Annotated in this window: 52 protein-coding genes, 1 tRNA gene and 1 pseudogene (1 of these 54 running past the window's edge); 39 read left to right on the top strand and 15 right to left on the bottom strand. The window is 34.5% G+C overall.

The features are described 5' to 3' along the window. Window positions 1-455, top strand: partial view of a tRNA uridine-5-carboxymethylaminomethyl(34) synthesis GTPase MnmE gene (gene mnmE, locus BW926_RS08990; RefSeq protein ID WP_076446363.1) — the 3' end only. The gene continues 931 nt to the left of window position 1, outside the view; only the last 455 of its 1,386 coding nucleotides appear in the window; the start codon falls outside the window, past its left edge; it ends in the stop codon at window positions 453-455. Window positions 456-721: 266 nt separating this feature from the next. Continuing rightward, complete coding sequence (locus BW926_RS08985) at window positions 722-1,273, top strand: helix-turn-helix transcriptional regulator (RefSeq protein WP_076446361.1); 552 nt, start codon at window positions 722-724, stop codon at window positions 1,271-1,273. Between the two features lie 74 nt (window positions 1,274-1,347). Here BW926_RS08985 and BW926_RS08980 read toward each other — a convergent pair whose 3' ends face one another. Continuing rightward, complete coding sequence (locus BW926_RS08980; protein WP_076446359.1) at window positions 1,348-1,668, bottom strand: hypothetical protein; 321 nt, start codon at window positions 1,666-1,668, stop codon at window positions 1,348-1,350. A gap of 507 nt (window positions 1,669-2,175) precedes the next feature. Here BW926_RS08980 and BW926_RS08975 point away from each other — a divergent pair. The 4 genes from BW926_RS08975 to BW926_RS08960 all read left to right on the top strand — a co-directional run bounded on the left by BW926_RS08975 (window position 2,176) and on the right by BW926_RS08960 (window position 4,283). After that, complete coding sequence (locus tag BW926_RS08975; protein WP_076446357.1) at window positions 2,176-2,748, top strand: hypothetical protein; 573 nt, start codon at window positions 2,176-2,178, stop codon at window positions 2,746-2,748. Then, window positions 2,703-2,915 carry a hypothetical protein gene (locus BW926_RS08970; protein ID WP_076446355.1) on the top strand — a complete coding sequence of 71 codons (213 nt, stop codon included), beginning with the start codon at window positions 2,703-2,705 and terminating at the stop codon, window positions 2,913-2,915. The genes BW926_RS08975 and BW926_RS08970 overlap by 46 nt, the downstream gene beginning before the upstream one ends. Further along, window positions 2,912-3,223: a helix-turn-helix domain-containing protein gene (locus BW926_RS08965; protein ID WP_076446353.1), complete on the top strand. Its 312-nt coding sequence runs from the start codon at window positions 2,912-2,914 to the stop codon at window positions 3,221-3,223. The genes BW926_RS08970 and BW926_RS08965 overlap by 4 nt, the downstream gene beginning before the upstream one ends. A gap of 535 nt (window positions 3,224-3,758) precedes the next feature. Continuing rightward, window positions 3,759-4,283 (top strand): antirestriction protein ArdA, encoded by a 525-nt coding sequence (locus BW926_RS08960; protein ID WP_076446351.1) that lies wholly within the window; start codon window positions 3,759-3,761, stop codon window positions 4,281-4,283. Between the two features lie 491 nt (window positions 4,284-4,774). Here BW926_RS08960 and BW926_RS08955 read toward each other — a convergent pair. After that, window positions 4,775-4,848, bottom strand: a tRNA-Arg gene (locus BW926_RS08955). Between the two features lie 48 nt (window positions 4,849-4,896). Here BW926_RS08955 and BW926_RS08950 point away from each other — a divergent pair. The 3 genes from BW926_RS08950 to BW926_RS08940 are packed head-to-tail and all read left to right on the top strand — an operon-like array spanning window position 4,897 to window position 8,675. After that, the gene (locus BW926_RS08950; RefSeq protein ID WP_076446349.1) at window positions 4,897-5,943 is read left to right on the top strand and encodes an ABC transporter substrate-binding protein; all 1,047 of its coding nucleotides are present in this window, start codon (window positions 4,897-4,899) and stop codon (window positions 5,941-5,943) included. A 43-nt stretch (window positions 5,944-5,986) separates the two neighbouring features. Then, entirely contained in the window at window positions 5,987-6,631 is a 645-nt protein-coding gene (mtgA, locus tag BW926_RS08945; RefSeq protein WP_076446347.1) for a monofunctional biosynthetic peptidoglycan transglycosylase, read from the top strand. 13 nt (window positions 6,632-6,644) lie between these two features. Further along, window positions 6,645-8,675 (top strand): recombinase, encoded by a 2,031-nt coding sequence (locus BW926_RS08940; protein WP_076446345.1) that lies wholly within the window; start codon window positions 6,645-6,647, stop codon window positions 8,673-8,675. Here the strand turns inward: BW926_RS08940 and BW926_RS08935 are convergent. The 3 genes from BW926_RS08935 to BW926_RS08920 form a co-directional block, all read right to left on the bottom strand. Then, complete coding sequence (locus BW926_RS08935; RefSeq protein WP_076446343.1) at window positions 8,653-8,949, bottom strand: hypothetical protein; 297 nt, start codon at window positions 8,947-8,949, stop codon at window positions 8,653-8,655. The genes BW926_RS08940 and BW926_RS08935 overlap by 23 nt on opposite strands. 295 nt (window positions 8,950-9,244) lie before the next feature. Further along, a complete protein-coding gene (recF, locus tag BW926_RS08925; RefSeq protein ID WP_076446339.1) occupies window positions 9,245-10,348 on the bottom strand; it encodes a DNA replication/repair protein RecF in 1,104 nt (367 codons plus the stop codon). A 3-nt stretch (window positions 10,349-10,351) separates the two neighbouring features. Beyond that, a complete protein-coding gene (locus tag BW926_RS08920) occupies window positions 10,352-11,107 on the bottom strand; it encodes a UbiA prenyltransferase family protein (RefSeq protein WP_076446337.1) in 756 nt (251 codons plus the stop codon). A gap of 18 nt (window positions 11,108-11,125) precedes the next feature. On the opposite strand from BW926_RS08920, the gene BW926_RS08915 reads away from it, so the two are divergent. The 14 genes and pseudogenes from BW926_RS08915 to BW926_RS08850 all read left to right on the top strand — a co-directional run bounded on the left by BW926_RS08915 (window position 11,126) and on the right by BW926_RS08850 (window position 24,976). Next, a complete protein-coding gene (locus BW926_RS08915) occupies window positions 11,126-17,029 on the top strand; it encodes an alpha-2-macroglobulin family protein (protein WP_076446335.1) in 5,904 nt (1,967 codons plus the stop codon). A gap of 36 nt (window positions 17,030-17,065) precedes the next feature. Beyond that, window positions 17,066-17,554 (top strand): serine protease inhibitor ecotin, encoded by a 489-nt coding sequence (gene eco / locus BW926_RS08910; RefSeq protein ID WP_076446333.1) that lies wholly within the window; start codon window positions 17,066-17,068, stop codon window positions 17,552-17,554. Between the two features lie 269 nt (window positions 17,555-17,823). Further along, entirely contained in the window at window positions 17,824-18,279 is a 456-nt protein-coding gene (locus BW926_RS08905; RefSeq protein ID WP_076446331.1) for a DUF1569 domain-containing protein, read from the top strand. Between the two features lie 21 nt (window positions 18,280-18,300). After that, complete coding sequence (locus tag BW926_RS08900) at window positions 18,301-18,771, top strand: hypothetical protein (protein WP_076446329.1); 471 nt, start codon at window positions 18,301-18,303, stop codon at window positions 18,769-18,771. 2 nt (window positions 18,772-18,773) lie between these two features. Next, window positions 18,774-19,178, top strand: a complete 405-nt coding sequence (locus tag BW926_RS08895) for a hypothetical protein (protein WP_076446327.1) — start codon at window positions 18,774-18,776, stop codon at window positions 19,176-19,178. Continuing rightward, on the top strand, window positions 19,175-19,546 hold the full coding sequence (locus tag BW926_RS08890) for a VOC family protein (RefSeq protein WP_076446325.1): 372 nt from the start codon (window positions 19,175-19,177) through the stop codon (window positions 19,544-19,546). The genes BW926_RS08895 and BW926_RS08890 overlap by 4 nt, the downstream gene beginning before the upstream one ends. 18 nt (window positions 19,547-19,564) lie before the next feature. Then, a complete protein-coding gene (locus BW926_RS08885; RefSeq protein ID WP_076446323.1) occupies window positions 19,565-20,107 on the top strand; it encodes an SRPBCC family protein in 543 nt (180 codons plus the stop codon). A 68-nt stretch (window positions 20,108-20,175) separates the two neighbouring features. Then, a complete protein-coding gene (locus tag BW926_RS08880) occupies window positions 20,176-20,625 on the top strand; it encodes a VOC family protein (protein WP_076446321.1) in 450 nt (149 codons plus the stop codon). Between the two features lie 168 nt (window positions 20,626-20,793). Further along, window positions 20,794-21,220, top strand: a pseudogene (locus tag BW926_RS14745) (SRPBCC family protein). 20 nt (window positions 21,221-21,240) lie between these two features. Next, window positions 21,241-21,627, top strand: a complete 387-nt coding sequence (locus BW926_RS08870; RefSeq protein WP_076446319.1) for a VOC family protein — start codon at window positions 21,241-21,243, stop codon at window positions 21,625-21,627. 33 nt (window positions 21,628-21,660) lie between these two features. Beyond that, complete coding sequence (locus tag BW926_RS08865; RefSeq protein ID WP_076446317.1) at window positions 21,661-22,683, top strand: glutaminyl-peptide cyclotransferase; 1,023 nt, start codon at window positions 21,661-21,663, stop codon at window positions 22,681-22,683. Window positions 22,684-22,771: 88 nt separating this feature from the next. Further along, window positions 22,772-23,749 carry a hypothetical protein gene (locus BW926_RS08860; RefSeq protein ID WP_076446315.1) on the top strand — a complete coding sequence of 326 codons (978 nt, stop codon included), beginning with the start codon at window positions 22,772-22,774 and terminating at the stop codon, window positions 23,747-23,749. Window positions 23,750-23,782: 33 nt separating this feature from the next. Further along, on the top strand, window positions 23,783-24,397 hold the full coding sequence (locus tag BW926_RS08855; RefSeq protein ID WP_076446313.1) for a deoxynucleoside kinase: 615 nt from the start codon (window positions 23,783-23,785) through the stop codon (window positions 24,395-24,397). A gap of 228 nt (window positions 24,398-24,625) precedes the next feature. Continuing rightward, window positions 24,626-24,976, top strand: a complete 351-nt coding sequence (locus BW926_RS08850) for an ArsC/Spx/MgsR family protein (RefSeq protein WP_076446311.1) — start codon at window positions 24,626-24,628, stop codon at window positions 24,974-24,976. 56 nt (window positions 24,977-25,032) lie between these two features. Here BW926_RS08850 and BW926_RS08845 read toward each other — a convergent pair whose 3' ends face one another. Together BW926_RS08845 and BW926_RS08840 are read right to left on the bottom strand one after the other, a co-directional pair. Then, window positions 25,033-25,338 carry a DUF493 family protein gene (locus BW926_RS08845; protein ID WP_076446309.1) on the bottom strand — a complete coding sequence of 102 codons (306 nt, stop codon included), beginning with the start codon at window positions 25,336-25,338 and terminating at the stop codon, window positions 25,033-25,035. Between the two features lie 42 nt (window positions 25,339-25,380). Continuing rightward, window positions 25,381-26,058: a DUF4197 family protein gene (locus BW926_RS08840; protein ID WP_076446307.1), complete on the bottom strand. Its 678-nt coding sequence runs from the start codon at window positions 26,056-26,058 to the stop codon at window positions 25,381-25,383. A 374-nt stretch (window positions 26,059-26,432) separates the two neighbouring features. Between BW926_RS08840 and BW926_RS08835 the strand changes: the two genes are divergently transcribed. The 11 genes from BW926_RS08835 to BW926_RS08790 all read left to right on the top strand — a co-directional run bounded on the left by BW926_RS08835 (window position 26,433) and on the right by BW926_RS08790 (window position 42,507). After that, window positions 26,433-29,243, top strand: coding sequence for a SusC/RagA family TonB-linked outer membrane protein (locus tag BW926_RS08835; protein ID WP_083672290.1), 2,811 nt, complete (start codon window positions 26,433-26,435; stop codon window positions 29,241-29,243). Window positions 29,244-29,252: 9 nt separating this feature from the next. Then, window positions 29,253-30,671 (top strand): RagB/SusD family nutrient uptake outer membrane protein, encoded by a 1,419-nt coding sequence (locus tag BW926_RS08830; RefSeq protein WP_076446303.1) that lies wholly within the window; start codon window positions 29,253-29,255, stop codon window positions 30,669-30,671. A 77-nt stretch (window positions 30,672-30,748) separates the two neighbouring features. After that, window positions 30,749-32,137 (top strand): glucoamylase family protein, encoded by a 1,389-nt coding sequence (locus BW926_RS08825; protein WP_076446301.1) that lies wholly within the window; start codon window positions 30,749-30,751, stop codon window positions 32,135-32,137. A gap of 84 nt (window positions 32,138-32,221) precedes the next feature. Then, window positions 32,222-32,371 (top strand): hypothetical protein, encoded by a 150-nt coding sequence (locus BW926_RS14380; RefSeq protein ID WP_179077995.1) that lies wholly within the window; start codon window positions 32,222-32,224, stop codon window positions 32,369-32,371. A gap of 23 nt (window positions 32,372-32,394) precedes the next feature. Beyond that, window positions 32,395-33,099: a carboxylesterase family protein gene (locus tag BW926_RS08820; protein WP_083672291.1), complete on the top strand. Its 705-nt coding sequence runs from the start codon at window positions 32,395-32,397 to the stop codon at window positions 33,097-33,099. A gap of 162 nt (window positions 33,100-33,261) precedes the next feature. Next, window positions 33,262-35,589 (top strand): beta-glucosidase BglX, encoded by a 2,328-nt coding sequence (gene bglX, locus BW926_RS08815; protein WP_076446297.1) that lies wholly within the window; start codon window positions 33,262-33,264, stop codon window positions 35,587-35,589. 125 nt (window positions 35,590-35,714) lie between these two features. After that, the gene (locus BW926_RS08810) at window positions 35,715-36,122 is read left to right on the top strand and encodes a hypothetical protein (RefSeq protein ID WP_076446292.1); all 408 of its coding nucleotides are present in this window, start codon (window positions 35,715-35,717) and stop codon (window positions 36,120-36,122) included. A gap of 4 nt (window positions 36,123-36,126) precedes the next feature. Beyond that, window positions 36,127-36,363, top strand: coding sequence for a hypothetical protein (locus BW926_RS08805; protein WP_076446290.1), 237 nt, complete (start codon window positions 36,127-36,129; stop codon window positions 36,361-36,363). Window positions 36,364-36,449: 86 nt separating this feature from the next. Then, window positions 36,450-37,877 (top strand): adenylosuccinate lyase, encoded by a 1,428-nt coding sequence (purB, locus tag BW926_RS08800; protein WP_076446288.1) that lies wholly within the window; start codon window positions 36,450-36,452, stop codon window positions 37,875-37,877. A gap of 150 nt (window positions 37,878-38,027) precedes the next feature. Then, the gene (locus tag BW926_RS08795; protein ID WP_076446396.1) at window positions 38,028-38,498 is read left to right on the top strand and encodes a transposase; all 471 of its coding nucleotides are present in this window, start codon (window positions 38,028-38,030) and stop codon (window positions 38,496-38,498) included. Between the two features lie 313 nt (window positions 38,499-38,811). Continuing rightward, complete coding sequence (locus BW926_RS08790; protein WP_076446286.1) at window positions 38,812-42,507, top strand: phosphoribosylformylglycinamidine synthase; 3,696 nt, start codon at window positions 38,812-38,814, stop codon at window positions 42,505-42,507. 200 nt (window positions 42,508-42,707) lie between these two features. On the opposite strand, the gene BW926_RS08785 is transcribed toward BW926_RS08790, so the two are convergent. Continuing rightward, window positions 42,708-43,064, bottom strand: a complete 357-nt coding sequence (locus tag BW926_RS08785; protein ID WP_076446284.1) for a diacylglycerol kinase family protein — start codon at window positions 43,062-43,064, stop codon at window positions 42,708-42,710. Window positions 43,065-43,266: 202 nt separating this feature from the next. On the opposite strand from BW926_RS08785, the gene dnaN reads away from it, so the two are divergent. The 3 genes from dnaN (at window position 43,267) to BW926_RS08770 (ending at window position 47,766) form a co-directional block, all read left to right on the top strand. Next, window positions 43,267-44,397, top strand: a complete 1,131-nt coding sequence (gene dnaN, locus BW926_RS08780) for a DNA polymerase III subunit beta (RefSeq protein ID WP_076446282.1) — start codon at window positions 43,267-43,269, stop codon at window positions 44,395-44,397. Between the two features lie 352 nt (window positions 44,398-44,749). Further along, entirely contained in the window at window positions 44,750-47,152 is a 2,403-nt protein-coding gene (pheT, locus tag BW926_RS08775) for a phenylalanine--tRNA ligase subunit beta (protein WP_076446280.1), read from the top strand. A 203-nt stretch (window positions 47,153-47,355) separates the two neighbouring features. Further along, window positions 47,356-47,766: an META domain-containing protein gene (locus BW926_RS08770; RefSeq protein WP_076446278.1), complete on the top strand. Its 411-nt coding sequence runs from the start codon at window positions 47,356-47,358 to the stop codon at window positions 47,764-47,766. A 48-nt stretch (window positions 47,767-47,814) separates the two neighbouring features. Here BW926_RS08770 and BW926_RS08765 read toward each other — a convergent pair whose 3' ends face one another. The 7 genes from BW926_RS08765 to BW926_RS08735 form a co-directional block, all read right to left on the bottom strand. After that, window positions 47,815-48,054: a hypothetical protein gene (locus BW926_RS08765; protein ID WP_027380779.1), complete on the bottom strand. Its 240-nt coding sequence runs from the start codon at window positions 48,052-48,054 to the stop codon at window positions 47,815-47,817. A gap of 38 nt (window positions 48,055-48,092) precedes the next feature. Then, on the bottom strand, window positions 48,093-49,412 hold the full coding sequence (locus BW926_RS08760; RefSeq protein ID WP_076446276.1) for a hypothetical protein: 1,320 nt from the start codon (window positions 49,410-49,412) through the stop codon (window positions 48,093-48,095). 81 nt (window positions 49,413-49,493) lie between these two features. Continuing rightward, entirely contained in the window at window positions 49,494-50,384 is an 891-nt protein-coding gene (locus tag BW926_RS08755; protein ID WP_179077996.1) for a 3-hydroxybutyryl-CoA dehydrogenase, read from the bottom strand. A gap of 9 nt (window positions 50,385-50,393) precedes the next feature. After that, the gene (locus tag BW926_RS08750; protein ID WP_076446272.1) at window positions 50,394-50,819 is read right to left on the bottom strand and encodes a hypothetical protein; all 426 of its coding nucleotides are present in this window, start codon (window positions 50,817-50,819) and stop codon (window positions 50,394-50,396) included. A gap of 33 nt (window positions 50,820-50,852) precedes the next feature. Next, window positions 50,853-51,731: a CGA/CIA family class A beta-lactamase gene (gene bla-A / locus BW926_RS08745; protein WP_076446270.1), complete on the bottom strand. Its 879-nt coding sequence runs from the start codon at window positions 51,729-51,731 to the stop codon at window positions 50,853-50,855. 61 nt (window positions 51,732-51,792) lie between these two features. Continuing rightward, window positions 51,793-52,251, bottom strand: coding sequence for a DUF5362 family protein (locus BW926_RS08740; RefSeq protein ID WP_076446268.1), 459 nt, complete (start codon window positions 52,249-52,251; stop codon window positions 51,793-51,795). Window positions 52,252-52,850: 599 nt separating this feature from the next. Next, window positions 52,851-53,813 (bottom strand): Gfo/Idh/MocA family protein, encoded by a 963-nt coding sequence (locus BW926_RS08735; protein WP_076446266.1) that lies wholly within the window; start codon window positions 53,811-53,813, stop codon window positions 52,851-52,853. 135 nt (window positions 53,814-53,948) lie between these two features. Here BW926_RS08735 and BW926_RS08730 point away from each other — a divergent pair, with 135 nt between their 5' ends. Both BW926_RS08730 and BW926_RS08720 read left to right on the top strand, forming a co-directional pair. Next, the gene (locus BW926_RS08730) at window positions 53,949-54,602 is read left to right on the top strand and encodes a protein-L-isoaspartate(D-aspartate) O-methyltransferase (RefSeq protein ID WP_076446264.1); all 654 of its coding nucleotides are present in this window, start codon (window positions 53,949-53,951) and stop codon (window positions 54,600-54,602) included. An 850-nt stretch (window positions 54,603-55,452) separates the two neighbouring features. After that, window positions 55,453-57,438 (top strand): urocanate hydratase, encoded by a 1,986-nt coding sequence (locus BW926_RS08720; RefSeq protein ID WP_076446260.1) that lies wholly within the window; start codon window positions 55,453-55,455, stop codon window positions 57,436-57,438. Window positions 57,439-57,671: the final 233 nt, after the last annotated feature.

Raw genomic sequence — 57,671 nt, 5'->3', positions numbered from 1 at the left:
TTTCTGAGGATATTGAAATGATTAAATCTTTGTTGAGAGATGATTTAAAATTAATTATCTGTGCTACAAAAATTGACGAGGTTTCTCCAGCAGTTTATGAAAAGGTGGAAGATGTTTTCAGAAATGAGATTAGCCATGAATTTGATTTTATTACAATTTCTGCCGTAGAAAACCAGAATATTCAGGATCTAAAAAATGAGCTTTCTTCCTATGTAGAGCGCCTTAAGTCGGAAGAAAATAATGTGGTGATCACAAATCAGCGTCATTTTGAAGCGCTTCGAAAGTCTTTGGATGCTGTACAAAAAGTGAAAGAGTCAATTTCTTTCCAGATTTCTACAGAGCTATTGGCCTACGAATTGAGAAATGCTCTGGAACATCTTGGGGAAATTTCAGGGGAAGTGACAAATGATGAAGTGCTGGGGAATATTTTTTCTAAGTTTTGTATCGGAAAATAGATGACGTTTTAGATTGTATATAGATTGCAATTACAATAATACAAAAACCCTTTAAATGTAATGCTTAAAGGGTTTTTTATTTGCATTCTGTTTTGTTTCAAAATTTAATATTGCAGAACATATACATTTTATTTGTTTCTATTTCGTTTCTATGAATTTGATTTGGAATAAAATTTGTAATTTTATCGTTAAAAAAAGTTACATTTTGAAACAGTGTGAAACATGGAGAAACAATGTGAAACATTTTTAGGGAGAATTTAGTTGTTATGGAAGTCAATAAAATTTGTCAATTCTGCGGAAATAGATTTATAGCCAAAAGAACAACTACTCAATGTTGCTCTGATGACTGCGCTAAGAAATTCTATAAAAAGAGAAAGCGTGATGAAAAGATTCAAGCGAGTGATAAGGATTTGGAAGTGCAAATTAAAGGTTACAATATTGAAGAAATTCAAAAGAAAGATTACTTATCAATCAAAGAAGTTATGCTTTTACTTAATATTAGTAGAACATCAATTTATCGAATGTTAAAAGATGGTAGATTAATCAAATTAGAAGGCTTTAAGTTGGTTAGAATTAGGAAGGTTGACTTAGACATACTCTTTAGGCAAAAAGCCGAAAATAACGAAAGAAAACAATACAATTTGCCATACTTCTGTGATGATAATTATTATACGATTAATGAAGTCTTAGACTCATTTAAAGTGAGTTCAGGTTCATTTTATCATTTATGCAAAAAACATAATATTCCAAAAATTCCCAAAGGTAAAAATGTTTATGTTCCCAAAAACTTAGTAAATACAATCTTCAATAATGAGTAAAAAAGTAACTGTACTGAAAAAACTTGTAAAAGGTAATAAGAGTAATCTATCATTAAATTTTTATCCTCCTGTTTTCAATAGGAAAACTGGCAAATATACCCGATATCGTATCTGTTTTGCTTTGTTGTCATTGCATTTCCTAAGTTTGAAATGCTTAATTGTTGTGGGTCACGGTATTTTGTGGGTTGCCTAGTATTGCTTGAAACGTTTGAACCGTCAACATTGTACATTTCCCATTGCTTAGCTAAGCTGTTATACTTTTCATAGCTAATCATATTTCCATTTGGGTCAAAATACTCATATCTGTCATAAAATGAATTGTACTTTTTAGTAACTGATTGAGAAAAGCAAAAAGTTCCGATTAATAAAGATGCGGAAAGGATAAACTTTTTCATAGTGAATGTTTTTATTCACTCGCCCTCCTAAAGTGAGTATTAATAATACAGAAAGCGTGAAGGACTAAACTTAATTTGCAAATAGGAGGTTCTCGCGAAACCGTGTTACACAAACAAGAATAGCCTCCACGCCATAGGTGGAGGCATCAACTGTCTATCCTGTGTAACTTTAGTTAATTTGCGAGATTTCCTATTAACAGAATAAAAGCTAACGCTTTATATTTTTTCGATAAAAATTCAGTTACAAAAATATGAAATTTTACGAATCTTTAAAGTTGATTTATGAGTGTATGAAAATATTTTTTTGTTTATCATGATTCGGAGTGGTAAGGAATCTTTTGGTTTTTTGAGGTGTTGAAAAATTATATTTGAAGTAAATGATATTTGTGAAGGTATATCTAGAATTTATTGTGATAAAAAAGAAATGTTTAACTTTTTGTTTTTTTTTATTGCTAAAAGTTTGTCTAATGTTTAAGTTTTACTTAAATTTGATTAAATTATTTGACTATGGAATATCTAAGAAGTAGTGATTTGCTACGTCAGGCTATAGAGATTTTAGCAAATGCTGTTAGTGTTCGTATAATAAAAAGTGAATCTAATCTTAATAAATTTTTAGAAATAAAAGGTTGGGCGGTAAATAGTGATAAAATAAATTCAGATTTAAAGAAAAATTTAATTAAAGATTTATCATCTTTTGATGATTCGTATCATAAATTATTTTCTATTGGAGAACGTACTGTTATTCTAAAAAGGTCTAAATACTTTAAACAGAGTAGTTCTGCAAAAGAAATGGCTGAAAAAATATTAGCAGAGATTAATGAGTTTTTCATATTAAGCCAATTACAGGAAAAAATTGAATTTCTTAAATCTTTTATTCTTCACTTAATCAAAAATAATAGATTTGATAAAATACAGGATAAAAGGAATAAAATTAAAAACATCAAATCTAATTTGAGGTATATTGATGATGAAGAAGAATCTATGTTAAAAGTAAGATGTAACAATTTTATAACTAACATTAATTCTTATTCATTATGGAAATCCAACAAATTAAAAATACAATTGATGACATATTATTAGCTAATCCTGAATTATCAATTGAGGATAAAGCTAAGCTATTACAAATAAAAGATAGTATTCAAGAAAATACAACTGAAAAAACAGCCGTAGAAATAGCGGTATTGTGGCTCTCTTTATTAAAGGATGCAGCAGCTATTGCGGTAGTAATTGAAAATTTATATAAATGAAAATAGGAGAAGTAATAAAAGGCTTATTAAAAAGTAGAAATATTACACAGTTAGAATTGGCTGATAAAATAGGCAAAAGCAAAACTGCAATATCTCAAATGATTAATGGTGCATATAGCCCAAGTCCTGATACTTTAGAAAAAATTTCTGAGGTATTAAATGTTCCAATTGCTATTATGTATTTATTAACAATATCTCCTGATGATGTTCCCGATGATAAGAAGGAGATATATAGAGTTCTTTCTCCGTTATTAGAAAAATATCTGCTAGAAATTTTTGGTATAAATAAATTAGATGGTCATTTTTAAATGACCATCTTTGTTTTTGTACTTCTTTTGACTAATAAAGACTGAAAGAGTACTTTTTATATGTATAAAATAACGAGGATTAAGGGGTACAGAAAATGTATAATACTTGGGTTACTATTTACACCAACCCTCTTAAATTTTCAATGTAAAAATGTCCCCTATACGTAGTTCCAAAATTTTATATAGTTATCGACTGTCTCGGTACTAATCTCTTTGATGGGGAGGGTTCAGTGTTTTTTTCGGAACGTCCCCTGTACTCGATTTTTGTTTTTTTCAGACTGTTTTTTATTTTGTTTCGCTTGGAGTGGTTAAAAAGTTTTTAACTAACATGAAAAAGCATTGATTTTTTGAGTGAAAAGTACCTGATACACTTGTGTTTACGGGGTTTTTGTTGTATATTTATACATCTTTACAAGCTACTTTAGCCTTGTGTATTTGTGTACAAGGTTCAATATAAAAATAAAAATGCCTAGAAGTATTGGCGTACTTGCTAGGCGTATCAATAAATTTTAAATGCAACTTAAAACTTATCAACATGATAAATTTACGAAATTGTCTTGATACTGCTAGTATCTATGTAGGGACTTACGCAAAGTACAACAATGGAAGCCTTTACGGTAAATGGTTAAATCTTTCTGATTATTCAGACTATGACGAATTACTTACGGCAATGTATGAACTGCATTCTGATGAATCCGACCCCGAATTTATGTTTCAGGACTATGAATGTCCAATTTTGGAAAAACTAGGATTATTGAGCGAGTGCAACATATCAAAAGATATATACGATGTACTGGAACAAATCAATGATTCAGAGCATGATTTAGAGGTTTACGAAGCCTGTTTAGATTGTTTAGAAAACAGAGATTTCCAAAGTCTATATGAATATGTAAACAATTTCTATTACGGGGAGTTCGAAAGTGATGAAGATTTTGTACAATGGCTGTATGAAGATGACACGTTTAATATCCCTAATTGGGTTGCCATTGATTGGAGCGCAACTGCACGGAGTATAATGTTTGATTATTTTGAATCAAATGGACATTATTTCAGGTCTTAGTTATCTTGTTATCAGCGGGCTACAATTTGGGTGAAAATAATGTTATTCTATTTATTTGCTACTATAATGTTTCTATTTTTTGTAACTTATTGGTAATTAATATTAACTATTTTTGTATCGGAAAGTAACCATTTGCTATTTTTTTGAGACAAGAGTTTAATCTTACTTTACTCTGTATCAGATTGTTTCAAGGCAAAAAAAATCTGACTTTTCTTGAATTTGCTCTTTTTCATAAGATTTTCTTTTTTTAAAGTAATAATTTTTGTTGAAAATCTCTAGTTTTATTAAGTGATATAGATTTTTGGGAGAAGGTCAAGTATCGAAAAAGGGAGATCGACGTTTAATATTTTTTTCAAAATCGAATTTTAAAGAAAAAATTTTCAAACACCGCTAATGTGAACATCGCCTATCAGTGTATCTATTAGTATTACAATGGATTAGGAAATAAAAAACCGGCATCGAAGAATGAGAACTTCGAATGTCGGTTTTTGTGAGCTCGACAGGATTCAAACCTGTAACCTTCTGAGCCGTAATCAGATGCGCTATTCAGTTGCGCCACGAGCCCATTGCTTAATGGTTTGCAAATATAATACTTTTTTACTTTCTTTGAAAGATGGAACCAAAATTTTTACTATTAATCGCATTTTTAATGCTAATCTCCTGTAAAAGAGAACAAAAAAAATCAACTCCGGAATCTGTTTCCATATCAAATCTTGTTCAGTATAATGAGAAAGATGGTACCATCCATATAAAATCAGGAAGTTTTACTTATGATTTTAAACAAAATCGGCTTCCGTTTAAGAAAATTATTTTGCTTAATGCAAGTATGGTGGGATATATTTCAGAGCTGCAGGCTGAAAATCTGATGATAGGTGTTTCAAGCCCGGAATATATTTATTCTGAGAAAATTCAAGATCTTCTAAAGCAGGGAAAAATTCAAAATGTGGGAAATGAACAACAGTATGACATAGAGAAGATTATTTCCTTAAAGCCGGACGCTATTTTTACAAACCATATTGTAAGCTTTGAAAATACATACCAGCTATTGAAAAATAATAGAATTCAGGTGATTTTCCTGGATGAATACATGGAGCAGAAGCCTTTAGAAAAAACTGCATATATTAAACTTTTCGGGAAGCTTTTCGGGAAGGATGCAGAGGCAGAAAGAAAATATCAGGAAATTGAGAAAAATTATAATGATTTAAAACAATTAGCTTTAAAAGCAAAGCAAAAACCTACCGTTTTAACGAATGAAATGTATGGAGATGTCTGGTATCTTCCTGGCGGTAAAACTTCTACGGCCAATTATATTAATGATGCAAACGCGAATTATATTTTGAAAAATAATGCTGATGAAAAAGCTGCGACAATGAGCTTTGAAGAGATTTTTGTAAAATCGGGGAATGTTCAATACTGGATCAATGCAGGAAATCATATGTCAAAAAAAGAAATGCTGAGCATGAATCCTTTTTATGCTGATTTAAACGTTTTCAATAAAGGAAAAATCTACGTCATAACAGGAAAAGAAAAAGCAAAAGCCAATGATTTTTTTGAAAGCGGGGCAGTACGATCAGATTTGGTTTTAAAGGATTATATTAAAATTTTTCACCCTGAGCTTTTGCCAGATTACCAGTTAACTTATATGAAAGAACTGCAATAACTCAGACTATTTACTTATTTTTGTTATTCCTTTTAACAGACTTATGTGGAAAAAATTTAAACAAATTATATTCATTGTTCTGATTCTGAACGTTATATTCATTATATGGGGAAGATTTTTCAATCCGCCGATCACAATTACACAAATAGGTGGCCTTTTCGAGTACGGAAGGCTTCAGAGAGACTATATTTCTTATGACCAAATGGGAAATAATGTGAAAAAGGCTATTATTGCATCTGAAGATCAAAAGTTTTTCATTCATAATGGTTTTGATTATATCGCTATTGAAAAAGCAATGAAAAATAATGAAAAAGGAAAAAAACTAAGGGGGGGAAGTACAATTTCTCAGCAGACAGCAAAAAATATTTTCCTTTGGCAGGGCAGAAGCTGGATTAGAAAAGGGTTGGAAGTGATCTATACTTTTATCATTGAAAAAGTCTGGAACAAAGATATTATCCTTGAAAGATATCTTAATTCTATTGAAATGGGGCAGGGAGTTTTTGGTGTAGAAGCTGCTTCACAGTACTATTTTGGGAAGTCTTCTAAAAATCTTACCATTTCCGAAGCTGCATGGATCGCCGCGGTTTTACCCAATCCTAAAAAATATGATCCTAAAAATCCTTCATCATATCTTAGGAAGAAACATAGCTGGATTATGAGGCAAATGGGGAATGTAAGTTTGAAATAGTATATTTGTACTGATGAAACTCTTTAATTCCAGTATAAACTTTGAATTGATTCTTAAAAAATATTTTTCTTTTAAGAATGAAACTCTTGCTTTAGAGCCGTTTGCAGAATTTCTGGATAGTGTAAAAAAAACAGATTTTGTTACTGTATTGGATTTTTTTAAAAATAATCCTTCGCTTGCTGAAAATTTTAAATATTACATACATAACATTTTCAAAGAAAGATCATTCAACCTGTCTTTGACAGAGGCCAATATTTTGTCTGAAAATGCTTTTATTCCTGAGCTTAAAAAAAGAATTCTTAATAAAGTTCTCCCCCCAGTTGTCAATGAAAAAACCATTTGGTATATGATTGACAATGTAAGCCTGCGGCCAAAGGCTGACCTGAAGTATTTTCATAATCTCCCTGAAAATGAGATTAATGAGCTGTTTATTATTCTTGGGATTTCTGATTTTAGTATACTTCCAAAAGTAAAAAAGGAATTGCTTTTTGCAATGAATATTCTTTCGTGGCGGGTAACGGGCGCCGCAATGGAGGTGGAAGTGGTAAGAATGGCTCCTGAATATCGTAATTTTGACAATCCTTTTCTTGCCCTGCAGAATGAGCTGGAAGATCTTGCCGATGAGCTGGAAAATGATCCTGAGCTTCAATTAAATTCAAAAGACAGCAGGTATAAGCAGATTAAGATTTATGTAGAACAATGTTTAGAGTTTGTAAATATTGCTTTTAAAAATTCTTATAAATATGGCATTTCGGGAAAAATTAATCAATCGCTTTTAAGGATTCGCCAACAGGTTCAGAGAATTTATGAAATAGTTCAGCTGTTGGTTATTGATAATGAGCAGGATGTTTCGATTAATTCCAAAGAGTTGGTTTTTAATATTTTAAGATATAAATCTCATAAAAATAATATCTCGGATCTTATTAACGACAGTACAAGAATGATTTCACATCTAATCACTAATCATACTGCCGAAACCGGGGCGCATTATATTACTTCTAACCGTAGAGAATACATGACAATGTTCTACAAGGCCAGTGGTGGAGGCATTATCGTTGGAGCATTATGTGTCCTGAAGCTGTTATACGGATATGTTCCGGGAAGTGATTTTTCTCATGCATTTTTATATTCCATGAACTATGCAATGGGGTTTGTAATGATTTACCTGATGGGCTTTACGCTGGCCACAAAACAGCCCGCAATGACTGCAGCCACGATGACAAAAGTCTTAGCAGAGGATGGAAATAATAAAGGTAATCACACAGAATTTGCCCATTTAGTCTCGAAATTATTCAGGAGTCAGTTTATTGCTTTTGTTGGGAATGTCTTACTATCTTTTCCTATTGCATTATTAATAATTTATGGATTAGATGTTTTTTTCTCACAAAATTTGGCAATTGACAGATCTGATAAGTTGCTTAAAGATTTAGATCCTTTTAGATCAAAAGCGATTCTTCATGCAAGTATTGCTGGGTTTTATCTTTTTATATCAGGGATTATTTCGGGGAATATTGGGAATAATTCTGTTTTTTACCAGATTCCGGAAAGAATAGCGAAAAATATTTCTATCAGGAACTTTTTTGGAAAAAAATTTGCAAAAGGATTATCCAAATATTATGCGAAGAATTGGCCCGGAATTGTATCTAATTTTTGGTTTGGTGTTTTTCTCGGGGCAACCGCTCCGGTAGGATTATTTTTCGGGTTAGACCTTGATATAAGACATATTACATTTGCAGCAGGTAATTTTGCCATAGGGCTATACGGTAAAGATTTCTCTGTAGATTCTTATACTTTTTGGATTTCTTTTTTCACCGTTTTCCTGATAGGATTCTTTAATTTTTTAGTGAGTTTCAGCTTGTCTATGTTTTTGGCTTTTAGATCCCGGAAGCTTAACTTCGGGCAGGTAAGTGAGATTTATAAAGAAATTTTCAGGTATTTTGTAAAACATCCGTTTAAATTTTTCTTACCGTTACGTTCTGGCTTAGACAAAAAAGCGCACGATTTGATGAACAGCACAATTTCTACAAAATCTGAAGATCATTAAATTTTTCAGCCCCGAATTTATCCTGGAATTTTTTAAGATAAAAGCTTTTACGCATTTGGAAATCGTGTTTTAACAGGGGGGAATTGATTGTAATGATCACACGATGATCTTCAATATTCACGCTTTTAATCTCACGGAAAAGGCTCTTGTCCATATATTCTTCAAGGAAATCTTTAATTTCAAATGCTATGAGCTTATCTTCAAATCCATGAATCCTTGCAAAAGATTTTACAAGCTCGGAAGATTGAAATTCTCGTTTTTTTTTCTTTTTCATGAGGTATGCGTTTCTTGGTTTGGGATTCGTGTTTTTGAACTGTATAAAAAATTAAATTTGATCATCATTCCAATTTTCTTTTACTCATTTTTATAGTTTTACTTTCCGCCTAAAAAATTATATTGCTGTCTTAAAGTATCAAATTCCAGCAAAAACTTAGGATATAGAGCTATAATTTTCTCTAAATGGTTTATTGTTTCATCATTACTTGCATGACTAAATACAAGTAATCTAATATAATCATTCTTATAAAAGGATCTTCCATAAATACCGTATTCCGTATCCATATCTTGAGCTATACCTCAAAAATTATGCTTTCCTCATTAATTTTTTTTACAACGTTTTCTGTGCGTTCTCTGTGGGTATCTGTAATAAAAATCTGTCCGAAGTTTTCCTGGTTCACCAGCTCAATCAGCTGTGATACCCGGCTGTCATCCAATTTATCAAAAATATCGTCCAGTAAAAGGATGGGTGTTTTCTTTGTTAATTCTTTGATAAGGCTCATCTGAGCTAGTTTAAGCGATATTAAAAATGATTTTTGTTGGCCTTGTGACCCTGTTTTTTTTATAAGAGCAGAATCCATTTCAAAAAGCAAATCGTCTTTATGGATTCCTTTTGAAGTATAGGTAAGCATTCTGTCTTTGTCGAGATTATTCTTTAAAAGCTCATCAAATTTTTTATAAGGTTCAGATGCGTCGAAACCGTCCGTTAAATGGGAGTCGTATATTACGGAAACCGTTTCTTTTCCTCCCGAAATAATCTGGTAAAAATTCTGTACAATTGGGTTTAGCTTTTTGACAAATTCTTTTCTTTTAATGAAAATTTTAGTCCCGAATTTGATAATTGGTTCATTATAGATTTCCAAAGAATCTTTATCCCAAACTCTGTTTTTAACGAAATATTTTAACAAAGCATTTCTCTGCTGAATAGTTTTCTGGTACTGAATCAGATCAAAAAGATATTCAGAATCTGTTTGGGAAATCATGGAATCAAGGAACTTTCTCCTGCTCTCTCCGGAATCGGAAATCAGATTAGAATCATATGGCGAGATCATTACGCTCGGCAGATAGCCTATATGATCAGCCAGCCGGTCGTAGCTTTTATCATTTTTTTTTATCATTTTTTTTGCTTCTTTCGACTGTAAAATTTTAATGATATCCTGACTGTTATCACTCTGAATTTCAGCATCAATAGTGAAAAATAACTCATCATTTTTGATGTTATTGAGGTCAGTATTTCCTAAAAAGCTTTTCCCGACCGATAAATAGTGCAGCGCATCCAGAATATTGGTTTTTCCCACACCGTTGTTTCCCACAAAGCAATTGATTTGAGGAGAAAATTCGAATTTTTTTTCAGAATGGTTTTTGAAATTATATAGGGAAAGTTTTTTAATAATCATTCGTCAAAAATACTTTATTATTAGTAAACATAAAAAGGGAAGAGCGGAACATGTTTCCACTCCAAATGAAAAATATGCATCTTTTCTTTCGTTTTCAGAAAAATAAATTAAAATATAAGCAATAATGGCTGATAGGAAGAATGAAATGGAATAATTTAAATCTAAATAAAAAATTGAAAGAATATTACTCACAAAAATCAACAGATAAGCAATATATTTTGTATTCTGAATTCCAATTAAATTCGGAAAAGTTTCCACAGTATCGCTCTTCATGTCACGAATATCGAAAGGTAAGACCAAAGCTGTAATAAAGAAAGAACTAATAGAAAATATTGGAAGATTAAACTCGGAAAGGGTAAGCCAGCAATTGACCAGCGCCCACACCATCCCTACATAAAACACCTTTAATAAGGGGATTTTCCGGATATAGACATTGAGGAAAAAGCTGTTGTAAAGTAGACCCAAAATCACAATAATAAACCATTTTACTAACCGGATTTCATTATGGTTATGAATAATTAATAAAGCACAAATTACACCCGCAGCTATATTTAAGATTAAAATTTTAAAAAAATGCGGGGTATGTTGATACTTGGTATACAGATAACCGCTGAAGTATGTAATAAAAATTAATAAAACAGTGGGGAAACGGAACGTATTTTGCTCCTCCATGAAAAATACTGCAAAGAGGGTGCCTGTTAACGATACATAAATTTGGCTGTCGATAACGGTTTTTTTCAGTATTTTTAAAGAATTCATTTATCAAAAATAACACTTATGAAAAGATTTTCCAATGTTTTTGTTCTTTTGCTTCTATTTCTTAATTTTTCAGAAGTCTTTGCCCAGAAATATTATGATGAGCAATGGAAGAAAGTAGCAGAAAATTCTCAAAAAGGAACTTTTAAATCTAATCTCCCCATCATTTTAGACATACAGAAACAGGCGATGAAAGAAAATAATACCTTACAGCTGATCCAGTCTTTAAAAGCAGAATTCAGTATAGTGAATCAGACGAGAGATGATGATCAGAATAATTCCGTCTCTAAGTTTTTCAATAAGTTACAAGATGCTGATAAACAATTAAAAAGTGATGAAAAGGTAGTGTTTCATGTATTAATGAACAGCTTTTTGATCGATTATTATGAGCAAAATTCATGGAAGATCAATGACAGGACCGATCTGAATTCTCAGGATATTTCCCAAATTGAAACTTGGAGTAAGCTTGACTTTAAAAATTATCTATCAAAAAAATTCCAGGAGCTGGACGGGCAGAAAAATACGATGCAAAAAATCTCTTTAGATAAGTATCAGTTACTTTTTTCCAATGTGAAGAATATTAATTATTTTCCTACCCTGGCAGACTGGTATGCCCTTAAAAAAATTGATTTTTTATCGAATAACGGGCTTTTTACCAAAAATGAAGTAAGTGAAAACAGAAAAACAATTAATGGTATTTTTGATGAGTTGATCGCACAAAACAACGGTAATTCCAAATTATATTTCCAGCATCAGAAGCTGCAGCAGAATTGTAATTTCAATCAATGCAAAGATAGGCCTGAACAGCTTAAAAATCTTTTGAAATCTAATACTGAAGGCGATTATAAAGTTTTGATCATGGATGAGATCATGACTGACCTTATCGGCAAAAAGAAAGAAAAAGAAGCACTGGAAATTGCAGGCCAGGCAGAAAGCCAGTATCCGAAATCACCTTTCCTTGAAAATATCAAAAATAGAGTAGAGCAGATTAAAGCGTCCTCTATGAATATCAGTTATGAACAGCAGACTCAAAATAATCGTCCGATTCATTTTGTAGCTCAATATAAAAATATTTCAGGCTTTTCTTTAAATATTTATGAGGTAAAAGAAGATTTTAAATCATTTTTACAATATGTACGAAATTCTCACGGAGATACTTTTGGTAAAATAAAGAAAAATTTGGTAAAAAAAGAAACTTATGAAGTTCCCAATCCAGTTGATTATCAGCTTCATAAAACATCTTTCGAAATAAAGCCACTTCCTGCAGGAATTTATGTAGCGGAATACATTGTAAATGAAGGAAATGATGATAACAAACAGCAAAATTTCTATTTCTTTGTTTCAAATAACAAAATCATTTACAAAAACAGGTTTAACAACAATTCCTTAAACAATGAATTAAAGCTGGTTAATAATGAAAACGGAAAGCCCGCCAATAATGAAAATCTTACATTTTATGAATTTTTAGATAATCAAACGCTTAACCAGGCGCAGGGTAAAACCGATGAAAAAGGAATTTTCAAGCTTCCTTCTACCAAAAATAAAGAATATTACAGAACTTTTCTGATTCATCAGCCTAAGACCAGTGACTTCCAGCTCATGCAGGTCTATGGTGATGATGATTACAATGTAGAGTATGATCCGAATAAAGGTGCCCGAACTGCCGTTCAGATCTTTACGGACAGGGCTATTTACAGGCCTGGTCAGACGGTTTATTTTAAAGTAATTAATACAAAAATCAATAAAAAAATTGAGTCTGTAGATGCCGGATTAAAGCAAAAAATTACTCTCATGGATGCCAATGGGCAGGAAGTATCTTCGCAAAGCTTTACCACTAATGAGTTCGGCTCCTACCACGGAAGCTTTATCCTTCCGAAGGGAAAGCTGAATGGCGTTTTTTCGTTTAAAACCGATGGAAATCCGCAGGGGTATAAAGATTTCAGAGTAGAAGAATACAAAAGGCCAAAATTTGAGGTGACTTTTGATCCCGTAAAGGAAGAATACAAATACGGCCAGGTCATAGAGCTGAAAGGTAAAGCAATGATGTTTTCAGGAGTTGCACTGAGCAATACCAAAGTAAACTATGAGATCAAAAAGCATAATATCAGATGGAAATATTTTTGGTGGTACCCACACGACAATGATAATGAGAATTCAATTGTAGGAGAAGCCCAAACCAATGATAAAGGTGAATTTACCATCAGTTTAGACCTTAAAAAAGATGAAAAGCTGGAAGGTATCCAGATTGATAATTATGAAATCAATGCTTCGGTGACTGACATCAACGGTGAAACGCAGTCTGCGGAAACTCAGCTTAAAGTGGCTTCTGTAAGCCATTATATCAAGGCAGATGAAATTAAAAATATTTTCTCCGACGAAAATGTAAAACTTAAGGTGGAAATCAAAAATTATAATGAGCAGAATCTTAAAAAACCTTATCAGGTAATGCTTTTAAAATTAGAAGCCCCGAACAGGATTTTCAGAAATAATTTCAAATCTACGGTTCAGGATCTTCCGAAGCTTTCAAAAGAGGAATTTATCAATAAGTTCCCACATGATTTCTATGATAAAAATGATGAAATTAAAAACTGGAAATCTAGAGTAATTTCCACAAAAACAGAGCAGTTGGAAAGCCTTGACCTGGGAAAACTGGAAGCCGGAGATTATCAGTTGGAATTATATAATATTGAAGGAAAAGACACCATAAAAACTTCACAGAATTTCAGTGTCTGGAATAAAAATTCTTTAAAACCGGAACAAAAAACTTTCCTTACGGTTTTAGAGCCTAAAAATGAATTTTCCAGAGGCGAAAAAGCAAAAATATATGCCTATTCTGCAATTCCGGATGCATTGGTCAATGTTTTCGTGCAGGATGGATCGGGAAAAACAATTTCAGAAGTTAATCAATTTAAAAATGGAGTTTTGGAATTTACAGCCGTTATCCCAAAAGAAAAAGCAGTGACCAGTTTAAATATTCAGTTCCAGCTGGTTGCATATAATGATATCCAGACACAAACCGTGAATTTAAAGATAAAGAATACGGAACAGCCGCTAAAAATCGAGACGATTACTTTCAGGGATAAGCTAGAGCCTAATTCTAAAGAAAAATGGACTGTGAAAGTTTTAGGTGCTGAAAAAGAAAAGATAAATGCGGAGGTTTTAGCAAATATGTATGATATGTCTCTAGATCAGTTTGCAAAAAATACATTTGACTGGCAGAATTTATACATTCCATATTCAATGTTCACCTCTTATGATATCAGGCAAAATCTTTCTTCTAAATATTATCAGAAAAGAGTAAAATATTTTAATGGAAATTATGTAGAGGTTCCGAATTTTAACTGGTTTGACAGAAGATTTGGATTGACTAATATTGATACTGATAGAGATGGGGTTTTGGATATGGATGATGCATGTCCAACAGTTCCCGGATTACCTGAGTATAATGGCTGCCCAAAACCTAAGAAGATGACTGCTATTGAGGTTGAATCTTCTCCAATTATGGAAGTAAGTGCTATGGCTGCACCAATGGCAAAAAAGAGTGCTTACCGAGTTGCTGACGCTGATGGAATTTCAAACGATGAAACATCACCAGAATCATTAGAAAAAATCCCTGTTCGTCAGAATCTCAACGAAACTGCATTCTTCTATCCTGATCTCAAGACAGATTCAGAAGGAAATGTAAGCTTTGAATTTACCTCACCGGAAGCTTTAACAAAATGGAAGCTAATGTTCCTTGCCCATACAAAAGATGCAAGAGTGGCAACATTGGAAAAAGAAGTTGTGACTCAAAAAGAATTTTCTGTAAGCCCGAATTATCCAAGATTTTTAAGAGAAGGTGATGAGCTGAATCTTCAATCGAAATTATCTAACCTGACAAATAAAAAATTAAACGGTTCAGCTGTTTTACAGGTCTTAGATGCTTTCACCAATGAAGATATTTCATCTCAGTTTGGTTTAACTGCAGCTGCTCAGAATTTTAACTTAAATGAAAACGGAAACTCCGCAGTAACTTGGAAATTAAAAGTTCCAAACAATGTTTCATCGATCATTTTAAAAGTTGTTGCTAAAGCAGGAAACTATTCTGATGGTGAGCAGCAAGCCATCGCAGTACTTCCAAACAGGATGCTGGTGACGGATGCCGTTCCGGTTTTCGTGAAAGAAGGCGAGACAAAAACGTTCGTTCTGGATAACCTTAAAAATGAGAATTCAACAACAATTTCTAATGTTTCCAACACATTGGAAGTGACAACAAACCCGATATGGGAAATTATGTTTGTGCTTCCAAGCCTTAAAAATGATCAGAACAATTCTGCCGATGTAATTTTTAATAAATGGTTTGCAGATGTTTTAGCATCAGAAATTTTCAAAGCCAACCCGAAAATGAAAACCATTTTTGAAGAATATCAGAATAAAGGATTATTAAATTCAAATCTTGAAAAAAATCAGGAGTTGAAACAACTATTATTGGAAGAAACGCCTTGGGTTCTGGAAAGTAAAAACGAGCAGGAACAAATTCAGAAATTAGCATTGTTATTTGATGTTAATACCATGAAAAATTCCATCAATCAGGATTGGGATGATTTCAGTAAACTGCAGAATCCGGATGGTGGATTCTCCTGGTATGCAGGCTATCCGAGCTCTTATTCCACATCATTGTATATTCTTAAAAATTTAGGAAAAATCAATCTGTGGCTGAAAGATAATGTGAAAGATTATCAGTCTACAGCACAAAAAGAATTGGTTAAAAACCTTATTCAGTATGTTGATAATGAGGTTGATAAGTATTATGATGTAAAAAAAGAAAACGTCTGGACCAACTGGGCACTGGATTATCTTGACACCAGAAATTACTGGGAAAAAGAATACCCACTGAAAGGCAAAGGTGCTACCCTGAAAGCTCTTGTGAAGCAAAAGGCGAAAACGGCAAAACTTACAGATTTTACCTTCTTCGGATTGCATCGTGCGGCTTTATTGATGGGCAATTACGGCGTAAAAGATATTTCAGATAAATTAATGAATTATCTTAAAGAAACTTCCACAGATACAAAAACGCAGGGCGTTTACTGGAAGCAGAACCTTGATGACTGGGGTTGGTTCAGTTCAAAAGTGGTCAACCAGGCCGGTGCTTTAGAAGCATTCAATACTCTAAAACCGAATGATCAGAAATTCATTGAAGAGATGAAAATCTGGCTGATTACACAAAAAGAAGTTAATTCGTGGGGAAGCTCTAGAGGGACCTCGGAAGTGATTTTTACAATTCTCAATTCAGGCAAATCCTGGACAACTGCAGAGTCTGACAAGGCAACCATTATCTGGGGCGGAAAAGATTTGCAGCCGCAAACGCAAGCTACAGGATATGTAAAATCTACTGTTAAAACCGATGTAGTGGATAAAAATCTGGCAACAGTAACTATTACAAAACCAGGTGCAGGAATTGTACAGGGCGGATTATTCTGGCAGTATTACGAAGATCTGGATAAAATAAAATCTTCTGAAAACTACATTTCTGTTACCAAAGAATTGTATCGAAAAATAAAGACGGTAAATGGTGAAGAGTTGCAAAAAATCTCTTCAGAAACCCCACTGAAAGTAGGTGATAAGGTAACCGTAAGAATGATCCTGAATACAGACCGTCCTATGGAGTTTATCCACCTTAAAGACATGAGGGCAGCCGGATTTGAGCCGGTAAACATATTATCGGGTTATCAATGGAAAAATAATCTGGGATATTATCAATCAACTAAAGATGCATCTACTAATTTTTATATTGAATATATGCCTAAAGGAAAATATGTATTTGAATATGATTACGTAGCCAATGCATCCGGTACGTTCTCTAATGGGATCACTACAATTCAAAATTATTATGCACCGCAGATGAATTCTCACACGAAAGGGAATAATGTTCGAATTTTGGAATAGTTTTTGAATAAACAGAAAAGTAATAAAAAATTACAAATGAAGATTTCAAGTAAATTAATTGCAGGATTAGCAATTTTCGTAGGAGTAAATACTTTTGCACAACAAAAAACAGAGAAATTTGAAAAGCTGGAGATTGATATGTTTCCAAAGGCTAAAGATGGTTACAGACAGGTGTACATTCAGCTTCCTGTAGAAAAAAATGAAGATAACCTCAAAGTGGAATTCTTCGTAGGAATGGAAAAAATGCTGGACTGTAATAAATATTCTTTATCCGGGACCATGAAGCAGCAGGATTTGCAGGGATGGGGATATACCTATTATGAAGTAGAATCCAATGGACAGACTCCGGGTACTATGATGGGATGCGGAAATCAGAAGCCAACCAAAAAATTTGTTTCTATACTTCCAGAAATTGTAAGATATAACAGCAAATTGCCTTTGGTATTTTATATTCCTAAAGACACAGAGGTTCGATACAGGATTCTGCGTGCTGATAATGGAATGAAAAAAGCAGTTCAGAAATAATTACTTATTTAAATTGATATAGAAAAAACTCTTCGCTTCGGTGAGGAGTTTTATTTTTATTTGAATTTAAAATCTTGTTTAATAGAAGGAATCAATTAAATTGGTATTTTAATTATATTTTAAATGAATTGCGAAAATGATAATTTATATTTACTTAAAAATATATTATGTTAATAACGATTTGGTTTTAAGAGGATTAAATTCTTTTCTAATAAATTATAAGAAATCATAAAAAACTAATATATTTGTTTTTAACAATTAATTGAACTATGGAAAACGTTTTTGATGCAAAAGATGCTCAGAATTACATTGATAGGATAAATAATCTTACACCGGAAACTACAGGATTATGGGGGAAGATGACGGTAGATCAAATGTTGGCACATTGCAACGTCTCTTATGAAATGGTTTACGAGCCGGAAAAACATAAAAAACCGGGCGCCATCGCAAAATTTATCCTGAAAAACTTTGTAAAGTCTAAAGTAGTGGGTGATAAGGCATATACGCAAAACGGCCCTACAGCACCACAGTTTATCGTAGCAGACAGGAAAAACTTCGATGAAGAAAAGAAAAGGCTGATCGGCTTTATTCAGAAGACACAGCAATTGGGAACTTCAGCCTTTGACGGTAAAGAATCTTTCTCCTTCGGAAAATTGAAGGCTCAGGAGTGGAATAATATGTTTGCCAAACATTTGAATCACCATCTTGCACAATTTGGAGTTTAATTTTTATTAAATAAAACATATATGAAAAAAATTTTATTGTTCCTTGTTCTCATTTCCAATTTTGCTTTTGCACAAATGCCAGATATTTCAAATGTATGGCTGAATAACAGCAAACCGTACACCGGAACCATTGGCAGCAAAGGAGAAGAAATTAAATTAAAGATCAATATTTCCGAACAAAACAAAAAAAATGACCAGGAATATTTCGTTTCCGGATACACCCTGGTAGATAAAACGTATAGCAAATTTGAAGGTAAATTGACTATTGCCAAATACAGAGATTCTAAAAAGAAAGGTACTGTTTTCGGCGAATACGAACTAGCCGAAGAAAACAAAGGAAAACATTCAGGAATTCTTAAAGGAAGGTTTATTTATACTTTTAAATGGAATAAAAATACGGAAAAAATTGAAGGTCAGTACATTGAGTTTATCGGCAATTGGAAAAGCTATGACGGGACTTTAGATTTTAAAACACGTATAAAAAACCAATAATCATGATTAGAAAAATTCTGGCTGTAGTCGGAGGTATAGTCTCAGGCTCGCTCTGTATCTGGATTATAGAAAGTCTTGGGCACTATTTGTATCCACTTCCAGCAGGTATTAAAACCACAGATGTTGAAGGTTTTAAAAATTATGTTTCCACACTCCCATTTTCTGCTTTGTTGCTTGTATTAATAGGATATGCTTTAGGAGCGGTAGTTTCAGGATTTATCTCAACGAAAATTGCAGACGATGATAAAAACAGATCCGCTCTTATTTGCGGAATTTTCTTTTTACTTGCAACAGTTTATAATATGATCATGCTGCCAACACCTGTCTGGTTTTGGATCCTCGGCATTGCAGTTTGGGGATTGGTTTTAGTAGGATACAGATTGGCATTAAATAATAAGAGAATATGAAATTAGGAGCATTTTCTATCAGTTTGAGCGTAAAAGACCTCCAAAAATCAAAAGATTTCTACGAAAAATTAGGATTCAGTACAATGGGAGGAAGCATAGAGCATAATTATCTCATTATGAAAAACAATGAGAACATCATCGGCCTTTTTCAGGCAATGTTTGACGGGAATATGCTTACCTTTAATCCGGGATGGGATCAGAATGCACAAAATCTTGAATCTTTTAACGATGTCCGTGATATTCAGAAACATTTGAAACAGCAGGGCGTGATATTAGAAAAGGAAGCTGATGAAAGTACCTCAGGACCTGAACATATTTATCTGAAAGATCCGGATGGAAATATGATCCTGATCGATCAGCATAGATAATTTTTAAAGGAAAATCGTATGAAAATTTTAAAGTGGATCATTATTATTTTAGCTTCAATTTTAATTTTTTGGCTTGTTGCTGCATTTTTTGTTTCGGGAGATTGTAAATATGAAAAGTCAATTTCAATCAATGCTCCAGTAGAAAAAGTATGGCAGAATACCAATACTTTAAAGGCAATAGATCAATGGAGCCCGTGGAATGACCTTGATCCGAATATGAAGAAAAACTGGACAGGAACTACCGGGCAGACCGGAGAAAAAATGTGCTGGGAAAGTAAAAAAGAAGAAGCAGGAAAAGGCTGCCAGGAAGTAAAAAAAATAGATCAGGCCAATAAAAGGATTGATACAAAAATCGTTTTTTTGACACCTTATGAAAGTGAAGCAAATGCCTATGTATCTGTAGTTCCGGAAGGTAACGGAAGTAAGACAACATGGGGCTTTACATCTACCATACCATATCCTTTTACGATAATGAAATTTTTCATGAATATGGAAGAAGCCATAGGAAAAGATTATCAGGAAGGCTTAACAAGGTTAAAAAACTTATCGGAAAAAGAATAAAGCTGCACACAATACGCAACTAAAAGTGATAGCCTCTAAACTCTAAACTTAAAACTAAAAATACAATTATGGCATCAGTAAACGTTTATTTAACATTCAACGGAAATTGCAGAGAAGCATTTGATTTTTATAAATCCGTCTTCGGCGGAGAGTATCCTTACATCGGAACTTTTGGTGAAATGCCTCCAATGGAAGGACAGGAAGCTAAAGAAGAGGATAAAGACAAAATTATGCATGTTTCGCTTCCGATTTCTAAAGAAACAATCTTGATGGGTAGTGATGCGGGCTGCGACTATGCATCTCAATTCAAGGCAGGAAACAATTTTTCTATTTCGATCAATGTAGAATCTAAAGAAGAGGCTGATAAATTATTCAGCGGTCTTTCAGCAGGAGGAATGGTAACAATGCCAATGGCAGATACATTTTGGGGAGCTTATTTCGGAATGTTTACCGATAAATTCGGCATCAATTGGATGGTAAATTACGATGACCCTGCGAAAATGCAGCAACATTCATAAAATAATCTAACTTAATATCAAGCCGGCAGATTTTGTCGGTTTTATTTTAAAGGATTTAGAGCTTTTGAGTATTTCTGTCTTGAATAACCAATTATTTAATATTCATAATTTATATACAAAATATTTCTGAAAAATATTAGCTAAATTCAAAAAAAATAAAAACAATATATGATCATTCCAATCATAGTAGAAGACAAAGTAAATGTCCCAGCAGAAAAGGTCTGGAAGGCATTAACCGATAAGAACGAAATGAAAGCATGGTATTTTGATATACCAGATTTTGAATTAAAAGTTGGAAAAGTATTTAATTTTTATGAACCAGGTGAAGAAAAAAAAATTTCATCATCAGGCTGAGATTTTAGAAATTATTCCGAATCGAAAATTAGAGCATACATGGGCTTACCCCGAGTTTTCATATGAAAAAACGACAGTGACTTGGAAAATTCAATCAGAAGGTGATCAGTCTTTAATTAAGCTTACTCATGATGACATTGATCGTTTTAGTGATCTGGGCGAAAATTTTTCTATGGATGCTTTTACTGAAGGATGGAACAGGATTATAAGGAAAAGCCTGAAGCCGTATTTGGAAAATTAATTAATATTACAGAACAATAAATGATGATAAAATTTACCGCTCTCCACCCTATTTTATGGACAGAAAAGCTTGAAGAAAGTATTGGTTTCTACACTCATATTCTTGATTTTAATTTAAATGAAAGAAATGATAACTGGCAATGGGCATCGCTTGAAAAAGATGATGTGCAAATTATGCTGACTAAACCAAATTCACATGAAAACTTTAAGGGAATTGGTTTTACAGGTTCATTTTATTTTAATGTAGATGATGTAGATCAGCTTTGGGAAGATTTGAAAACAAAGGCTGAAATATGCTATGAAATCGAAACTTTCGAATGGGAAATGAGAGAGTTTGCAATCTATGACAACAACGGTTATATATTACAATTTGGTCAACATATCGATGAAATTAGCAAAACGGAATAAATTTTGCTAATTTTGGGGAAATTTAGAAATTCAATGAAAAAAAATATTATAGCAGGTTTCGCTGCAATTTTGCTCCTGGCATCTTGTAAAGATGATAAAAAAGTTCTTGATTCTTTGGCGGATTATAACAATTCGATGGAGCAAAAAGGGTATCATTTCGGAGACAAGCTTACCTTGCCGAAAGAAGTTACAGACGATGCAGCAAGCATTTCGATCAGTTTCGGAGATAAAGAAACCTCAAACCTCACAATTGATCCTAAATTCTTTACATTAGGTGACAATGCCGTCACGTTTAATATAAAAACAAAAAACGGTGAAACGCTCACTCAGGATGCAACCATCAATGTTTTTGCAAAGAATCCAGAACAAAAACTCAACTACGAAATCGTTGCAGAGTATCCTCATAACCCTAAAAACTTCGTACAGGGCTTCCAGATGGAAGGAAACACGATTTATGAAAGTGACGGTCAGAACGGCTCTTCCCAGATTTTAAAATATACTTTAGGAACTACAACCCCTTTGGCTTCTACAAAACAGGCTCAGGAAGATTTTTCTGAAGGAAGCACCATTGTGGGGGATAAAGTTTATCAGCTGACATGGCAGAGCAAAAAAGGATATATTTACGATAAAAATTCATTGAAATTATTAAAGGAATTTCCATATCCGAATGTGTTGGGAGAAGGTTGGGGGCTTACCTATGACGGGAAAAACCTGATTGCCTCAGACGGAAGCAAGTTGCTGTATTTCCTGGACGTGAATGATCCTTCAAAAATGGTAAAATATATAGCTGTTGCAGGAAGTTCCCAAACTTATGATCAGCTGAACGAGCTTGAATATCATAACGGTTTCATTTATGCCAACGTTTGGCAAAAACCTGTTATTTTAAAGATAAACCCTGCTACGGGAGAGGTCGTAGGAACGTTTGATTTCACTGAAATATCTAAGCAAAATACGAAAGGGAGTGATGATGTTCTGAACGGCATAGCTTTCAAAGGCGATAATATGCTTGTGACGGGGAAAAACTGGTCAAAAATTTATGAAGTTGCGATTAAATAAATTAAAATGAATTGCAGTTTCTGATAGAATAAATAAAAATAGTAAATTGGTAGCGTTCCTTTTTGGGGCGCTATCTTAGTAAAATAATTTGAAAATATTTCATATCATATTTGTATTGATTTTCTGTTCGTTATCGGCTCAGAAAACCATTCCTTTGGATACTTTGAAGCTGAAAGAAGCTAAGGATATGCTGGCAGACGACTACGGAAATTTATACATCTATAAAAACAAAGACTTCAGTTTTACAAAATACGATTCCCTGGGAAAGCAGATCGGGAAAATGATGCTTACGGTGCCTTATAAAGTTCAGACTGTTCAAAATCCGCTCAGTGTGCCTTTGTTTTCGGAAAATGCACAGGAAATGAAGTTTGTAGACCAAAATCTGAACGAAATTCAAAGGGTTGATTTTAAACAAAAATTTGGGTTTATAAAAATGGCGTATGCGGAAGACCTGCAGCAGCTGTGGCTTCTGGATGAAAGTTCAAAACGGTTGATTCAGTATAATTTCAGGAATGAAAATACCATTAATTCTTATCCTTTTGATGCCTGTTTTGATGATCTTACAGACCTGTTGGTGTATGAAAATAAAGTTTATATTCTTACAAAAAAACATATCCGGGTTTATACTTTAAAATTCGAGAAAATCTTTGAAGCCGAGATTGAAAACGGTAAGCGTTTCAGAAGGGAGAATGAATTTATTTTGATGATTACCAATAATTCCATATTTAAATATGTTCCGGAAAAAGAAATGGTGAAAATTTTTGAAGATCCAGAGGCTCAGATTGTGGATAAAAATACCCTTTCTTATTTTGAAATCAAAGTCAACAACCTTTATCTTTACAATCTCGAAAAAAATAAAGAAACGAAACAGCCTGCAGAGCCTGATCCCAAGATAAAAGATACGGAGCAGGATGTAGAAAGATCAACGGGAAAAGCTATAGAGCCAGACAGCCCGGAAGGAAAACTGGAAAAGAAAACCCAGGAGATTGAAAGTGAAAATCCTTCGGGAAGCTCTTTGCAGAAGCTGATTAACTATAGTACTGAGGTTCAGGCTGCCGAAGTTTAGTTCTATCTATCAAATAATACATTAAGGGAAAATATGCACATTGCGGTTACAGGAAATATCGGAGCAGGGAAAACAACATTGACGACGATGCTTGCAAAATACTATAATTGGGATGCCCAGTTTGAAGATGTAGACCACAATCCTTATCTGGAGGACTTTTATGCTGATATGAGCAAATGGAGCTTTGCTTTGCAGATTTATTTTCTTGGGAGCAGATTCCGTCAGGTGAAAGAGATTAGAGAAAGTGGAAAAAATATTATCCAGGATCGTACGATTTATGAAGATGCCCATATTTTTGCGGAAAACCTTAATGATATGGGGCTGCTTTCCGACAGGGATTTCAGTAATTATGATGCTGTTTTCAATCTGATGAAATCTTTTGTTTCTGCACCTGATTTGTTAATTTATCTTAAATCTGATGTTCCGAATCTTGTGAAAAAAATTTACAAAAGAGGCCGTGAATATGAAGCGTCTATAAGTATTGAATATTTATCGAAATTGAACCAGAAATATGAAAAGTGGATTTCCAATTATACTGAAGGAAAGCTGTTAATTATCAATGTGGATGATCTTGATTTTGTAGAAAAACCTGAAGACTTCGGGTTTATTTTGGAAAAAATCGAAGTGGAGCTGAATGGTCTGTTTTAACAAAGTTTTATTATAAATTAAGGCGTTTGTGATTTGATTTTTTTCTAAATTTGTTAGGATAAGTTTAAATTATATTTAATTTTTTTAATTTAAATAAACTAAGTTTATTCTTTATTTCAGTATTGAGAATTTAAGAAATTACTAAATGCAATTCTTTGAAACCTTAATTTCTTAATGTTAAAATATTTATGCAAATAAACTACAAGAATTTTTTAATTCCAATTAAAGATGTTAGTTAAAGTTTTACATAACGGAAATTGCTCAAAATCAAATGCGGTTTTGGAGTATCTGGATGAAAATGGAGTACCGTTTGAAATCATTAATATTGTAGAAGATCCGTTGAGTATTTTAGAAATAAAAACTGTTTTAAAAAAGTTGAATCAAAGTGTTTTTCATATTATCCGGAAAACAGAAAAATTATATCTCGAAAATTTTGCTAATAACAATTTATCCGAAGAAGAATGGATAAAGGTCTTGTCTGAAAATCCGTCATTGATCCAAAGGCCCATTCTCATCAAAGGTTCTGTGGCAATGTTAGGAAGACCGGTCGAGAACGTCAAGTATTTTATTGAAAAATAATAAACGGCAAAGAAATTAAACTAGAAAAGTCAGCGGTAAAGCTGACTTTTTTTGATTTATAATAAGATGATACCTTCTATTTTAGCAACCTCTTTGTAAATATTTATCACCTGATGGGCATCCAAAACAAATGCATTGATATTGCAGGCTGTATATTTTCCGTTTTTGCTTTCGCGGTTTCCCAATGTGAATTTTATACCGTCAAAAACTCTATATATTTCCGTTAACTTCGATTGATCCGTCGGAATGATAAATTTGAATAAATAATCTTCCGGAAAATCATGATGATCTTCCAGTTTTTCCCTTAAAGAATTGTAAAAATCTTCAGGGCTTGCATGCTGATTTCCTTGTAATATATCCATCTACAAATATTAAATTAATATATAAATTTAACGAAAATTTTTCTATTTTCCAAGTGGCCCAAGAAGTGATTTGGAATTTTGGATTTCGTAATCTTCGATAATATTAAACATCCCGTTTACCAGTTGTTCGGACGCCAGCTGGCTCAGCCCTCCGGAATTCACGGTAGTTTTGCCTCCGCCCAAAAGATTTCCCAGAAAATTGCTTCCTGATAAAGCTGTGTTAATGCTTTTTACAATTCCGTACTGATTTAGCTGCTCATCTACTTTCGGAGTAATGGCTGCGACTAGCTGCTGGGCTGTTTTCTCTTTAAGTATTTGTGTTGCCATTCCTTTTTCACCCTGGATGATTCTTGTGACATCCTGGGCATTAAGGCTGTTAACGGCATTTACCAGAATCGGTTTTGAAATATTTACGGTATACACTGCTGCATCTGCAATATAAGCCCTTTCCTTGGCCACAAGAGTAGGGGTTACTTTTTCCAGCATGGAATTGATGTCTCTCAATTCTTTTGGAAGCGCCTTATCTACCATATTATTCTGCAGAAATGCTTCTCTGTTGCTATAAACATTTGCGCCTTTATCAATTCCGTTTAAAAGAATTTTTTTGATAATGGATAATCCGATATCTGACGTTGCTAATGTACTACACGACTGAACAGATGTATTGATAACAGCGCCTGTTCCGATGATGAAAGCAGCTGTGATGATATATTTTTTCATTGATATTGATTAAACCTTATAGATTTCAAATAATGAACCAAATTTAGTTACAATAATTAGTTTAACAAAATATTAATGATTGTGATGTTTTTGGGAAATTTTTAAGACAAAACTAGACAAAATATCATTGTATTTTTTTATTTAAAATATAATTAACATTAGAAAAAGAACGATAAAATGAAAGGCTTATTAATTTTTTACTTAATAATACATGTTTTTATAGAATTTTTAGGAAAAATTAACTATATTACATATAATTTTATAATTTTGGCTAATGTCTTTTTTTGAGAAACATAATATGGTATAAGTTAAAGGACATACTCAAGGGTAATTATCCTATTTTAAGATTAATTGTACGAATAAAATTAAACTATATGAAACAAAGTGATTTAAAGTATTCATGTCTCGTTGCTGTTCTATACTTTGGTATGAATGTCAATGCGCAGACTACGCCCAAAGACACTGTAACTAAGGAACAGAAGATCGAAGAGGTGGTAATGATCGGATATGGATCGCAGAAGAAAGAAAATGTTACCGGAAGTATTGGGGTAATTTCTGCAAAAGACCTTGCCGATAAGCCTAATGCGAATCCTGTAAGCTCAATCCAAGGAAAAGCATCTGGTGTTCAGATTTTTAACTCTGCAACTCCGGGCGGTTCTCCAAGGGTTGATATCCGTGGTATCGGCTCCCTTACAGGAAATACTGTTTATATTGTAGACGGTTCAATCACTACAGATATCTCTTACCTGAACCCTCAGGATATAGAATCAATGAGTATATTAAAAGATCCTTCCAGTTTAGCAATTTTTGGAGCTCAAGCTGGGAATGGTGCAGTAATTATTAAAACGAAAACAGGTAGAGGAAAAAAACCTACATTTAATGTAAATTCTTATCTGGGAATAAAGACCGTTACCAATGTTCCAAAACTCGTAAACGGAGATCAATACATTGAACTATATAATGAAAAGCTTATAAATGATAATGGATCAAGCGCAGGATCCATCACAAGGGCACAATATCCTGGAAATACAGATTGGTTTAAAGAAGTTTTAAGACCAAGCACAATTAACTCAAATGATTTTTCAGCTTCCGGAGCCATCGGAAAACTTTCATACTACGGAAGCGTGGGTTATTTACAGGATGAAGGTAATTTAGATGCTAACAGAGGGATTAATTCAGGAAGTGATTTTAAAAGGTTTACCGGAAAAGCAAACTTAAGTTACAAAATTACTGACAATATTACAATTGGAGATAATTTCACGTTCTCCAAAATGCTTACTAATATATCAAACAATCCGCTTCTAAATGCTTATAATGCGCCGCCGGTATATTCTCCTATAAATCCGTCGACAGGTAACTATCAATATTTTACTTTAGTTACAGTGAACAATCCAAGAGCACAACTAGACCTGTTCAGATCTCAAAACAGACAGGAAAGATTATTGAATAACGTTTGGGCGGAAGTGAAGTTTTTAAAAGATTTTACTCTAAGAGTGAGTCTGACCAATGATAATCTAAATTCCAGCAAATATGAATATACTCCGGTAATGAGCTATGTTCCTACACCTGGAAAATCGTCTTTAATTACCAGAGATTCCCGAAACAGAGACTACGTTTGGGATAATACATTAGATTGGAAGAAAAAATTCGGAAATCATAACTTTGATATACTGGTAGGTTTTTCCAGAACCCAGAACTATTATACCCAGTCTTATTGGAATGCTACTAATGTAAATTATGATGGCACAAACGAGTCTCTTCAAATTGCCAATGGAACGGATATTTTTGGATATGAATATAGGCCAAGTTCTGATGTTACGCCATACAAAAACAGGATAGAGTCTTTCTTTGGAAGGCTTAATTATGATTATGCAGGAAAATATTTGGTAAATGCTTCTATTCGTAGAGATGCATCTTCCAATTTTTCATCTGATGACAGAGTGGAAATATTTCCTTCTGTAAGCGCAGGTTGGGTAGTATCAAAAGAGGGGTTTATGAGCAATCAAAATATTTTCAACCTTTTAAAATTAAGAGGGAGCTGGGGTAGAACCGGTAACCCAAATGTAAGAAGGTCGTATGATTTTCTTACCACTTTATTAACTTCTGGAGCTTATTATGGTAATACAGGATATCCGGCACAAACGATAGATTTACTCATTGATCCTACAATTGGGTGGGAAATTACCACAGGGAAAGATTTTGGAGTAGAAATGGCATTTCTTAACAATAAGTTGAAGTTAGAAGCTACCTATTTTGATAAAGATACAAAAGACGTAGTTTATGGAATTGTACAAGGAACTGTTTCAGGAGCAAGTAACTGGAATAATTATTATACAAATGCATTTTCTTTCAATAACAAAGGCTTGGAGTTTTCTGTAAACTATGATACAAAATTATCTGAAAAAGTTAAAATAGGATTTTATGGAAACTTTACTTCATTAAAAAATGAAATTACATCAGTTTACGGAAATTCTTATTTAAATGCTGGAGCAAGTTTATTTGGAAATCAAATTGTAAGACTTCAGACCGGACAGCCAGTGGGGTCTTATTACGGATATGAAGTTGCCGGAATATTCCAAACAAACGCAGAAGCGGCAAGCTCTGGTCAGACTGGAGCAAAAGCAGGATGGTTTAAATTTGTAGATCAGGATGGAAACGGAATCATAGACGAGAGAGATAAAACATTCTTGGGTAGCCCTGTTCCAAAAGGTACTTATGGCTTTGGTTTCAATATGAATGTATCTAATTTTGATTTTGCAATAGACTTCCAAGGCGTATTCGGAAATAAAATATACAATTACAATCGTGAGCAGAGATTCGGTAACGAAAGCTGGGATTTAGATTTCTATAACAACAGATGGCATGGTGAGGGTACATCCAATTCTTATCCTATGGTTACTAATAACCAATCTGTTATCTTACCAAACAGTTTTTATGTGGAAAATGGCAGTTATTTTAGGATTAGAAATATTCAAGTAGGATACACTTTGCCAAAAGGCTTTGCAAAACTTCCAAACTTTAGTAGGGTGAGACTTTATGTAAGCGCACAAAACCCGTGGACTAGCTTTAAATATCATGGATTTTCACCTGAAATCAATAATACCGACAGGGTTCAGATGGGTATAGACAACAATATATATCCGTTGTCAGCAATCTACACGTTTGGTACAAACATAACTTTTTAATTAGAAATCATGAAAAAAATATTTTTATCAGTCATTTTCTTTTCATTAATAGTTGGCTGTAAAGACGATTATTTAGATACTGCAATAGATGGAGCTACAGATGCTACTTCATTTTTCAAAACCCAGGAGGATGCAATGCAGGCTACTAACGCAATTTATGTTGCACTTAGAAGCTGGGAGAATTCTGCATTTCCTGCTCAATATGTTTTTGGAGTTCCTGCGGATGATGTGGAAAAAGGATCAAATCCGGGAGATGCCTCATTTATAAATGCCTACGATCAGTTTACCTATACGGCAAGCGATTCCGGAGTAGAAGGATATTGGATAGGGCAATGGCAATTTGTAAACAGATGTAATCAAGTGATTACTAATGTGCCAAACATTAATATGGATACAACTCTTAAAAACCGCCTTGTTGCTGAAGCGAAAATGCTTAGAGCATATTTCTATTTCAATTTGGTAAGGATTTATGGCGGAGTTCCTATCTTTGATGGAGTACAGCAGAACTACAACATTCCAAGAAGTTCTGTAGAAGAAGTTTATAATTTCATTATCTCAGATCTTACTGCAGCAGCGGCAGTTTTACCGCAAACTTATGATGCTGCTAATTTAGGAAGAGTCACGAAAGGTGGTGCTTTAGGATTATTATCTAAAGTTTACCTTTATAAAAAAGATTGGCAAAAAGCATATGATACTTCAAACCAAGTCATTGCAATGGGGTATTCATTAGATCCGGATTTCAATCATTTGTTTAGGCCTGCTGGTGAATTTGGATCAGAATCCGTTATCGAAGTTAATTGCCAGTGTTCTTCCCAATTTGGAGGAAGTCAATATGCCGAGGTTCAGGGAGTTAGAAATCAGTTTGGTTGGGGGTTCTTTACACCGACAACAGCCCTGGAAGCTGCTTTTGAAACAGGAGATATTCGTAAAGAACTTACTATTCTTAGGGAAGGAGAAACAACACCAGAAGGAGATTTGATCCACAAAGGAGATCCTCAGGCAGGTGATATGTGGAATCAGAAAGTCTATGTTCCGACATCCTTAAATAATAATGCTTGTGGATATGGTTCTATACAAAATATAAGAATTCTAAGATTTGCAGAAATTCTTTTGATCAATGCTGAAGCGGCAAACGAATTAGGAAATACCGCAGCAGCTGTTACTAATCTTAATAAGGTAAGAACAAGAGCACAGCTACCAAATACCACAGCTTCTACTCAGGGAGCATTAAGAAATGCTATCTGGCGCGAACGTAGAGTGGAATTGGCTTTAGAAGGAGACCGTTTTGTAGATCTTGTAAGAACAGGACAGGCGGCGACTGTTTTAGCACCTTATGGATTTACTCCAGGTAAAAATGAGGTGTTCCCAATTCCTTTAAATTCAATAAATCAAAGTAATGGTATTTTAACGCAAAATCCAGGCTACTAAAAAAATTAATCAATAAACTTTAGAGGAGAATGAAAGTTCTCCTCTTCTTTTAGGGATGAATTTTAAATTGAAACATTATGAAAAGGATTGTACTAGCAATGACAGCCGTATCAATATTCACGGCATCCTGCAAGAAATTACAGACACAAAAACCCTCAAATGCTCAAAGTCAGAAGGTAAAAAGTGATATTACTGATGAACAGCTTATGGACAGGGTTCAGAAAGATGCTTTGAAATACTTTTGGGATTATGCAGAGCCAAATTCTATGTTGGGCAGAGAACGCTACCATGAAGACAATATTTATCCCGATAATGATAAGCATGTAATCACAACTGGGGGTTCAGGTTTCGGACTGGCAACAATTTTAGTAGGCATCAAAAGAGGTTTCATTCCCAGAAAAGATGCGGTGGAACGATTGACCACCATGATGGATTTTCTCGCAAGGGCCGATCGCCACAAAGGAGCCTGGTCACATTGGATTAATGGTGAAACAGGAAAAACCGTTCCTTTTGGGAAAAAAGATAACGGAGGAGATCTTGTAGAAACAGCATTTCTTACTTCCGGGATTTTAATGGTACGTGAATATTTCAAAAACGGAAATGCAGAAGAAAAAGCATTAGCGCAAAAATGTGATGAACTTTGGAAAGGAATTCAATGGAACTGGTACACCAAAGGCGGCCAGAAAGTTTTATACTGGCACTGGTCGCCAGAATATCAATGGGAAATGAATTTTCCTTTGGAAGGCTATAATGAATGCTTGATAACCTATATTCTAGCCGCTTCCTCACCAACATATCCTATCGATGCCGAAACATATTACAAAGGCTGGACAAGAAACGGAACTTATCTTACAGACAAAGAAAAATACGGGCTTCCCATGTACGTAAAGCACAATGGAGCACAAGAATACGGCGGACCGCTTTTCTGGGCACATTATTCGTATATCGGGCTGGATCCTATTAATCTGTCGGATAAGCTTATTAAAAATTATTTTGATTTAAATAAAAATCAAGTCCTCATCGACTACAGATACTGCGTTGAAAATCCAAAGCAATGGAAAGGTTACGGCCCGAATTATTGGGGCTTGACGGCAAGTTATTCCAGAAATGAAAACGGCGGAGTAGGCTACAATGCGCATTTTCCACAAAACGACCACGGTGTAATCACTCCTACAGCCGCACTGAGCAGCTTTCCGTATTCACCCAAAGAATCTATGGATTTTCTGAGGTTTATCTATACCCAAAAGCCAGAATTTATCGGATCTGCAGGACCTTATGATGCCACTTCAATTCATTATAATAATTGGACAACACCAAGATATCTGGCAATTGACCAGGGGACTATTGCTCCGATGATTGAAAATTACAGGACAGGATTTTTATGGAAATTATTCATGAATGCTCCGGAAATTCAGCAGGGATTAAAGAAATTAAGTTTTAAATCAGAAAAATATAACATTAAATAATTTCTTAAAAGCTATTTCCCGCTTTCGCTACTCGCTTTTTCATTTTTCGAGGTTGCGGCGGCGGAGCCGCCGCAACCTCGAAAAATGAAAAGAGCTCAAACAGGCCGCTCAATCGGGGCTAGGGTAGCAGGATTAGTGGCTTCGGGAGCCTCAGCCACCATTGGTGGCAGTCCTTTTCCATCAATAGAAACGGGTTTTAGCCCGCTTGGAAAAGATTGGTCAATTTGGCTTTAACCAAAACTTATAAAATTTTGATAGTGAAATTAAAATTAAACCATTTACCCCTATTCCTTCTGCAATTATCAATGAGTTTAAACGCTCAGGAGATCAAAGCAGAATTAAACAAAGAATTTAAAAGGCAGGAAAAAATTTCCTATATTATTGATTATCCTCAGAAAGCAAAAGGAAGCATTCCTTTGATTGTATTTCTGCATGGTTCCGGAGAAAGGGGAAATAATCTGGAGATGGTAAAAGCGCACAGTCCGTTCACGTATAAAAATCTGATCAAAGAACCTGTTGCTATTTTAGCGCCCCAATGCCCTGAAAATACATGGTGGGATACGGTTACCATTTATAATTTGATTAAAGAAATCCAGAAGAAATATAAGATTGATTCCTCAAGGATCTATCTTACCGGCCTTTCCATGGGAGGTTGGGGCACCTGGAAGCTAGCGATGGAGCATCCTGAAATGTTTGCGGCTGTAGCAGCAGTTTGCGCACCTGCAGACAGAGTCATGGAAGCAAATGTTGAACGGTATAAAAATCTGCCCATTAAAATTTTTCATGGTGGAAATGACGATATCGTTTCGCCAGTAAATTCAATCAACATGTACCAGGCGGTGAAAAAAATTAACCCGACAGTAACGTTGACGATTTTTCCGGATGACAATCACAATTCTTGGGATTCCACCTATTCAAATCCAAAATTATATGAATGGATGCTTTCTCAGAGAAAAAAATAAATAATATTAGTAATTTTATAGAAAGTTGTTATCAATTGCTGAGTGAAACGCCCTTGCGATCGAAAAATATGCAGGATAATTTAAAAAAAATCTTTGCGAGCTTTGCGTTAAAATAAATTATTTAAAAAACAAAAAAATAGAAATAATAAAGAAGATAGATTTATGAGAAAGTTAATTGTAATCGCGACTTTAGCGCTTTCTCCTGTGTTTTCGGCTCAGGAAATGGTAACAAAGCCCGTTCAGTCTTATCAGACGGCTCAGTATCAATCCAAAAAGAAAGCTTTTGTAGATAATCTTTTATCGAAAATGACATTGGATGAAAAAATCGGACAGCTGAATTTACCGAGTTCAGGAGACTTTACAACCGGATTGGCACAAAGTTCAGATATCGGCAAAAAAATCGAAAAAGGATTGGTTGGCGGACTTTTCAATATAAAAGGAGCTGATAAAATCAGAGCAGTTCAGAAAGTAGCAGTAGAGAAAAGCCGTCTGAAAATCCCCTTGATTTTTGGGATGGATGTTATACACGGATACGAAACCACTTTCCCCATTCCCTTAGGCTTAGCAGCTTCATGGGATATGAATCTTGTTCAGCAGTCAGCGAGAGTAGCGGCAAAAGAAGCCTCTTCTGATGGGATCAACTGGACATTCTCGCCAATGGTAGACATCTCCCGTGAGCCAAGATGGGGAAGGGTTTCTGAAGGTTCCGGCGAAGACCCATATTTAGGAAGTGAAGTTTCCAAAAATATGGTCTACGGATATCAGGGAAAAGACCTTTCTTTAAGCAATACAATTTTAGCTTGCGTAAAACATTTTGCTTTGTATGGAGCCGGAGAAGCGGGACGAGATTACAATACGGTTGATATGAGCCACGTAAGAATGTTCAATGAATATTTCCCACCTTACAAAGCAGCAGTAGATGCAGGAGTAGCTTCTGTAATGGCCTCTTTTAATGAAGTGGACGGAGTTCCTGCTACTGGAAACAGATGGCTTCAGACCGAAGTTTTAAGAAATAAATGGAACTTTAAAGGATTCGTGGTAACCGACTATACCGGAATCAACGAAATGACAGATCACGGAATGGGTGATCTGCAGCAGGTTTCAGCCTTAGCTTTAAAAGCCGGAATTGATATGGATATGGTAGGAGAAGGATTTTTAACCACTCTTAAAAAATCCCTTGACGAAGGAAAAATCACTCAGGCTGAGATAGATATGGCAGCCAGAAGGATTCTGGAAGCGAAATACGATTTAGGATTATTTGACGATCCTTACCGATATGGTGATGCAAAATTAGCCGCCAGGGAAGTCTACAATATGGAAAACAGAAATATTGCAAGAAGCGCCGCAGCTCAGTCAATGGTTTTGATGAAAAATGAAAACCAGGTATTGCCTTTGAAAAAATCAGGGACAGTAGCAGTAATTGGCCCGTTGGTAAACAATTCTTTGAATATGGCCGGAACATGGAGTGTTGCTGCACAACATGACAAAGCGGTAAATCTGATGCAGGGTCTTCAGGCTAACTACGGAAAAGACGTGAAATTCATTTCAGCTAAAGGAGCCAATATTGATTACGATGCAAAATTGGAAGATATTTATGCTGCTCATGGTAAAAAAACAGACAGAGACAACCGTTCCAAAGAAGCTTTGTTAAAAGAAGCTGTTGATGTGGCTAATAAAGCAGACGTTATCGTTTTAGCTATCGGAGAATCTGCGGAAATGAGCGGTGAATCTTCTTCAAGAACTGAAATTACGATTCCACAGTCTCAGGTTGATTTATTAAATGAATTAAAAAAGACCGGAAAACCAATTGCAATGGTTCTTTTCACAGGCCGTCCGTTAGCTTTAACTAATGTGAAAGACACTCCTGATGCCATTCTTAATGCCTGGTTTGCAGGTTCAGAGGCTGGAAATGCCATCGCTGATGTACTTTTCGGGAAAGTAAATCCTTCAGGAAAGCTGCCAATGACCTTCCCAAGAAGTTTAGGCCAGGTTCCGATTTATTATAATGCTAAAAATACGGGACGCCCTTTAGATCAAGCTTTAGTGGATAAATGTGAATACCAGAGATTCCGTTCCAACTATATGGATGAATGTAATACACCATTGTATCCGTTTGGTTATGGTTTAAGCTATACAAAATTCAATTATTCTGATATTACGGTTTCGGATGCAAATCCTAAAGGAAATCAAACTATCCAGGCTTCGGTAACAGTAACGAATTCAGGTAACTATGATGGTGCTGAGGTTGTTCAGTTATATATCAGGGATATGGTGGGGAGCATCACAAGACCTGTAAAAGAATTGAAAGGATTTCAGAAGATAATACTGAAAAAAGGAGAATCCAAAAAAGTTACCTTCAATATCACTCCTGAAAACCTTAAATTCTACAATGGAGAACTGAAATACGATTGGGAGCCGGGAGAATTTGATATTATGATTGGTACCAATTCAGAAGACGTAAAACACACCAAAATAAACTGGACAAAATAAACTAGACAGAATAAGTCACTTTTAAACCACCTAAATCAGGTGGTTTTTAAATTTTATTTGATTAATATATCCCTACTTTGGCATAATTTTTATTAATATTGTGGTAGCTATAAATTAAATACAAAATGAAAAAAACAATTTTATTCAGCGCTATGATTTTCGGTTCTTTAGCTTTTGCACAAAAAACACCCGTGTTAGGTGGAGATAAAGATGCCCACGGCTGTAAAGGATCAGCAGGATATACATATTCTCAGATTAAAAACGATTGTGTTAGGGTTTTTGAACAAAAGATCCAGTTGAATGAAGTAAAATCAGAAAAAGGCTATACAACAGGAACTGCTGTAATTTTTAATAAAAACATGTCGAAAGCAGAAGTTTTTATTCCTGATGGAAGTGCAAAAAGCATCATTCTGGAAAGACAGGGAAAATCAAAAAGCTGGAAAAGTGGCAGCCATATTAAAAACAGCTACGTTTTGGTTCCTTACAAGAAAAGCTATCAGATTAAAAAAGATAATGTAGTGATTTACCAATAAATAAATGATACATTTAAAGCCATTCGAAAGAGTGGCTTTTTTATTACCCATTACTCATTATTCATTTTTAAAAGGGAGCTTTTCCCGCTATCCACTATATCTTTTTTGTTACGGCCTCCGCTTTGCTGCGGCCGCAACAAAAAAGGATGCCGTTTCTATCGGGGCTAGGGTGGCAGTAATTATTTCAAGGACAGCAAAAACTATAAAATTTACGAGCTTCCAGAATAATGGAAATTGGTGAAAAATTAGTGCAATTTGTGTTTAAAAAGCATTTTTATCTCTCGCCAAAAAAGCGTACTTTTACATATCAAAAAGTAAAAGAAAAGAATGAATTCCTACAAAAATCCATTGGAAGAGCGCTACTCCAGTGAAGAAATGTTATTTAACTTCTCTCATAACAATAAATTCCGTACCTGGAGAAAGCTTTGGATAGCTCTTGCTGAAATCGAAAAAGACCTTGGTCTTGAAATTACAGACGAGCAGATCGCTGAATTGAAGGCTAATGCCGAAAACATTGATTATGAAAAAGCTGCTCAATACGAGAAAAAATTCAGACACGATGTGATGGCTCACGTTCACGCTTATGGTGATGTAGCACCTTCCGCAAAAGGAATTATTCATTTGGGAGCAACTTCAGCGTTTGTAGGAGATAATACAGATTTAATTCAAATCCGTGACGGACTTTTAATTTTAAAGAAAAAGTTGGTGAACGTAATGAAAAATTTATCTGATTTTGCTATTCAGTATAAAGATTTACCGACTTTAGGATTTACACATTTCCAACCGGCTCAGTTAACAACTGTTGGAAAAAGAGCAACACTTTGGTTACAAAGTTTAGTTCTTGATATCGAGGAGCTTGATTTCTTTTTAGAAACATTGAGATTTAGAGGAGTAAAAGGTACGACAGGAACTGCTGCAAGTTTCCTTGAACTTTTCAACGGAGATTATTCTAAAGTAAAACATTTAGATAAAGAATTGTCAAAAAGATTCGGTTTCGAAAAAGTTTTCGGAGTTTCCGGACAAACTTATGACAGAAAAATCGATGCTAAAGTTGTTGCGTTATTAGGAAATATTGCACAATCTGCGCATAAATTCACAAATGATTTACGTCTTCTTCAAAATTTAAAAGAAATTGAAGAACCATTCGAGAAAAACCAAATTGGTTCATCTGCAATGGCTTACAAGCGTAATCCAATGAGAAGCGAAAGAATCGGAGCATTGGCAAAATATGTAATGTCTTTAACTACAAGTTCTGCAATGGTGGCTTCAACACAATGGTTTGAAAGAACATTAGACGATTCTGCAAACAAGAGATTAACAATTCCTCAAGCTTTCTTAGCAGTTGATGCAATTCTATTGATTTGGAACAACATCATGAACGGAATTGTCGTATATCCAAATAGAATCAACAAACATATTATGGAAGAACTTCCTTTCATGGCGACAGAATATATCATCATGGAAGAAGTAAAAGCTGGTGGCGACCGTCAGGAAATCCACGAAGTAATCAGGGTTCATTCAATGGAAGCGTCTAAAAAGGTAAAAGAAGAAGGGAAAGAAAACGACCTTATCGAAAGAATCCTGAATGACGATTCATTAAAACTAGATAAATCAAAATTAAAAGAAGTTCTTGATCCTAAAAACTTCATCGGTTTTGCACCAATTCAGACGGAGGAATTCATCGCAAATGAAGTCCAACCGATTATTGACGCAAACAAAGATTTGATAGGATTAGAGGCTGATCTTAAAGTATAATATTATATGCAGTCTTTTGGGCTGCATATTTTATTTAAAGCTTAATAAATAAATTATTCCGTAGGAATAAAATCTGTGTAGAAAATTGGCCGTCATGATGGGGCATTCCGTAGGAATGCTATCTTTGTAAAAATGATGAAAATAAAATTTATGCCTAATACATATACACAGATTTATCTTCAGGTTGTTTTTGCTACAAAGGGGCGTGATATTAAAATTAAATCTGAAGTAAGAGGAGAGATTGAACGGTACATTTGTGGAATATTTAGCAATAAAAAACAAAAAGTATTGGCTATTTATGCAAATCCTGATCATCTTCATATTTTCTTCAGTTATAAAAATTTGCAGATTACAATTCCGGAATTGATTAAAACGGTTAAAATTGAATCCTCAAATTTTATTAATGATAAAAAATTATGTTGGGGTAAATTTTCTTGGCAGGAAGGTTACGGGGCATTTTATTATGCAAAAAGTCAGAAGGAAAAAGTTGTAAATTATGTTATGAATCAGGAAAAGCATCATTCTAAGAAAAGTTTTAAAGAAGAATATCTTGAAATGCTAATTGCTTTTGAAATTGAATTTAAGAATGAATATTTGTTTGAATTCTATGATAATAAATAATTTATGGAAATATAGATAATAGCAGTCCTACGGACTGCGCCATCTTTGACAATATAATTTTCTACACAGATATGATTCCTACGGAATCACCTAAAATAAATAACATTTAGTTGCAATGTTAATTTCTGACAGAATTGCTTGCAAGAATTGTGATAAAGAGCATTTCGTAGGAATGCCATCTGTGTAGAAAGAAAAAGAAAAAAGATAATCTGCAGTCCGTAGGACTGCTACTTTTTGATAATTTATATCAAAATACGTCAATTAAATTTGACAAAAAATAAATAAAATAAATCTAAATAAAATCTGACATCTAATGTCTCAAAACAAAAGAATTTTCGTAGAAAAGAGAGGAATTTTCGATGTGGAAAGTCCAAAAATTTTTGATGAAGTAAAAGCGGTGGTTCCGTCTATCCAAAGTGTAAAGGTTTATAATGTTTACGATATTTTTGGATTAAACGATGATGAATTCGAAAAAGTGGTCAACAGCACTTTCGTAGATCCGGTTACTGATATTTTAATCGAAGAAAATCCTGCAAAAGGAACTCATTTCGCATTAGAATTTTTACCGGGACAGTACGATCAGCGTGCAGATTCTGCTCAACAGTGTATTGCTTTATTGACCGGAAATGAGAAGTCTAAAGTAAGAAGCGGAAAGCTTATTGAGTTTGAAGGAGTTTCCGAATCTGATTTAGTTAAAATCAAAGATCTTTTAATCAATAAAGTAGAATCTCAGGAAAAAGATTTATCAATTTTAGATATTCCTGCGGAAGAAACACCGTCAAAAGTAATTGTTCACGAAGGTTTTATCAGCTTCGATGATGCTCAATTGGCTGAATTCTTTAATAATCATGGTTTTGCTTTAGGTTTGGATGATTTGAAATTCATTCAGGAATATTTTAAATCTGAACAAAGAAACCCTACGGAAACGGAACTTAAAGTTTTAGACACTTATTGGAGCGACCACTGTCGTCACACGACTTTTGAAACAGAATTTTCAAATATTGAATTTGAAGGGCAGTTTAAACATACATTGGAAACTATTTTCAATGATTATATCGAAAAAAGAAAATTCTTAGGACGCGAATTGAAACCCATCTCTTTAATGGATTTGGCAACAGTTTGCGGAAGATATTTCCATAAAACAGGTAATTTAGATAATTTGGTGGTTTCAGACGAGATCAACGCTTGTACCATCCAGATCGAAGCTGAATACGACGGTAAAAAAGAACCTTGGTATTTATTATTTAAAAACGAAACACACAATCACCCGACAGAAATCGAGCCTTTTGGTGGAGCTTCAACGTGTTTAGGGGGTGCAATCAGAGATCCTTTGTCTGGACGTTCTTTTGTTTTCCAGGCAATGAGATTGACGGGTGCTGCAGATGTTTTAGAATCGGTTGATAAAACTTTGCCAGGCAAATTACCTCAAAAAACAATCACAAAACAGGCTGCAAACGGATATTCTTCTTACGGTAACCAAATCGGTTTAGCAACAACAATGGTTTCTGAAATCTACGATGAAGGCTACAAAGCAAAGAGAATGGAAGTTGGTTTCGTAGCCGGAGCGGTTCCTGTAGATTGGGTAAGACGTGAAAAGCCTGAAGCTGGTGATTCTATCATTATTTTAGGTGGTGCAACTGGTCGTGATGGCGTTGGTGGAGCGAGCGGAAGTTCAAAAGAACAGGACGAAACTTCTATCCACACGATGAGTTCTGAAGTTCAGAAAGGAAATGCGGTTGAGGAGCGTAAAATCCAGAGATTATTCAGAAATCCAGAGGTAACGAGATTGATTAAAAAATCAAACGATTTCGGAGCGGGAGGTGTTTCCGTAGCAATCGGTGAAATTGCTGACTCTTTGGAAGTTAATCTGGATGTTTTACCTTTGAAGTATGAAGGTCTGAACGGAACGGAACTTGCTATTTCTGAATCTCAGGAAAGAATGGCGGTTGTGGTTGAGCCTAAAGATAAAGAACAGTTTATTAAGTTCTGTGAAGCTGAAAATATTGTTGCTGTTGAGGTTGCAAAAGTGACAGATTCAGGGAGAATGCAGATGTTTTGGAAGGGTGATAAGATTGTTGACCTTTCAAGAGCGTTTTTAGATACGAACGGTTGTTCAAAAAGTCAGGAAGTTAAAATTACTCACCTGAATGAAGTAAAAGAAGAAACTCCATCATTCAATGAAGAGAATTTCTTGAAAATATTAAGCGATAAAAACGTTGCTTCTCAAAAAGGTTTGTTGGAAATGTTCGATTCATCGATTGGTGCGACTACGGTTGCGATGCCTTTAGGTGGAAAATATCAGCAGACTTTGATGGAAGGAAGCGTTCAGACGTTGCCAATCATCGGAGCAAAAAATATTGAAACAGTTTCTTTGGCGAGTTGGGGATTCGATGCGGAAATTTCTAAGCAGAATTCTTTGTTGGGATCTTCTTATGCTGTGGTAGAAAGTGTTGCAAAGATCGTTGCGATGGGTGGCGATTATAAAAATATCAGATTCAGTTTCCAGGAATATTTTGAGAAATTAGGTCAGAATCCTGAAAAATGGGGTAAACCTTTGGCTTCTTTGTTAGGAGCTTATGATGCTCAAATCAATTTTGGTCTGGCTGCAATCGGAGGTAAAGACTCAATGAGTGGAACGTATCAGGATCTGAATGTTCCGCCAACGTTGATTTCTTTCGCTTGTGCCAACGGAGAAAAGAAAAATATTATCTCTCCTGAATTTAAAGGTGAAGGAAATAAAGTGTATTTCTTCAATCATATCGCTCAGGAAAACGGACTTCCGAACTATGATGCTTTAAAAACTGTTTATGAATTCATTTTCGAAAATATCAAAGCCGGAAAAATCGTTTCTGTGAAAACAGTGAAAGAAGGTGGAGTTGCAGTGGCTTTGGCAAAAATGAGCTTCGGGAACAGATTAGGTGCTGAAATTACCGTTGATGATACTGCTTTATTAACTAAAAATATCGGTAGCTTAATCATCGAATCTAAAGAAGAATTAAGCTCTGTAAATCTTCAATTGATCGGAGAAGTTAAAGATTCAAATATTATTAAAATTAATGATGCTGAATTCGCGATTAAAAAATTATTAGCAGCTAATGCAAATACATTTGAAAATCTCTTCCCAACGGTTGAAAAAGAAAAAATTACGGTTGCTATTGATGAGAAATTAAATTCAATCAACCCAAGAAATATCATCATTAAAAAGCACGGAATCGCTCAGCCGAAAGTATTCGCACCGGTTTTCCCGGGGACAAACTGTGAGTATGATACGTTGAACGCTTTCGCAAAAGAAGGAGCTGTCATTAGCAGCTTACCACTAATCAATATCAATCACCAATTATTGGACGAAAGTATTGATGCGTGGGTGGAAGAAATCAAAACTTCTCAGATTTTGGCTTTTTCAGGAGGTTTCTCAGCAGGTGATGAACCAGATGGTTCTGCAAAATTCATTGTTAACGTTTTGAAAAACGAAAAAATGAGAAATGCAGTTCACGAATTGTTAGACAGAGATGGGATGATCATCGGGATCTGTAACGGTTTCCAGGCATTAGTGAAATCAGGATTGTTACCTTACGGAAGAATCAAGGATTTAGATGAAAATTCTCCGACTTTGGCTCATAATGCGATCAGAAGACATATTTCTCAGATGGTCAATGTAAGAGTTGTGAATGATGAATCGCCTTGGTTAAAAGGAATGAAAGATCAGGTTTTCACGATTCCGATTTCTCACGGTGAAGGTCGTTTTATGGCTTCGGAAGCGGAAATTCAAAAGTTGTATGAAAATGGACAGATTGCTACCCAATATTTAGACTTAGAAGGGAACATCGCTCACGGAATGCCGTTCAATCCAAATAATTCATTGTTCGGAATTGAAGGAATCACAAGTCCAGACGGAAAAATATTCGGTAGAATGGGACACCCGGAACGTTTTGCAGAAGGTTTAATGAAAAACATTCCAACCGCGAATTACCACAATATCTTCAAAAATGGAGTGGAATACTTCAAATAACAATAAAAAGAAAATGACTGTCATCAATGGCAGTCATTTTTTATCTAGGAATTTCTACAAAAACATTCCTTAACTTTTTATGAAAGATAGTGACAAACATCTGTGCAAATCCGTGAAATTTATATGAAATTATTTTTTGAGATTGTTTCATCACTTCTGAACTACTTTCGCAAACCCTCAGTCTGTTTGTAATGATAAAATCAAACAAAAACATATTTCCAGTAAACCAAAATCCCAACAACAACAGAAGCAACCGCCATCAAAATAACTGCGCCGGCAGAAATATCCTTAATAAAAGCAATTCTCTTATCAAATTCAGGTTGAATAATATCACATATCTTTTCAATGGATGTATTAAAGATTTCCGCCGTTAAAACTCCTACAGATACGATTAAAATCAAAACGGCATCTATGGAAGAAAGCTTTAAATAAAAAATGAAAACAAGATTGATGAAAAAAGCTAAAATATGTATCTGAAAATTTCTTTCATTTTTCATTATCAGAAAAATGCCTCGGAAAGCATTTAAAAAACTTTTATGGATGCGCAGTTTTCGCATGATGAAGGAGATTATTTACAAATATAAATTTTTTGCCTGAAGAAAATCCTTACCTTTAGGTTTTTATGATATTTTTTGAATGTCAAAAAAATGAAGTCAGAGAACTTATAGAATTCTTTTGATGGATGTTAATAACTCTCAGAATTATTCTTTTCCATCTGTTTTCTATTTATTATATTTGTAAAAATTTATTTTTAAATCTATGAAATTTATTATTTCAAGTGGTGAACTGCAGAAGGCTTTACAAACTGTAAGTGGTGTAATATCAAGCTCTCAGTCGAGACCGATTTTAGAAAACTATCTTTTTGAATTAGACAAAAACGAAGTTACTATTACAGCATCTGATGGTGAAACAACTTTGGTTACTTCTCTTGAAGTAAAGTCTGATGACACAGGAAAATTTGCTGTTCCTGCTAAGATTTTTCAGGATTTTATCAAGACATATGGGGAGCAGCCTTTGACATTTGTTGTGAAAGATAATGCGGAAGGCACGGGAAGCCAGCTTGAGATTTTAGATGAAAAAGATAACTTCGCCGTAGCGCTGGACAATGCAGATGATTATCCTGAATTGCCGGAATTTGACGCTTCTCAAAGTGTTGCCATGTCGGCAGGAGTTTTGTCTGAAGCATTGACGAATACACTTTTCGCAACGAGTAATGACTCTCTTCGTCCTGTTATGACGGGAGTTCTTTTCCAGTTTGGAGAAAATGAAACGAACTTCGTTTCTACCGATTCCCACAGATTGGTTGTTTATAAAAGAACAGACCTGATGAATGCCGAGCCAATGGAGTTTATCATGCCAAAAAAACCATTGAATATCTTCAAAAATATTTTAGCAAGCTCAAATGAAGATGTTACTATCGAATTCAATGAGAACATGGCTAAATTTACTTTTGGCAAGCATATCTGGATCTGTAGGCTGATCGACGGAAAATACCCGAATTATACCGCGGTAATTCCAAAAGAAAATCCTAATGTATTGACTATTAACAGAAATCTTTTGTTAGGGGCAATCAAGAGGGCTTCCATCATGTCCAACAAATCTACCAATCAGGTACGATTTAAATTATCAGCCAACATTCTTCACCTTCACGCAGAAGATACGGAATACGCGAACAAAGCAGATATGCAAATTCCTTGTGACTATAACGGAGAAGACATCAACATCGGATTTAGCTCTAAATTCTTAACAGAAATGTTGACAATTCTTGGTTCAGACGATATTACCATGAAAATGTCTCAGCCGAACAGACCGGGGATCATCGAACCACTTGACGGTCTTGAAGAAAATGAAAATATTTTAATGTTATCAATGCCGGTAATTGGCTTGTAATATTAATGTAAATAATATTTAAGAGGTTTTGATTTTCAGAACCTCTTTTATTTTTTAGGAGTTTTTGACTCCATCAATTATTGTTTATATTTCTTTTTATGAACTTTTTCCCGCTTGGTGTTTTAACATAAAGATTCAAAAATTAAAGAAGTATTACCTGTGAAAATCTGTGGTCAATTATATTTGTCCATAATTAAAAAAATAAAATATAAGCAATCAGCAAATCAGTGAGAAAAAGAAAAGTATTAAGATAAAATTAAAATCTTAAAGTTCTTCTTACATTTCTCTGTTTCTTAAAAAAACACGATATTTGTAGCTCGAAAAATTCAAGTAAAATTTTCAAAATAAAAGAATGAAAATATCAAACAACTGGCTTAAAGACTATATTAAAACGGAGTTGAAAACTGAAAGAATCAGTGAATTCCTTACGGACATAGGTCTTGAAGTTGAAGGTATAGAAAAATTTGAAAGTATAAAAGGTAGCCTGGAAGGAATTATTGTAGGTAAGGTTCTTACTTGTGAAAAACATCCTAATGCAGACAAATTAAGAAAAACAACGGTAGATGTAGGAAATGAAAAAGTTTTGAACATCGTTTGTGGAGCTCCAAATGTAGAGGTTGGGCAGACCGTTCCGATAGCCGTAGTTGGAACAAAAATCTATGATAAATCAGGAAACTTTTTTGAAATTAAAGAAGCCAAAATCAGGGGAGAAGTTTCTCAGGGAATGATCTGTGCGGAAGACGAATTAGGTTTGAGTGACGATCATGACGGAATTATGGTCCTGGATGAAGAAAAATATGAAGTTGGAAAAAATTTCGCTGATTATTTTGAATTAACGAACGACGAAGTTTTTGAAATAGGTCTTACTCCCAACAGAACAGACGCCATGTCTCATTATGGTGTTGCCAGGGACCTGCAGGCATTCCTTTCTACCAATCAGCAGAAATCCACTTTTGAGAAAGTATCATCTGTAGTTTTAAATAATGAAGGTTCTCATGATTTTACGTTGGAAGTTGAGAATACAGAACTTTGCCCAAGATATATCGGAGCCGTAATTGAAGATGTTAAAGTTACAGATTCTCCGGATTGGCTGAAAAACAGATTAAAAGCTATAGGGTTGAGTCCGATCAATAATGTTGTAGATATTACAAATTATATTCTTCATGGTTTGGGACAGCCGCTTCATGCTTTTGATGCTGATAAAATTGCAGATAAGAAAGTGAAAGTAGGAACCGTAAAAGAAGGTACAAAATTCAGAACGTTGGATGGTGTTGAAAGAACGCTGAACGGTTCTGAAATTATGATTAAAGACGGAAAAGATACTCCGATGTGTATTGCCGGAGTTTTCGGTGGCGACAATTCCGGTGTTTCAAACGAAACAAAAACGATTTTCCTGGAAAGTGCTTATTTCAACCCTGTTGCAGTAAGAAAGGCTGCGAAATTCCACGGACTGAATACAGATGCTTCTTTCAGGTTTGAAAGAGGGGTTGATCCTAATATTACAAGAACGGCAATTACTCATGCTATTAAATTAATTCAAGAATTGACTGAAGGTAAGATGATTGGCGAATTATTGGAGGAATATCCTAAAAAATTGGAGGATAATTATGTGATTGTAAGATTCTCAAAAATTGAACAGATTTTAGGTACAAAAATCCACAGAGAGAAAGTGAAGGAAATTTTAAAAACGCTTGATATTCAAGTTTTAAATGAAATTCAGAACGGTTATGAAATCTCAGTTCCTGCTTACAGAGCTGATGTGACGAGGGAAATCGATGTTATTGAAGAAATTTTAAGAATATACGGATATAATAAAATTGATGCTCCGCAAAAGATTTCGTTCACCCCGGTAAAACTTAGCGTGCAAGATCAGGATGAATTGGAAAATAGCTGGGCGAAAACTTTACAGAGCTTAGGTTTCAACGAAGTGATGAATAATTCATTAACTTTTGTAAAAGATCAAACCGATGCTGTAAAATTATTAAATCCGTTAAGCAACGATTTAGCTTTCATGAGAAAGTCTATGCTAGAAGGGCTTTTACAGAATGCGATCTACAATATCAATAGAAAAAATCAGGATATTAAGTTCTTCGAATTCGGAAAAATTTACCATAAAAAAGAAAAATACGAGGAAAGAAAACAATTGGCGATCCTTATTTCCGGAAGAGATGTTGCAGAAAACTGGCTGCAGCCAAAGTCAGCAACAAGTTTTTACAATTTAAAAGCTTATGTAAAAGTTTTATTGGAAAAATTAGCTGTTAATTATAAGGAAGTTGCTTTATCTGATGATAGATTCTCTGACGCTTTGGCTTATGAATCTGATGGTAAGGCTTTAGTAAGAATCGGGAAAGTTGATCCTCAGATGCTGAAAGATTTCGATATTGATCAGGAATGTTTCTATGCAGAAATTGAGCTGGAATTTGTCCAGGAATTACGTTCTAAAAACGAATTAAAGTTTAAAGATATTCCTAAATTCAATAAGATCAGAAGAGATTTGGCTTTATTAATTGATAAGAATGTGAATTATCAGGATCTTTATCAGACTGCCAGAAATAACAAATCTCCTTACATTAAAAATATCAATTTATTTGATGTATATGAAGGCAAAAATCTTCCTGAGGGCAAGAAATCTTACGCGATGAGTTTTGAGCTTCTGAATGAAGAAAAAACTTTGGAAGAAAAAGAAATTGCTTCTGTAATGGAGTCTTTAATTAAATCTTTCCAAAAAGAATTCAATGCGGAATTGCGAGGATAATTTTAAATAATAAAAATATTAATAGAAACGGACTTTAGTCCGTTTTTTTTATTTATGAGATGGAGGGAATATATATTTCGACAGGCTCAGCAGCTTTGTTTTAAAAAATCTATGTTTAATTAACCGTTAAAAACAATAAAATTCTTGAGAAGCCGTTTAGATAATATTATTTCCGTAAATTTGGTTAAATCAAAAAGAAAAAAATGAAAAACCTTTTTTTTAGTATATGTACCGCCGCAGTTCTGGTTTCTTGTGGAACAATGTCAAGCCCTTCTGCTTCAAAAGTCGGAAAGACCCAATCTTCTCTTGCAGGAACAAAATGGGCTCTGGCTGATAATGTAAAAGGAAAAACTCCAACATTAAACATTGAAGGTGAAAAAATAAGCGGTAACGCTGGCTGCAACAATTACTTCGGGACTGTGAAAATGGATCCATCCTCGGGTAATTTTAGTGCAGGAGCATTAGGTTCTACAAGGATGATGTGTGATAATATGAATGTTGAGAATAATTTTATGGACATGATGAAAAAAACAAATAAATATGTTGTAACAGGAAGTGTTCTGGAATTATATCAGGATAATCTTTTATTATTAAAATTCAATAAAGCTGAATAAAAACAAAAGGAACTCAACTGAGTTCCTTTTTATGTTTAAAATTATTAATTATTCTTCCTCTTCGTCGTCGTATTTAGCCAACTCTTCGTCACACCATTTGAATGCAGCTTCTACCACTTTTGTAGCTTCATCTGCCATCGTTTCTTCATCGTCTCCTTCCAGGTCATCAAGCCACTCAACTTCTTCTTCCTCAACGTTTAAGATAAATCTTGGATATTCTGTATGAACAACGAATAAATCTTCTGGAAATTCCGAATTATCTGCTAATAAAAACTTTGGTAATTTCATTTTTTTAATGTTTTAACTTTAAATCAAAGATAATAAAATTATTGATATTTGTTTCTGTCAATCCTAATTTTTTGCAAAACTTTATACCTTGTGAGTATGGTTCTCTGAAGTGTATCTTTTGGTTTAAAGGTGAGTTTAATATTAGGGTTTACAGTGCTTATCAATTCCGCAATCTGTATTTTATCAAGGTCTTCTGTAGTTTCCAGATAAAATTGCAAAGGAACTTTGTCAAGATTTTCAGATTGCAGAAAATGTTTGATCTCTCTTCTGTTTTCGAGATAATTTCCTTTTGAAAGCCATGTGAAGATAATTCCGGTTATAATGCTTAAAAGGCTTATAGCATAAATTTTAAAGCTGAATATTTGGAATAATTTTCTAAAATAAACCAGCCACATAGGAAGGCTGAAAGGTGCCAATAACCTGTAATCAATAGCATTTACCAGATAAAAATACTGCACAAAAAAAGAACAAATCACTCCCGAAATACTTATAAATATAAAGAAAAACTCAGTTTCTGTAAGTCTATATTTTATAAAAAGATAAATGATCAGAATAATATTCAAAAAGCCGGTTCCGTAGATCCAATAATTGATGAATCCGCCATTGGGATTAGCTATATGAATAAACGGATTGAAAGTGGTTGATAATCCCTGGAATAATTCAATTAACAATTTGGTGGTAGGATGCAGGCCGATAAGTAAAGCATCCTTTACATAGTTTTCATTAAAATAATCAATAAATAAAAATTTATATAAAATAACAAAAAAGAAAGATATTATTCCTGAAAATATAAAAATATATGAATATTTTCTTTTCAAGAAAACAAGCCCGAAAAGTCCTGATCCTCCAATAATAAAAAGTGAACTGTACCTGATATTATATAAAGCAATTAAGCTCAAAGAAAGATAAAAAATAGCTTTTTCTTTTTCTAATTTTCCTGTGATAATCAATGCTGCCGTATATAAAAACAAAATGATAAATGGCAAAATCAATGCCTCACTCATGGTATAGGAGTAGATGGAAAGAAAGCTGAAAAGCGTACTTAAAACAATAGATTCTCTGAAGAAAAAATCTTTTTTCCAGGTGAAAAAAATGATGAAAAGAAAGGCTGTAATCCCAATGACTTTACTGCTCCAAAATTCATCAAAACCAAAGACAGTAAAAAACTTTATCGCAGCCGGATATCCTAGCGGGGTAGTGGTATTGTCAATTTCTGGAAGATTATGGGCAAACCGCATATACCTGATAGAATCAGGGTTTGTGCGGCCTTTTTCGTTTAGTAAAAACCGGAAAATGGTCATCACTAAGGTAATGATGACCAATGATATTTGAATATTTTTTTCTTTAAATTTGATCAAGGTTGCAGTTATTAAGTTATAGATTATACAGCTTTCGTTTCCAAATTTATAATTTATAACTCACAACTCATAAGTTTAAATTTATTTTGAAAACATTTTTGCTACTTTTTCAGCTTTTTTGCTTTCGGAATAGTCATAGAAACCTTCACCCGATTTTATACCTAATTTTCCGGCCATTACCATGTTTACAAGCAAAGGATTTGGGGCATACTTTGGATTTTTGAAGCCGTCATACATTACATTTAAAATGGCTAAACATACGTCAAGCCCAATGAAATCAGCCAATTGAAGCGGCCCCATTGGGTGAGCCATACCCAGTTTCATTACGGTATCGATCTCTTCAACTCCTGCTACACCGTTATATAAAGTTTCTATCGATTCATTAATCATCGGCATCAGAATTCTGTTGGCCACAAAACCTGGATAATCATTCACTTCTACAGGAACTTTTCCTAATGTTTTGCTCATTTCGTAAATAGCATCAAAAGTTTCTTTAGAAGTAGAATATCCTTTAATAATTTCAACAAGTTTCATGATCGGAACCGGATTCATGAAGTGCATACCGATTACTTTGTCTGCTCTTTTCGTAGCCGCGGCTATTTTTGTAATAGAAATTGATGAAGTATTGCTCGCCAGAATACAGTTTTCAGGAGCAAATTCATCCATCTGACCGAAAATTTTTAACTTCAGTTCCTGGTTTTCAGTAGCGGCTTCTACAATAAGATCTGCAGAACCTACAGCATTCTGAAGAGTCGTGAAAGGGGTGATGTTTCCTAGTGTTTCAGCTTTTTGTTCTTCCGTAAGGTTTCCCTTTGCAATTATTCTGTCGAGATTGGTGGTAATGGTTTTCAACCCTCTGTCCAAAGCTTCCTGAGATACATCTACCAGGTTTACTTTGAATCCGCTTTGTGCAAAAGTATGTGCAATACCATTTCCCATGGTTCCAGCTCCGATAACTACAATGTTTTTAATCATTTTTCCTTATTTATTTGAATTTATTTTTTTATAGCTAGTTAAATTTCTTGCATTCATAAGATCAGCTTTTTTTACTATTTCTGTTTCGCTGAAGTTGACGATCCCGTCTCTGTTTTTAGCTCTTGCACTGTTCTGATTATCAATGGCTGTTTTCAAACCATTTATGAAGCTTGTTTTTTGTGTTTTTGAAAGATTATCTGTTCCGATATACAAATTATATTCACCCTCTCTTCCCAAACCGCTTTGTTTGTACACCTCAAGACCTTTTATTTTATTTTTTTTCTCAAATATAGATAGATAATCCATCACAGGACTGTCAGAAGGAGTTCCGCAACAAATGCTTGAATAGCTGATTTGCAGATAATTTTGGCTCTTCTGGGCAAATAATATCGCACAGCTGAATAATCCTATTGTTAATCCTATTTTTTTCATATTTAAATTGTTTTTAAAATTAAGCTTAAAATTTTACTTAATAAAATAATCCCAGACTGTCTTGGAAATATCCGAGATCACTTTACAGTTGACAGCATCCGACTCCATTGAATCACTGACAAATACAGCTATTGCGTAATGTTTGCCATTCGGTAAAGTAATGATGGCAATTTCGTTTTCTGCTCCTGTAAGACCGTCTTTATTTTTTCCGGAAGCTCCCGTTTTTCGGGCCACAAGTGTATTTTTGGGAAGCTGTTCCACTATTTTATTTAAACTGGTGGATGTAGAAAGCATTATTTTCATTAAATAATCTGTAGATTTTTTCGATAATAATTTTCTGTCGTAAAATTTCTTTAATACCTGAACAGCAGAATTGGTTGTACTGTAATTTTCATACTGAGCTTTCCAGTCTTTGTGCATTTCCGCTTCATTATACTTTATTTGGAAATCTGTTACTCCTTTGGAATTCATATTGCTTTGAACCGTTTGTGTACCGCCTATTAATTTTAACAAGATATCACAGCCATTATTATCACTTTTGGCAACCGTCATTTCAAGAATCTCACTTAATGGTACTTCAACACCCCCATTAGGATATTTGTCCCGAAGTGGCGACCATGTATTTTCTAGTAAATTGGATTGATTCAGTAAAATTTTCTGATCCAGTGAAAGTTTGCCTTTATCAACAAGATCAAGAACTGTTGCCGCAATATAAAATTTAAAAACACTCTGCATCGGAAGCTTTTTTTCTCCATTTTTATTGTATTTAAATCCATTTTCAAAACCTAAAACGGAAACACCTACAGTGGCTTTTTTGTTTTTAATAATGGAATTGATTTTTTGCGACAGAAGATTTTGTTGACCAAATGTAATGGCAGAAATCAAAAGAAATAATAATCCTGTTTTTTTCATAATAATTAGGTTTAAAAAAATCCTCCTGAAAACAGAAGAATTTGTATTATATTTTTTTAAATTATCTTCCTATGCCGCTAAGGCCTGTTATCATCACGCCAAAAATAGCAAGAATATAAAGACCAAAGACAATAATTGTAAGAATTCCTATGAATTTGTAATGCGACTTCAGATATTCAAATGCTTTTGTAAGCTCTGTCTGGCTATTAGAGCGTAATGCAGATTTCATATTTGAAGAAAATCTGTATAAATAATTGATAGGAATAAAATAAAGTGCTGCCACCACAAGATAAATCAGTGAAAAGACCATGCTGCCGCCCAATGGCATCATGCTGTTGTAGGAGCTTATTGATGCGCCCACTGTCATCATAAATAATGCGGCAAGCACCATAAAACCGATTCCGATATATCCTAAAATGGCTAAAAAGGTAGTCCATTTTGCAGCTTCCGTAAGGAATTGTTTTCCAGCGGTGTCGATTCTCAGTTCGTCAATTTGTTCAAAAGGGGAGTTTGTTTCCATGCATTAAAATTTTCCTGCCAAAATAATTAAAATTATTTGAACTGCTACTTTCTTTCTCAAATTCTTTTGACAAGCCTTTTTTAATTATTTTATTTCAAAAGATTTAAAATTCACGCCATCATTTTCAAAAAATATACTTATTCCTTTGGCTGAAATGGTTTTCCAATTTTTCGTTTCCATAGGTAGGATATAATTGTCTGCAATTTTCATTAAAGCTTTTACTGCATATTCTTTAGATGATTTTTCGCCTCCGTTTTTTCAATATCAAGCAGCTTCTGGTATTCCGGAGTGATTTTTACATTGGTTCATTGTTCTCTTGTAACAGGTTTTGTGGTCAGGATCCTGGTTAGTTTCAAAAATGCATCCGACAAGTACTACAGTATCAAATATGATTTTGATATTATTCTTATTTAAAAGCAGTTCAAATTCTTGATAACATCTGATGCTGTCAGTATGATTTACCTCTTTAAAATAAGTAAAATTATTATTTTTAAAGTCAATTTTTGTTTTTTTCCGCTTGTTGTTCGCAAGTCAGTTTTATATCCTTATTCTTGCTGCAGGATATTGCAAATTACAATAATATGAAAGCTTAAATCTCATTAACTGATCAGCTTCATAATCTCCAAAGCCACCTTCAACGCTTCCGTTCCGTCTTGGATAGAAACCTCTACATTTTTGTTTTCAGTGATTGAATCTGCGAAAGAATTTAACTCATCTAAAATGGCATTATTAGGCTGTATGTTCGGATATTCAAATAAAATCTGGTTCTTTTCTCCCTCTGCATTCTCAATAATCATATCAAATGGAGTAGGGTTTTCCGGAGCGTCTTTCATACGGATGACTTCAGCTTTTTTCTCGAGAAAATCTACAGAAATATAAGCATCTTTCTGAAAAAAACGGCTTTTTCTCATAGCTTTCATCGAAATTCTGGAAGTGGTAAGATTGGCAACACATCCATTTTCAAATTCTATTCTCGCATTAGAAATATCCGGAGTTTTACTTACGACACAAACACCGCTTGCATGAATATTTTTAACTTTAGATTTTACTATACTTAATAAAATATCAAGATCATGAATCATTAAATCAAGAACCACAGAAACATCCGTTCCGCGAGGATTAAATTCTGCAAGCCTGTGGATCTCAATAAACATCGGGTTTTTAATAAATTCTTTTGTCGCAATGAATGCCGGGTTATATCTTTCAACATGGCCTACCTGTGCTTTAATGCCATTTTTCTGGCATTTTTGAAGGATTTCCTGAGCCTGCTCAAGGGTTTGGGTAACCGGTTTTTCAATGAAGAAATGAAGACCCTTTTCAATGGCCTTTAAGGCATAATCGTAATGATAGATTGTTGGTGTAACAATGTCCAGCATATCGATCTGGTCTAGCAGCTCATCAAAATTCTCAAAATATTTATATCCGAATTCCGCTTCCAGTTTTTTTCCGTTTTCAGCATCTTTATCATGAAACCCTACGAATTCATATTTATCAGACTGATTAAGAAGCCTCAAATGTATCTTTCCTAAATGTCCGGCACCTACCAAACCTGCTTTCAACATAGCTCTATTAAATTTTTGTAAATATAATAATTTTAGGTATTAAGAAATAGATAATAGGTTTTAGGTTGATAAATACTGAATGTTTTTTTACTTTTGTAACAAAACTGCTACCTGTAATCTAATAACTACTATCTAATGGCGCATGATTCGTTTGTACATAAAGGAAAAAGAAAAATATTAATTGATTATCTCCGAAACAGGATCGGGATTTCCGATGAAAATGTACTTTCGGCCATGAATGAGGTTCCGAGGCATCTTTTTATTGAAAGTATTTTTGAGGATTTTGCCTATGAAGACCGGGCGTTTCCTATTCTGGCGCATCAAACGATTTCCCATCCTTCTACGGTAGCAGAACAATCTGAGCTTTTACAAGTAACGGCCGGCGAAAAAATTCTTGAAATAGGTACAGGATGCGGTTATCAGACTGCTGTTTTATTAGCAATGAAAGCTCATGTCTACACGGTTGAAAGACAAAAGAATCTATTTGATTTTTCAAAGGAGAAATTCCGTGAGATGCACTTATATCCAAAGTTTCAGAGCTTTGGGGATGGTTTTGCCGGGCTTCCGACTTTTGCCCCTTTTGATAAGATCATTGTTACCTGCGGAGCATCAATATTACCTACGGAGCTCTTGAAACAACTGAAAGTGGGAGGGAAAATGGTTATTCCATTGGGCCCTACTAATGAACAGGTGCTATACAGATTTGCAAAAATTTCTCCTACCGAATTTGAAAAGGAAGAATTTGGTGCTTATAAATTCGTGCCGATGCTTGGAAATACGGATCAATAATATCACAAAGAATTCAAAGATTTCAAAAAACTTAAGTATCTTTTTATATTAAATCCTAATAAAAGCTTTTGTAACTTTTGTGTTTAATAATTTCATTTCGGAATGAAAATTGAATTAAAATAAAGACCTCAACACTTAAATTTTATTATTATTAGATACGAATAAATTCAAATTGTCCACAATTTTAGTGATATTCAGGAAAATCTGCATAATAACCGGGTTACAATGTAGAAAGTTATTCTCAGCAGGTCAAAGATTATATCAATGACATGAAAAGTCAGAAAAAAGAAGCTACAAAACAAGGTTTCAAGACACATACTAAGAAATCTGCAAAAGAAGTTTTAGAAGGAATTCAGGGGATGGCTTCCGTTGCCTGAGAAAAGAATTAATAATTTTTAATATTAAAGTTAGAAGAGTTCACTTTTTATGGAGTGAGCTCTTCTATTTGGAAAATTTTAACATATCACAAAATAAACATGAAGTATTTATGAACAGAAGAGCTCCTTAGATAGGAATCAATATGTGGGAAGAGATGTAGGGCAGAAAATTTTTGTCTCAGATCGAGTGAAACTAATCGTCTATCCTCAACAAAAATTACTCTTCTCCGGAGGATGGATTCGACGAAGGGAGAAAACGAAGGAGGTTAATAAAAGCAAACAACAGCTCCAAAATAATTACACTCATCCCCACCGTCAAAAATTCGGAAAAATTTTTGCTACTCCTATGGAGCGGGGAATTTCAAGTCATGAATTTTCAAACATTAGTTGCACGGATTTTCGAATTTGAATATCTTTAAAACTTTGAATTTTAAATTCATTTTAAACATTAAACATAGACTTGAAACTGTAATATGACATTCCAGGAACAGATACAGCAGGGCATTCCAGGCCAGTTGCCACAGCCGAAGCCATACGAAACCAATATCAATCACGCACCGAAAAGAAAGGAGATTTTAGGTGAAGAAGAGAAAAAATTAGCTTTAAAGAATGCTTTACGTTATTTCGATCCAAAATTCCATCCCGAATTAATCCGGGAGTTTAAAAAAGAGCTCGATGAATTTGGAAGAATATATATGTACCGTTTCCGTCCGGATTATGAAATGAAGGCAAGGCCAATTTCAGAATATCCCGGAAAATCAGAGCAGGCAAAAGCCATCATGCTGATGATCCAGAACAATCTGGATTATGCGGTGGCTCAGCATCCTCACGAGCTGATTACATACGGTGGAAACGGAGCCGTTTTCTCCAACTGGGCACAGTATCTTTTAACGATGAAATACCTTTCGGAAATGACGGATGAGCAGACTTTGGTCATGTATTCCGGACATCCGATGGGCTTATTCCCGTCTCATAAAGATGCGCCGAGAGTGGTGGTAACTAACGGCATGATGATCCCAAATTATTCCAAGCAGGACGATTGGGAAAAATTCAATGCGCTGGGGGTAACGCAGTACGGACAAATGACGGCGGGAAGCTATATGTATATTGGCCCACAAGGGATTGTTCACGGAACGACGATCACGGTTTTAAATGCATTCAGAAAAATAAAAAAAGAACCGAAGGGCGGACTATTCGTAACCTCAGGTCTGGGCGGAATGTCCGGAGCTCAGCCAAAAGCAGGGAATATTGCAGGATGCATTACCGTTTGTGCGGAGGTTAATCCAAAGATTACAAAAATCCGTCACGATCAGAAATGGGTGAACGAAATTCATGAAAACCTTGATGAGTTAGTAGCAAGAGTTAAAAAAGCACAGGAAAATAAAGAAACCGTTTCCTTAGCTTACCTCGGAAATGTGGTTGAAGTTTGGGAAAAATTTGACCAGGAAAACTTAAGAATTGATATCGGTTCAGACCAGACTTCGCTTCACAACCCTTGGGCAGGAGGGTATTATCCTGTCGGACAAAGCTTTGAAGAATCCAATAAAATGATGGCAGAAAACCCCGAATTATTCAAGGAAAAAGTTCAGGAAACACTGAGAAGACACGCTGCAGCCATCAATAAACATACAGAAAAAGGAACCTATTTCTTCGATTACGGAAATGCTTTCCTGTTGGAAGCTTCAAGAGCCGGAGCCGATGTCATGGCAGAAAATCCTACGTTGGGAAGAGAATTCAAATTTCCGTCGTATGTTCAGGATATTATGGGACCGATGTGTTTTGATTACGGTTTCGGACCATTCCGTTGGGTTTGTACAAGCGGAAAACAGGAAGATCTGCAGAAAACAGATAATATTGCATGTGCTGTTCTGGAAGAAATCCAGAGAAATTCTCCTGAAGAAATTCAACAGCAGATGAAAGATAATATTCAGTGGATTAAAGGGGCGCAGGAAAATAAGCTGGTAGTAGGTTCTCAGGCGAGAATTTTATACGCCGATGTGGAAGGAAGAATGAAAATCGCAGAAGCCTTCAACAAAGCCATTAAAAACGACGAAATAGGGCCTGTAGTCTTAGGAAGGGATCATCATGATGTTTCCGGGACGGATTCGCCGTACAGGGAGACTTCCAATATCTATGACGGTTCGAGGTTCACGGCAGATATGGCGATTCACAATGTGATCGGTGACAGTTTCCGTGGGGCAACGTGGGTAAGCATCCACAATGGAGGCGGTGTCGGCTGGGGCGAAGTGATCAACGGTGGTTTCGGAATGCTGTTGGACGGAAGCAATGATGCCGACAGAAGATTAAAATCAATGCTCTTCTGGGACGTGAACAACGGGATCTCCAGACGAAGCTGGGCCAGAAACGAAGGCGCTATTTTCGCCATCAAAAGAGCCATGGAAGCAGAACCGAAGCTGAAAGTAACGCTTCCGAATTTTGTGGATGAAAATTTATTGTAACCCTCTTTGTCAATCGAAGATTCGGCGTAGCCAAAGGTAAAGTTTTGTGAAATAGGAAAATCTGTTATGAAGTAGTTTTTTATGGTTTAGAATATATATGCTTATGTATTAGCTCCGTAATAAGTATCACAAGGATAATGGATATACTAATTTAGCTTCCAGTTAGAGTTAAGCATAAAACCTTAATTTTAACGTATGAAACAAGGGCGAAAAATCTATGATCCAGCTTTTAA

Source organism: Chryseobacterium sp. RU37D, assembly GCF_900156075.1.
Lineage (GTDB): Bacteria > Bacteroidota > Bacteroidia > Flavobacteriales > Weeksellaceae > Chryseobacterium.
This window is presented reverse-complemented; position numbering and strand designations above follow the sequence as displayed.

Bases quoted from the DNA above. Each gene is read 5' to 3' on its own strand.
- BW926_RS08765 (WP_027380779.1), bottom strand. From the start codon at position 48,054: ATGAAATTACCAAAGTTTTTATTAGCAGATAATTCGGAATTTCCAGAA.
- eco (WP_076446333.1), top strand. From the start codon at position 17,066: ATGAAGATTTCAAGTAAATTAATTGCAGGATTAGCAATTTTCGTAGGA.
- BW926_RS08830 (WP_076446303.1), top strand. From the start codon at position 29,253: ATGAAAAAAATATTTTTATCAGTCATTTTCTTTTCATTAATAGTTGGC.
- BW926_RS08935 (WP_076446343.1), bottom strand. From the start codon at position 8,949: ATGAAAAAGAAAAAAAAACGAGAATTTCAATCTTCCGAGCTTGTAAAA.
- BW926_RS08880 (WP_076446321.1), top strand. From the start codon at position 20,176: ATGGCATCAGTAAACGTTTATTTAACATTCAACGGAAATTGCAGAGAA.
- BW926_RS08965 (WP_076446353.1), top strand. From the start codon at position 2,912: ATGAAAATAGGAGAAGTAATAAAAGGCTTATTAAAAAGTAGAAATATT.
- BW926_RS08905 (WP_076446331.1), top strand. From the start codon at position 17,824: ATGGAAAACGTTTTTGATGCAAAAGATGCTCAGAATTACATTGATAGG.
- BW926_RS08750 (WP_076446272.1), bottom strand. From the start codon at position 50,819: ATGAAAAAAATAGGATTAACAATAGGATTATTCAGCTGTGCGATATTA.
- purB (WP_076446288.1), top strand. From the start codon at position 36,450: ATGAATTCCTACAAAAATCCATTGGAAGAGCGCTACTCCAGTGAAGAA.
- BW926_RS08810 (WP_076446292.1), top strand. From the start codon at position 35,715: ATGAAAAAAACAATTTTATTCAGCGCTATGATTTTCGGTTCTTTAGCT.
- BW926_RS08885 (WP_076446323.1), top strand. From the start codon at position 19,565: ATGAAAATTTTAAAGTGGATCATTATTATTTTAGCTTCAATTTTAATT.
- BW926_RS08805 (WP_076446290.1), top strand. From the start codon at position 36,127: ATGATACATTTAAAGCCATTCGAAAGAGTGGCTTTTTTATTACCCATT.
- BW926_RS08835 (WP_083672290.1), top strand. From the start codon at position 26,433: ATGAAACAAAGTGATTTAAAGTATTCATGTCTCGTTGCTGTTCTATAC.
- BW926_RS08890 (WP_076446325.1), top strand. From the start codon at position 19,175: ATGAAATTAGGAGCATTTTCTATCAGTTTGAGCGTAAAAGACCTCCAA.
- BW926_RS08785 (WP_076446284.1), bottom strand. From the start codon at position 43,064: ATGCGAAAACTGCGCATCCATAAAAGTTTTTTAAATGCTTTCCGAGGC.
- BW926_RS08975 (WP_076446357.1), top strand. From the start codon at position 2,176: ATGGAATATCTAAGAAGTAGTGATTTGCTACGTCAGGCTATAGAGATT.
- BW926_RS08720 (WP_076446260.1), top strand. From the start codon at position 55,453: ATGACATTCCAGGAACAGATACAGCAGGGCATTCCAGGCCAGTTGCCA.
- BW926_RS08740 (WP_076446268.1), bottom strand. From the start codon at position 52,251: ATGGAAACAAACTCCCCTTTTGAACAAATTGACGAACTGAGAATCGAC.
- mtgA (WP_076446347.1), top strand. From the start codon at position 5,987: ATGTGGAAAAAATTTAAACAAATTATATTCATTGTTCTGATTCTGAAC.
- bla-A (WP_076446270.1), bottom strand. From the start codon at position 51,731: ATGAAAAAAACAGGATTATTATTTCTTTTGATTTCTGCCATTACATTT.
- BW926_RS08855 (WP_076446313.1), top strand. From the start codon at position 23,783: ATGCACATTGCGGTTACAGGAAATATCGGAGCAGGGAAAACAACATTG.
- BW926_RS08920 (WP_076446337.1), bottom strand. From the start codon at position 11,107: ATGAATTCTTTAAAAATACTGAAAAAAACCGTTATCGACAGCCAAATT.
- BW926_RS08970 (WP_076446355.1), top strand. From the start codon at position 2,703: ATGGAAATCCAACAAATTAAAAATACAATTGATGACATATTATTAGCT.
- BW926_RS08985 (WP_076446361.1), top strand. From the start codon at position 722: ATGGAAGTCAATAAAATTTGTCAATTCTGCGGAAATAGATTTATAGCC.
- BW926_RS08950 (WP_076446349.1), top strand. From the start codon at position 4,897: ATGGAACCAAAATTTTTACTATTAATCGCATTTTTAATGCTAATCTCC.
- BW926_RS08730 (WP_076446264.1), top strand. From the start codon at position 53,949: ATGGCGCATGATTCGTTTGTACATAAAGGAAAAAGAAAAATATTAATT.
- BW926_RS08850 (WP_076446311.1), top strand. From the start codon at position 24,626: ATGTTAGTTAAAGTTTTACATAACGGAAATTGCTCAAAATCAAATGCG.
- BW926_RS08770 (WP_076446278.1), top strand. From the start codon at position 47,356: ATGAAAAACCTTTTTTTTAGTATATGTACCGCCGCAGTTCTGGTTTCT.
- BW926_RS08865 (WP_076446317.1), top strand. From the start codon at position 21,661: ATGAAAAAAAATATTATAGCAGGTTTCGCTGCAATTTTGCTCCTGGCA.
- BW926_RS08795 (WP_076446396.1), top strand. From the start codon at position 38,028: ATGCCTAATACATATACACAGATTTATCTTCAGGTTGTTTTTGCTACA.
- BW926_RS08845 (WP_076446309.1), bottom strand. From the start codon at position 25,338: ATGGATATATTACAAGGAAATCAGCATGCAAGCCCTGAAGATTTTTAC.
- pheT (WP_076446280.1), top strand. From the start codon at position 44,750: ATGAAAATATCAAACAACTGGCTTAAAGACTATATTAAAACGGAGTTG.
- bglX (WP_076446297.1), top strand. From the start codon at position 33,262: ATGAGAAAGTTAATTGTAATCGCGACTTTAGCGCTTTCTCCTGTGTTT.
- BW926_RS08825 (WP_076446301.1), top strand. From the start codon at position 30,749: ATGAAAAGGATTGTACTAGCAATGACAGCCGTATCAATATTCACGGCA.
- BW926_RS08915 (WP_076446335.1), top strand. From the start codon at position 11,126: ATGAAAAGATTTTCCAATGTTTTTGTTCTTTTGCTTCTATTTCTTAAT.
- BW926_RS08980 (WP_076446359.1), bottom strand. From the start codon at position 1,668: ATGAAAAAGTTTATCCTTTCCGCATCTTTATTAATCGGAACTTTTTGC.
- recF (WP_076446339.1), bottom strand. From the start codon at position 10,348: ATGATTATTAAAAAACTTTCCCTATATAATTTCAAAAACCATTCTGAA.
- BW926_RS08960 (WP_076446351.1), top strand. From the start codon at position 3,759: ATGATAAATTTACGAAATTGTCTTGATACTGCTAGTATCTATGTAGGG.
- BW926_RS08870 (WP_076446319.1), top strand. From the start codon at position 21,241: ATGATGATAAAATTTACCGCTCTCCACCCTATTTTATGGACAGAAAAG.
- dnaN (WP_076446282.1), top strand. From the start codon at position 43,267: ATGAAATTTATTATTTCAAGTGGTGAACTGCAGAAGGCTTTACAAACT.
- BW926_RS08940 (WP_076446345.1), top strand. From the start codon at position 6,645: ATGAAACTCTTTAATTCCAGTATAAACTTTGAATTGATTCTTAAAAAA.
- BW926_RS08840 (WP_076446307.1), bottom strand. From the start codon at position 26,058: ATGAAAAAATATATCATCACAGCTGCTTTCATCATCGGAACAGGCGCT.
- BW926_RS08895 (WP_076446327.1), top strand. From the start codon at position 18,774: ATGATTAGAAAAATTCTGGCTGTAGTCGGAGGTATAGTCTCAGGCTCG.
- BW926_RS14380 (WP_179077995.1), top strand. From the start codon at position 32,222: ATGAAAAGAGCTCAAACAGGCCGCTCAATCGGGGCTAGGGTAGCAGGA.
- BW926_RS08900 (WP_076446329.1), top strand. From the start codon at position 18,301: ATGAAAAAAATTTTATTGTTCCTTGTTCTCATTTCCAATTTTGCTTTT.
- BW926_RS08790 (WP_076446286.1), top strand. From the start codon at position 38,812: ATGTCTCAAAACAAAAGAATTTTCGTAGAAAAGAGAGGAATTTTCGAT.
- BW926_RS08735 (WP_076446266.1), bottom strand. From the start codon at position 53,813: ATGTTGAAAGCAGGTTTGGTAGGTGCCGGACATTTAGGAAAGATACAT.